A 57213-nucleotide genomic window follows, 5' to 3' on the forward strand; every position below is an offset into this window, starting at 1 on the left:
GTCGGGGCTGGGTCGGGCGCGTCAACGATCGTTCAATTGCGCGGTTTCAGCGCCTTCCCGGCCGTCCGAACCGCTACAGCCGCGCAATTGCTCGATTGTCGACGGGTGCTTGGGACTGTTGAGGCCGCCGTGACGCGGGTCGTCTCCTGCGGCTTCCCGCTGTCCACAGGATGGCGCGAGGCGGTGTTCCCAGGCGCGGGACGTGGTTATCGTCCGTGACGGCGCCTCGGTCTGGGCGCTGCTGTCTCGGGAAGGACCACACCATGCCGCTGCGGAACCTCAGTGCCCTGGCGATCGTCGCCACCCTCGCGCTCTCCGCATGCTCCTCCGACAACCCCGAGCCCAAGGTCGCGCCGGAGCCGACGGCGTCGACCTCGTCCGCGGTCGCCTCGCCCTCGGCGTCCGCGAGCGCGGCCAATGACGACATGCCGGACGACGAGGTCGCGTTCATCGAGTCGTTCTATGCAGCACTCACCGAGGCGATCTCCACCGGTGATCCGGCCGGATTCATGGTCCTAGCCGACGAGTCCTGTGTGAACTGCAAGACCCTGGCGAGGAATCTCCGCTCCGCGTACAAGAACGGCGGCCGCATCGTCGACGGAGACTGGACGGTGCTTTCGGCCGAGCCTGACCCGGGCAAGGACGACGACGTATGGGAGGTCAGGGTCCGCACCGCCCGGGAGCGGTGGCTGGATGCATCCGGCCAGACGGTCAAGACCGTCGCTCCGAGCATCCAAACCGTCGCCATGGCGCTTCAGCAGGACGCTGGCGGGTGGCAAGTCAGAGAACTGAAACTGCGATGAAGGGACTGCGCACGGGGCTCATCTCAGCCAGCGCGCTTCTCCTGTCGGTATCAGCGAGCACCACGGCCATTGCCGACGACCCTTCGGGCCCAGTCGAGGTCGGGACCACTACCGGCGGCTTGTGGACCAATATCGAGACGACGACTCCGTCGGCGCAGACCAACGGTTCAAGTTCGGACACAGCCCAGACGGTGAGCCTCGGCGCCCAGGTCGACGTCGGCACGGCCCTCGCGGAGGGGTTCTGCGCAGGGACGAACTGGAACGTCGAGTGCGTCCCAGAGGTCGAGCAGCCAAGCGCGCCGCAGCTCACGCCCGGCATGGTGGCTGCCGCGTTCCGCCGCCTCCCGCTCCCAGCGGCACAGCTTCAGGTCCAACCACCCAACGGCCGCACGCTGGTCAACTTCGCGACGAACTTCTACACCGACCGCGGCGACCTCACCCGCAGCGTCACCCTCCTCGGCCGGCGAGTCGACCTCCGCATCACCGCGACCGGCTACACCTGGCACTTCGGCGACGGCACGACGACCACGACGACCGAGCCCGGTGCGCCGTACCCGGACCTCGACGTCACCCACGACTACCGCAGGGCCGGACGGGTGGCGCCCAGCGTCGACACCACCTACAGCGCCGAGTTCAGCGTCGACGGCGGACCCTGGCGCCCCGTCTCAGGCACCGTCACCATCCCGGGACCATCCACCGCACTCCGCGTCCTCACCGCCACCCCGACCCTCGTCGGCTACCGGTGAGGGCTGCCGTCGACGGACGGATCAGCCCGGGGGCCAGGTCATCGACCGCCCAGCGAGCACGTGCAGGTGCGCGTGGAAGACCGTCTGGCCGACGCCCGCACCGGTGTTGAAGACCAGGCGGTAGTCCTCGTGGCCCTCGGCCGTGGCGATCGCGGCAGCGGCCGTCACCAGCTCGGCGGACGCGGCCGGGTCGCCGGCGGCAAGCGCGGCGGCGTTCTCGTAGTGGTCGCGCGGCACGACCAGCACGTGGGTGGGCGCCTGCGGGTTGATGTCCCGGAAGGCGACGGTCCGCTCGGTGACGTGCACGACCTCGGCCGGCACCTCCTCGGCGACGATCTTGCAGAACAAGCAGTCCGGATCGCTCATGCACGCAACCTAGCGCCGTCCCGCGCGCGTCCCACCAGCATCGACGGCCCACAACCGGGAGGATGGGCACCATGGACGCTCGCCTGCGGATCTCCGCCCTGCTGACCGCCTCCACCCTCGCGCTGACGCTGGCCGGGTGCGGCGAGGACGACACCTCGGCCGAGGACCCGACGCCGGCCGGCAGCACGAGCTCACCGACCGCCGGCAGCACCTCCAGCGACGAGCCGACCCCGGCCGACCCGTCCGCGAGCGGCACTCCGGGCGGCGGCGAGGGCGGCGAGGGTGGCGAGACGACGGTGCCGGTCTACTTCGCCTGCGAGACGCCGCAGGGCGTGCGGCTCTACCGCGAGTTCCGCCGCGTGGACGGGGACCCCTTCACCGCCGCCGCCGAGCTGCTGACCACGGGCGACGCGCTCGACCCCGACTACCGGTCACTGTGGCCCGAGGGCACCTTCGCCTCCGTCGAGGCGCAGGACGACGCGATCGTCGCGACCCTGGCCGACCAGGCCTGGACCGAGCGCGGTGACCTGTCCGCGAACGGCGCCCGCCTGGCCGCCCAGCAGCTCGTCTACACCCTCCAGGGCGTCGCGCAGGAGCGGCTGCCCGTGCGCGTGGTCGACCGCAGCGGTACGCCGGCGCCGCTGTTCGGCCTCGAGGGCGACCTCGCCGCGGCGGCACCGCTCGAGGTGCTTGCCCTGGTCAGCGTGAGCGGCCCCGAGGAGGGCGCGACCGTGGCCGACTCGTTCACGGCCGCGGGCGTGGCGTCGTCGTTCGAGGCGACCGTGCCGTGGGAGGTGCGCGACGGCGCGGGGAAGGTGGTGCTCGACGGGTTCGCGACCGCCGAGGGCTGGATGGACAAGCTCTACCCCTGGGCGAGCGAGGTCGACGTGTCCGGGCTGGAGCCCGGCACCTACACGTTCGTGGCCATGACCGACGACCCGTCCGGCGGCGAGGGCTTCGGCCCGACCGAGGACAGCAAGACCATCACGGTCGAGTAAGCACTCAGCCCCAGCGCTCGGTCCGCGCGAGGAGCGCGGAGACGGCGGCGACGCCGGCGGTCGAGGTGCGCAGCACCTCGGCGCCCAACCGCACCGAGGAGGCACCGGCCGCGGTGAACGCCGCGACCTCCTCCTCGGTCAGCCCGCCCTCGGGGCCGACGACGACCACGACCGGGCCGTCCGCAGGCACGTCCAAGCAGGCGAGCGGCACCGACGCCTCCTCGTGCAGGACCACGCCCAGCGGGGCGGACGACAGCAGCGCCACGACGTCGGCGGTCGAGGCGAGCTCGTCGACCTCGGGGAACCACGAGCGGCGCGCCTGCTTGGCCGCCTCGCGCGCGGTCGCGCGCCACTTGGCCAGCGACTTCGCGGCCCGCTCGCCCTTCCAGACGGCGACCGACCGCGACGCGGCCCACGGCACGACCCGCGCGACGCCGACCTCGGTCAGCACCTCGACGGCCAGCTCCCCGCGGTCGCCCTTGGGCAGCGCCTGGACGACGACGAACGCCGGCGACGGCGCAGCCACGCGGCGTACGTCGGCGGCGACCGCAGTGAAAACGCGCTTCCCGGTCGAGGCCACCTCGGCCGTGACCGAGGTGCCGGCCCCGTCGGTGAGGACGACGCTCTCCCCCACCCGCAGCCGGCGGACGGCGACGGCGTGGTGCGCCTCGTCGCCCTCGACGGTCACGGAGGACCCGGCGGCGACCCCCTCGAGCGTGGGGACGAGGTGGACCGGCAGCGACATCGCGGAAGCGCCTGTCAGTGGCCGTCGAAGGCGTCGCGCAGCCGGCCGAAGAACGACTTCGAGCCCGGCTTGACCTGGCCCGAGGGCGTCTCCTCGCCGCGGATCGCGGCGAGCTCGCGCAGCAGCTCCTCCTGGCGGGCGTCGAGCCGCTGCGGCGTCTCGACGGCCACGCTGACGACCAGGTCACCGCGGCCCCCGCGCAGGCCGGGCACGCCGCGGCCGCGGAGCACCTGCTCGGTGCCGGACTGGGTGCCGGCAGGGATCTCCAGGCTGAACTCGGTCTCGACGCCGGAGTCCGCGCCCTGCTCGACGTCCGCCTCGAGCGTCGGCAGCGTCAGCGACGTGCCGAGCGCGGCGGCGGTCATCGGCACGGTGACCGTGCAGTGCAGGTCGTTGCCGTGGCGGGTGAAGACGCGGTGCGGGGCGACCTGGATCTCGACGTACAGGTCACCGGCGGGGCCACCGCCCGGCCCGACCTCGCCCTGCTCGGCGAGCTGGACGCGGGTGCCGGTGTCGACGCCGGCCGGGATCTTGACCGTGAGCGTGCGGCGCGAGCGCACGCGGCCGTCGCCGGAGCACTCGCGGCACGGCTCGGGGATGATCGTGCCGAACCCCCGGCAGGCCGCGCAGGGGCGCAGCGTGCGGATCTCGCCGAGGAACGAGCGCTGCACGTGGGCGACCTCGCCCTGGCCGCGGCAGGTCTCGCACGGCACCGGGTGGCTGCCGGGCGCGGCGCCGTCGCCGTGGCAGGTCGTGCACAGCACGGCCGTGTCCACCTTGAGCTCACGGGTGACGCCGAAGGCGGCCTCCGCGAGGTCGACGTCGAGCCGGATCAGCGCGTCCTGGCCACGGCGCACGCGCGGGCGCGGACCGCGACCACCGCCGGCGCCGCCGCCCGCGTGTCCGCCGAAGAACGCGTCCATGATGTCGGTGAACGAGAAGCCGGCGCCCTGGCCGAAGCCGGCGGCCCCGCCGCCGAACGGGTCGCCGCCACGGTCGTACGCCGACCGCTTCTGCGGGTCCGAGAGCACCTCGTAGGCGCGGGAGATCTCCTTGAACTTGTCCTGCGCCTCGGGCTCGGGGTTGACGTCGGGGTGGTACTGCCGCGCGAGCCGCCGGTAGGCCTTCTTGATCGCGGTGTCGTCCGCGTCGCGGTCGACTCCGAGCAGGTCGTAGAGGTCCTGGCTCACCTGTGTTCCTTACGAGATCGGGAGGTGGTTCGGGTGGAGGGGTACGGCGTGACGAGGGCCGGTCAGCCCTCGTCGAGGATGCGGGAGACGTAGCGGGCGACGGCGCGCACGGCGGACATCGTCCCGGGGTAGTCCATGCGCGTGGGCCCGACGATGCCCAGCGTGGCGAGCGCCTCGTCGCGCGGGCCGTACCCGGTGGCGACGACGCTGGTGGAGGCGAGCTCCTCGTAGGGGCCCTCGGCCCCGATGCGCACCGTGACCGTGCCGCCGACGGTCGCCTCGCCGAGCAGCTTGAGCAGCACCACGTGCTCCTCGAGCGCCTCGAGCAGCGGGCGGACGGCGGAGTCGAAGGAGTCGCCGTAGCGCGCGAGGTTCGCCGCGCCGCCGACCGCGATCCGCTGGTCGGAGCGGTGGTCCTCCATCGCGTCGGCGAGGGTCTCGACCACGGCGCGGGTCACCCCGTCGTCGCGGTCGGGCCCGGGGCCCGGGACCTCCGGCACCGCCTCGCGCAGCCGGCGTACGGCATCGGCGATGATCTGGCCGGTCGCGGCCTGGAGCACCTGGGACCGCAGGTCGGCGAGGGCGTCCTCGGACACCTCCGCCGGCAGCTCGACGAGGCGCTGCTCGACCCGGCCGGTGCTGAGGATCAGCACCGCGAGCAGCCGGGACGGGGTGAGCGCGACGAGCTCGACGTGGCGGACCGTGGAGCGCGAGAGCGTGGGGTACTGCACGACCGCGACCTGGCGGGTCAGCTGCGAGAGCAGGCGGACCGAGCGGGTGACGACGTCATCGAGGTCGACGGCCCCGTCCAGGAACGAGGAGATCGCGCGCTTCTCGGCGGCGGTCATCGGCTTGACGGTGCTGAGCCGGTCGACGAAGAGCCGGTAGCCCTTGTCGGTGGGCACCCGGCCGGCGCTGGTGTGCGGCTGAGTGATGTAGCCCTCGTCCTCGAGGACGGCCATGTCGTTGCGGACCGTGGCGGGCGAGACGCCGAGGCCGTGCCGCTCGACGAGCGCCTTGGAGCCGACCGGCTCCTCGGTCGCCACGTAGTCCTCGACGATGGCCCGCAGCACGGCGAGCCTGCGGTCCTCCTGCACGTCGCCTCCCACCATCTGGCACTCGTCACTACTGAGTGCCAACTGTAGCGCGACCCGGGCCGCCGGCCCGATCTCGGCGAGCGAGACGTCCCGTCGACCGGGCATCGCCGATCGACGTAGGTTAGGCTCACCTAACCGCGAGACCGACTGCCTGACGAGCGCACCGAGGAGCCCCGCATGACCGTCGTCCCGAGCAGCACCACCCGCCACGACCCGCACCGGTCGGCGGCCGCGGCGCGCGCGGTGCTCTCCTGCCCGGCCGACGTGCAGATGGCGGTCGACGGAGCGCCGGGCGTGCTCGACGGCCCGGACGCCGAAGGCACCGTCATGCAGGACTGCGGCGGCGAGCCGACCTTCTCCACCCCGCTCTCCAGCGACCTCGCGGTCGCGGCGGCGGAGGGCCGCGGCGCCGTGCTCACCCTCGCCAGCGGGCTCGGCCGACCCGGCTCGCCCGACCGCGAGGTCACCGTGAGCATCGCCGGGCGGCTCGTCGTGCGCGGTCGCGAGAGCTGCGTCTGCTGCGGCGACCCCCGCGACGTCGTGGCGCTCGAGCCGGAGCGCGTGGTGCTGGGCCGCGTCGGCGGGTCCGCGACCGAGCAGGTGCCGGTCGACCTGGCGCGCTTCCGGGCGTCGGAGCACCAGCTCAACCGCGGCTACCTCCAGCGCTCGGTCGAGCACGCCAACGACCACCACCAGGACGAGCTGCGGCGCGCGGTCTCGACCACGACCGGCACGCCGCTTGCCCAGGTCGTCGGCGTCGCGCTGGCCGACCTCCGCGTCGACGGCGTCGAGGTGCAGTGGGTCGGGACCCACGGCGCGGACCGCACCGTCCTGCGCTTCCCCCGGGCGGCCCGCACGACCGCCGAGCTCGGCGACATGCTGCGCCGCCAGCTCCACCACGGCATGTGCTGACGAGTCCGGGCCTAGGCTCGGCCGGGTGACGTTCACCGAGATCGCCGACCGGGTCTGGGTGACCCGCCTCCCCTGGTACGACGTGACCACCACCGTCGTGGGCGGCGACCGGGGGCTCGTGGTGGTCGACACCCACGCCTCGGCGGTCGCGGGACGCGCGCTCGCCGACGACGTACGCGACCTCGGCGCCGGCGAGGTCGTCGCCGTCGTCAACACCCACTGGCACCTCGACCACACCCTCGGCAACGGCGCCTTCCGCGAGGGCTGGCCCGAGGTGCCGATCCACGCGCACGAGGAGGCGGCGGCCGAGCTGGAGCGGACGGCCGAGACCGCCCGGCAGGAGTACGCCGGGGAGCCGGCCGACCCGCACCACGACGAGGTCCTCGCCACCCCGGTCGTGGTGCCCGACCACACCTTCTCCTCGGCCCGCGTGCTGGACCTCGGCGACCGCGCCCTCGAGCTGGTCCACCCCGGGCGGGCGCACACCGCGGGCGACCTGGTCCTGCGGGTGCCCGACGCCGACGTGCTGGTCGCCGGCGACCTGGTCGAGTCCTCGGCGCCGCCGTCGTTCGGCGACGACTCCTGGCCGATGGACTGGCCCCTCAGCCTCGACATCGTGCTCGGGCTGACGACGTCCGCGTCGATCGTGGTGCCGGGCCACGGCCCTGTCGTCGACCGGGACTTCGTCGAGGAGCAGCGCAACCAGATCGGCGTGGTCGCCGAGACCGCGCGCGACCTCGCCTCCCGAGGCGTGCCCCTGGCCGACGCGCTGGCCGCCGCGGAGTGGCCGTGGCCGCGGGAGCACCTGCGCACCGCGGTCGAGCGGGCCTACGCCCAGCTGCCCCGCAGCCAGCGCCGCTTGCCGCTCATCTGAGCCGGGTACGGGCCTGCCATGAGCGAAGCGACCCCTGAGGACGCCGGCCAGGACGCGACCGGCATCGGCGACGACCAGCTGCCCGAGGACCTCCGACCCGGCGACGAGAACCCGCTCGCCGAGGGCCTGGAGCCCGGCGAGACCGCCGGCGACCTGCTCGAGGAGGGCAAGCACACCGACCAGGAGCAGGACGCCCAGGAGCAGGACGGCGAGCGGGCGCCGGACGGGTCGAGCACGTCACAGGACGGCTGACCCCGGCGCGCCGTGCGCCGGACCGTCGGCGCCCGCGCCTAGCGTCGGAGGCGTGACCGACCGCTACGGCTCCGACGTCCTCTCCACCGACTGGCGTGCACCCAAGCGCGGCCGGGCCGTCGAGGCGCCCGCCGAGCTCGGCGCGGTCGTCGAGGAGGTCACGACCGACTGGGTCGGCGAGATCGTCGCCGTCGACCGCGACCTGCACACCGTCACCCTCGAGGACCGGCGCGACCGCCGGCGCACGTTCCCGCTCGGCGCCGGCTTCCTGCTGGAGGGCAAGCCGGTCATCCTCACCGCGCCGGTCCGGCAGACGGCGCCGGCCAAGCCGACCCGCACCGCGTCCGGCTCGGTCGCCGTCCACGACGCGAAGGCGCGGGTGGCGCGCGCGAGCCGGATCTTCGTGGAGGGCCGGCACGACGCGGAGCTCGTCGAGAAGGTCTGGGGCGACGACCTGCGGATCGAGGGCGTGGTCGTGGAGTACCTCGACGGCATCGACGACCTCTCCGAGCACCTGCGCGACTTCCGCCCCGGCCCGAACCGCCGCGTCGGCGTCCTCGTCGACCACCTCGTCAGGGGCTCGAAGGAGAGCCGGATCGCCGACGCGGTGCGCCGCTCGCCAGTCGGCCAGCACGTGCTCATCGTCGGCCACCCGTTCATCGACGTCTGGGCCGCGGTGAAGCCGGCCCGGCTCGGCCTGCAGCGGTGGCCGGACGTCCCGCGGCACCTCGAGTGGAAGAAGGGCGTGTGCCAGCAGCTCGGCTGGCCGCACCGCGACCAGGCCGACATCGCGCGGGCGTGGAAGCACATCCTCGGGAAGGTCCAGTCCTTCGGTGACCTGGAACCGGCACTTCTCGGTAGGGTCGAGGAACTGATCGACTTCGTCACCGAGGAGCAGCCGTGAGCGATCCCTACGGTCCGCCGCCGTCCGGACCCCAGGACCCGTACGGCCAGCAGCCGTCGGGCCAACAGCCCTACGGCCAGCAGCCGTACGGGCAGCAGCCCTACGGCTACGGGCAGCAGCCGCCCGGCCAGCCACCGTTCCAGCCCTACCAGGGCGGCGGACCGGCCAACCCCGACGAGCGCACCTGGGGCGGCGCCGCGCACTGGTCGGCGCTCATCGGCGCGTTCGTCGCGCTGGCGTTCCTCGGACCGCTGCTGGTGATGCTCATCAAGGGCAACCAGTCCGGCTACGTCCGGGCGCAGGCGGTCGAGTCGCTGAACTTCCAGCTCTCGATCCTCATCTACGGCATCGTCGCGTTCGTGCTCGCCTTCGTGCTCATCGGCTTCCTGCTGCTGCCGATCGTGGGCCTGATCTGGCTCGTCTTCACGATCGTCGGCTCGGTCAAGGCCGGCAACGGCGAGCTCTACCGCTACCCCCTGACCATCCGGATGGTCAGCTGAGGCTCAGCCCCAGCAGCTCGGACCAGCGGATTCAAGCCAGCAGGTCGCGCACGACGGCGTCGGCGAGCAGCCGGCCGGCGCGGGTGAGCACCAGCCGGTCCGCGCGCTCCACCAGCAGTCCCCGGTCGACCAGGCCGGGGACTGCTGCGTTCCCGGCCTCGTCGAGCACGGTGCGGTCCAGCCCGTCGGCGAGCCGCAGCTCGAGCAGCACCCGCTCGACGCGCTGGTCCTCGGTGGTGAGGACCTCGCGGGCGTGCGCCGGGCTGCGGCCGGCGGCGAGCCGGTCGGCGTACGCCGCGGGATGCTTGACGTTCCACCAACGGGTGCCGCCGACGTGGGAGTGCGCGCCCGGGCCGACGCCCCACCAGTCCGCGCCGGTCCAGTAGAGCTCGTTGTGCCGGCAGCGCGCGGCGCGGTCGCGGCTCCAGTTGGACACCTCGTACCACCCCAGCCCGGCGGCGGTCATCCGCTCGTCGGCCAGGAGGTACTTGTCGGCCAGGTCGTCGTCGTCGGGCATCGGCACCTCGCCGCGGCGGACCTGCCGGGCCAGGGCGGTGCCCTCCTCGACGATGAGCGCGTACGCCGAGACGTGGTCGGGGGCGGCCGCCAGCGCGGCGTCGAGCGAGGTCGCCCAATCGTCCAGCGACTCCCCCGGCGTGCCGTAGATGAGGTCGAGGCTGACCTGGTCGAAGCCGGCCGCGCGGGCCCACTCGACGACCGCCGGCACCCGCAGCGGGTCGTGGGTGCGGTCGAGCACGCGCAGCACGTGTGGCACCGCGGACTGCATGCCGACCGAGACCCGCGTGAAGCCGGCGGCGCGCAGGCCGTCGAGGTAGCCCAGGTCCACGCTGTCGGGGTTGGCCTCGGTGGTGACCTCGGCCCCGGCGACCAGGCCGAACTCCTCGTCGATCGCGGCGAGCACCGACCCGAGGTCCTCGGGGCCCAGCAGGGTCGGGGTGCCGCCGCCGAGGAAGACGGTCTCCACCGGCAGGTCCTGGTCGCCGAGCACGCGCCGCGCGCGGCGTACCTCCTCGACCGCGGAGGCGGCGTAGGAGGTGCGGGACACCGTGTGCCCGTCGCGGCTCAGCTCCTCGGCGGTGTAGGTGTTGAAGTCGCAGTAACCGCAGCGGACCGTGCAGAACGGCACGTGCACGTAGAAGCCGAACGGCCGCTCCCCCAGGCGCGCGAGCGACTCCTCGGGGAGGCTGCCGTCCTCGGGCACCGGGTCGCCGGCGGGGAGGACGGAAGGCACTGCCTCATCCTCCCACCGCGGACCGGGTCGGGCACGTTCGGCGGCGCCGTGGCCCCGCTCACCGGAAGTCGCGGGAGCGGTGCTTCTCGCGCAGCGCCCGGCCGGCCTCGGGGTGGAGCTCCTCGAGGGAGGAGATCTTGTCGGCCACCAGGTTGGTGACGCCGTCCTCGCGCTCGAGCATCCCGCGGATGACGACCGCCGAGGAGCCGGCGGCCGCCTTGCGGTGCCGGCGCCAGACGCCGACGGTGCAGATGACGTTGAGCATGCCGGTCTCGTCCTCGAGGTTGAGGAAGGTGACCCCACCGGCGGTGCCGGGGCGCTGGCGGTGGGTGACCAGGCCGGCGACGCTGATCCGCCGGTTCGCCTCGGTCGTGGCGAGGTCAGCGACCGACCGGACACCGGCCCGGCGCAGCTGCTCGCGCAGGTGGCCGAAGGGGTGGCTGTCGGTCGTCACCCCGGTGGCCCACAGGTCGGCCATCGTCGTCTCGACGGCGTCCATGTCCGGCAGCATCGGCGCGCCCCCGGAGACCCGGACGCCCTCGAGCTGGTCCTCCCGCTCGGTCCAGCCCGCGTTCCACAGCGCCTGGCGACGGGTCAGCCCGCTGCTGTCGAAGACCCCGGCGGTCGCCAGCGCCTCGAGCTGGCGGGCGTCGAGACCGGCGCGCCGGGACAGGTCGACCTGGTCGGCGAACGGCCGCTCGGCCCGGGCGGCGACGATCCGCTCGGCCACGTCCGGCCCGATGCCGCGGACGGAGTCCAGCCCCAGCCGGACGGCGTACGCCGCGTCCCGGCGGTGCTGCGGGGTGGGATCGGGGGTGCCCTGGACGAAGAACGTCTTGCCCGGGTGGTCGAGCAGGCAGGAGTCCATCCCCGAGACCCGGGCGTCGGGGGCCAGCGGCTCGAGGTCGGCCTGCGCGCCGGAGCGGTGGAGGTCCGGCTTGAGCACCGAGACGCCGTGCCGGCGGGCGTCGCCGACCAGCGACTGCGCGGAGTAGAAGCCCATCGGCTGGGCGCGCAGCAGCCCGGCGAGGAACGCGCCGGGGTAGTGCAGCTTGAACCACGAGCTGGCGTAGACGAGCTTGGCGAAGGACAGCGCATGGCTCTCGGCGAACCCGAAGTTCGCGAAGGACAGGATCTTGACGTAGATCGCGTCGGCGTCGTCGCCGAGGATCCCGCGGCGCGCCATGCCGGCGTACAGCTTGTGCTTGATGCTCTCGATCCGCTCGATGCCGCGCTTGGAGCCCATCGCCCGGCGCAGCAGGTCGGCCTCGTCGGGGGTGCAGTCGCCGATGGTCTTGGCCATGTCCATCAGCTGCTCCTGGAACAGCGGCACGCCCAGCGTGCGCTCGAGCACCGGGACGAGCTCGGGGTGGGGGTAGTCGACCGGGTCGCGGCCGGTGGCGCGGCGGACGTAGGGGTGGACCGCGCCGCCCTGGATCGGGCCGGGGCGGATCAGGGCGATCTCGATGGCCAGGTCGTAGAAGCAGCGCGGCTGGAGCCGCGGGAGGGTGCCGATCTGGGCGCGGCTCTCGACCTGGAAGACGCCGATCGAGTCGGCCCGGCAGAGCATGTCGTAGACCGCCGGCTCCTCCTTGGGGATCGTCGCCAGCTCCCAGCGGTCGCCGAGGTGCTCCCCGACGATGCGGATCATGTGGTCCAGCGCGGAGAGCATCCCGAGGCCGAGCAGGTCGAACTTGACCAGGCCCATGAACTCGCAGCCGTCCTTGTCCCACTGCAGGACCGTGCGCCCCTCCATCCGGGCGTGCTCGATCGGGCAGACCTCGCCGATGGGCCGCTCGGTGAGCACCATCCCGCCGGAGTGGATGCCGAGGTGGCGCGGCGTGGAGAGCAGCTGGTTGGCTAGCGCGACGACCTGCTCGGGCACCTCGGTGTCGCCGGTGTCCCCGTCGGGCTCGACCTTGGTCCAGCTCGAGATCGACTTCGACCAGGCGTCCTGCTGCCCCGGGGAGAAGCCGAGCGCCTTCGCCGCGTCGCGGACCGCCATCTTGGGCCGGTAGCTGATGACGTTGGCGACCTGCGCGGCGTTGTGGCGGCCGTAGCGCTCATAGACCCACTGGATGACCTCCTCGCGGCGGTCGGAGTCGAAGTCCACGTCGATGTCGGGCTCCTCGTCGCGGTGCTCGGAGATGAACCGCTCGAAGGGCAGCCGGTAGAAGACCGGGTCGATCGCCGTGATGCCCAGCGCGTGGCAGACCACCGAGCTGGCCGCCGAGCCGCGGCCCTGGCACAGGATCCCGCGGGAGCGGGCGAAGGCGACGATGTCGTGGACGATGACGAAGTAGCCCGCGAAGTCCTTGCGCTCGATGACCTCGAGCTCGTGGAGGATCTTGGCCCGCGCCTCGGCCTCGAGGTCGGTGCCGTAGTAGCGCTGCTCGAAGCCGCGCCAGGTCAGCACCTTCAGCCAGCTGATCGGGGTGTGCCCCTCGGGGATGCCGTCCTTCGGAAGCCGCGGGGTCGCCTTCTGCAGGTCGAAGACGACCTGGTCGGCCAGCTCGACCGAGCGGCGCACGGCGCCGGGGTAGCGGGCGAACCGGCGCGCCATCTCCTCCCCCGACCGCAGGCAGGCCGCGCCGCTCGCCGGCAGCCAGCCGTCCATCTCCGCGAGGCTCCGCCGGGCGCGGATCGCCGCCATTGCCGCGGCCAGCCGGTGGTCGCCGGGCCGGGCGTGGTGGACGTTGTTGGTCGCGACCGCCGGCAGCCCCTGCTCGGCGGCCAGCGCGAAGAGCAGGTCGTTGTCGCCGGAGTCGCTCGGGTAGCCGTGGTCGACCAGCTCCACGGCCACCGAGTCGCGCCCGAACAGCTCGACCAGCCGGCCCAGCTCCCGCGCCGCCCCGGCGGGCCCGTCGGCCTGCAGCGCCGAGCGGACCGCGCCCTTGCGGCAGCCGGTCAGCACCAGCCAGTGGCCCTCCCCGCGCTCGGCCAGCTCGGCGAGGTCGTAGACCGGACGGCCCTTCTCCTGCCCGCGCAGGTGCGCGTCGGTGATCGCCGCGGCCAGCCGGTGGTAGCCCTCGACCCCGCGGGCCAGCACCAGCAGGTGGGTGCCCTCGGGGTCGGCGACGCCCTGCTGGGAGCGGCCGAGGTCGAGGGAGAGCTCCGAGCCGTACGCCGTGCGCAGGCCCGAGCGCCCCGACGGCGCGGCGTTGACCTGGGCGGTCTCGGCGAACAGCGGCGCCCCGTGGAAGCCGTCGTGGTCGGTGATCGCCAGGCTGTCCAGTCCCAGCCGGATCGCCTCGAGCACCAGCTGGTCCGGGGAGCTCGCACCGTCGAGGAAGCTGTAGCTGGAGTGGCAGTGCAGCTCGGCGTAGGGGACCACCGGGCCGTCCGGCGCGGCGACGTCGGTCTGCTTGGGCCGCCGCTTGCGCCGGGAGATCGGCGCCTCCGAGGACAGGTCGGGGCGCCCGGAGAGCCGCCGCTCGAGCTCGGCCCACGGCATGGTGGGGTTGTTCCAGCCCATCAGGCGCCCTGCTCGGTCATGGCCAGCTCAGTCATAGCCGGCCTCGGTCCACCACACCGACTCCGCGGCGGCCTGGTCGTAGGTCATCAGCCAGGCGCGGCCGTCGACGCCGACCACCTGGAAGCGCGCCACCCGCCGCGGCGTGCCCTCCCACCACAGCTCCTCGACCGGCCACGGGCCTGCCCAGGCCGCGACCGGCTGCCACGGCTCGTCGGCGCTGGGGCGGAACCGCGCCGGCTCCCCGCGCACCGCGCCGCGCTCGTCGACCACGACCGGCCGCCCGCCGGGCTCGACCAGCGCCGCCGGCCACGGGTCGGCCAGCACCCGGGCCGGCGCCGGCGGCGGGATGCTCCCCGGCCACGGCAGCCCGGTCGGTCGCAGCCCGGTCGGCCGCTCGCCCCACGGCACCATCGCCTGCCGGTCCGCCGGCGCCCGCCCGCCCTGGAGCACCGGCACCAGGACGGCCTCGTGGCCGAGCATCCCCTGCACCCGCGCGATCCCGCGCTGGACCCGCTCGTCGGTGCCGCCCCACAGCCCGTCGGCGTGCACGGAGTCCGGCACGACCGTCTCCGGGACGAAGCGCACCCGCTCGACCGGCGCCCGCACCTCGCCGGACCGGAGGCTGCCCTGCAGCTGCCAGTGCAACCGGTCGACGACGTCGGCCGCGCCGAACCAGCGTGGGTGCAGCCACCGTCGCGAGGAGGCCACGACCCCGTCGGCCTCGGCCTGCACGAGCAGCTCGGTGCAGACGAGGTTCTGCCGGGCCAGCCGCTCGACGAAGGCGTCGGCGGTGCGCCGGGCGCTGAAGCAGATGGTCTCCGCGGAGTCCAGCGGCGGCTCGAAGTCGACGTGGACCTCCAGGTCCGGCGGCGGCGTGCGCTCGGCCAGCAGCCGCTCGCCCTGCCCCGAGACCACCCGGTGCACCCAGGCCACCTGCCGGCCGAACCGCGCGAGCACGTCGCCGGCGCCCAGGTCGGCGAGCTGGCCCAGCGACCGCAGCCCGAGCCGCTTGAGCAGCCCGACCGTCTCGGGGTCCTCGAGCACCTCGACCGGCAGGTCGCGCAGGAACGGCACCGACTCCCCCGCCGGCACCACCACGCTGTCCTGCGGCTCCGCGCGGCGAGCGGCCTGCTCGGCGGTGAACAGCTCGTCGGCGATCCCCACCCGGCAGTCCCACACGCCGTGCTGCACCAGCCGCTCGGCCACGACGGCCGCGGCCTCGGCCTCCCCGCCGTAGAACCGGCCGGGCGAGCGCAGCGCCACCAGGCCCGGCCGCAGCGGCGCGATCCCCGGCCGCAGCTGCTCGAGCACCGCCAGGACGTCCTCGAAGGCGCGCGCGTCCCGGTCGGGGTTGGCGGCGAGGACGGCGATCTCCGGGCAGCGCGCCTGGGCGTCGCGCCGCCGCATGCCACGGCGTACGCCGAAGTCGCGGGCGGGACCGTTGACCGCCTGCACGACGTTGGCCGAGAACACCGCGGCCGGCTGCTTCGGCGGGAGGGTCTCCTCGGCCAGGGCGGCGACCACCGGCCAGTCCGGGCACCACACGACGAGCGCGCGCATCAGCTCGCCGCGACCACGGCGGGATGCACGTCGGGAGCGGGGGCGGGCACGGGGCGCAGGTGGGTCTCGGCCGGCGCGCCGGGGAACCACAGCGTCGTACGCCGCGGGGGCGCCGAGCCGCGGCGCGCCTCGACGACCACCTGGCGGCTGCGCAGGTGGCCGTGGCCGAGGCCGACCCCGGTCCATCGGGGCTCGGCGGTGGTGAGCCGGACCTCGCAGCGCGGCCAGGCGCCGAGCGCGACCAGCACGCCGCCGCGCTTGCGCAGCCGGGCGCCGAGCTTCTCCGCGACGTGCTCCCCCACCCGCGGCGGCGGGTGCAGCACGACCAGCGCGGTGACGTCGACGAGCGCGGCGGTGACCTCGAGCCACTGCTCGCCGGGCTCGGGGACCAGCACGGTGCGGGTCAGGTCGACGCCGGCCGCCGCGGCGGCCTCGGCGCCGAAGTCGGGCACGCCGACGACCGCGCACCACTCACCGGCCTGCGACGGGCCGGCCATGAGGGCCAGCGCGAGGGAGGTGCTGTCGACCTCGTAGCTGCCGCCGGTGCGCAGCTGCACCACCCCACCGAGCGCCGGGTGCGTCGGCAACGGGCGCCGCGGGACCCCGTCGGTCATCCGCTGCATGCGCTCGCGCAGGCGCTCGATCTCGGCTGCTGCCGAGGTCCCCGCCAAGGACGCTGCAGAGGAAGAGGTGGCCACGCCCCAGTATCGAACACGCGTTCGAACGCGTCAACCGGGGGTGGCCACCTCTGGTGGTCCTGGGCTCAGGACCAAGCGTGCCTCAGGAGGCGTAGAGCGCGTCGATCCGGGCCTTGTTGTTGTCCTCGACGACGTTGCGCTTGACCTTCATCGAGGGGGTCAGCTCGCCCGACTCGATGGTGAGGTCGTGGTCGAGGATCTCCCACTTCTTGATGGTCTCCCAGCGGTTCAGGCGACCGTTGAGCTCCTCGACGTACCCGGCCATCATCTCCTTGACCTGCGGGGAAGAGACGACCTCGGTGTAGGACTTCCCGCTCATGCCGTTCTCCTCGGCCCAGGTCGCCATCGCGTCCGGGTCGAGGGTGATCAGCGCGACGCAGTAGTTGCGCTCGCTGCCGAAGACCATGAACTGGCTGGTGTAGGGGCACAGCGCCTTGAACTTCGACTCGATGGCCGAGGGGGCGATGTACTTGCCACCGGAGGTCTTGAACAGGTCCTTGATCCGGCCGGTGATGGTGAGGAAACCGTCGGCGTCGAGCGAGCCCTTGTCACCAGTGCGCAGCCAGCCGTCCTCGGTGAACGCCTTGGCGGTCTCCTCGGGGAGGTTGTGGTAGCCCTCCATGACGTGCGGGCCCTTGATCTGGACCTCGTCGCCCTCGCCGATGCGCACCTGGGCGCCCGGCAGCGCGGGGCCGACGGTGCCCATCTTGTAGTCCTCGGGGTGGTTGACCGTGGCGCCGGCGGCGTTCTCGGTCATGCCGTAGCCCTCGAGGATGAGGATGCCGGCGGCGTTGAACCACTCGGCGATCTCCTGGTTCAGCGCCGCCGAGCCGGAGATGAAGAAGCGGACCCGACCACCGAAGCGGTCGCGGACCTTGCTGAAGACCAGCTTGTCGAACAGGCCGTGCTGCAGCTTCAGCCCGAGCGGGATGCTCTTGCCGTCGCGCTTGAGCCGGTCGACCTGGATGCCGACCTCGAAGGCCTTCTTGAACAGCTTCTCCTTCGCGCCGCCCTCGGCGGCCTGCATCGTGACGATCCGGCCGTGGGCCTTCTCGAAGATGCGCGGCGCGGCGCCCATGAACGTCGGCTTCACGACGCCGAGGTTCTCCACGATCTTGTCGATCCGGCCGTCGATCGCGGTGGCGAAGCCGCACGCGAGCTGGCTGGAGAGCAGCACCTTGCCGAAGGAGTGGGCCATCGGCAGCCACAGGAACTGCAGGTCGTCCTCGTGGAGGATGTCCTGGGCCTGGATCGCCGCGCCCTCGTAGACCCACGAGCTGTGCTTGAGCCGCACGCCCTTGGGCTTGCCGGTGGTGCCGGAGGTGTAGATCAGGGTCGCGAGCTGGTCCGGGGGGATCGCCCGCGCGGTCTGCTCGACGATGTCGGGCTGGTCGGCCAGGAGCTTCTCGCCGAGCTCGGCGAGGTGGTCCATGGTGATGACCCAGTCGCCGTCGGCGGTGCCGTCGAAGGTCACGACCTTCATCAGGTGCGGCAGCTCGTTCTTGTGCGCCTTGATCTTGGCCAGCTGCTCGTCGTCCTCGGCGAAGACGACCCGGCACTCGGCGTCACCGAGGATGTACGCCACGTCGGGGGCGTTGGTGGTCGGGTAGACGGTGGTCGTCGCGCCACCCGCGCACATCACGGCGAGGTCGGCGAGGATCCACTCGTAGCGGGTGCCGGCGGCGATGCCCACGCGCTGCTCGGACTCCAGGCCCAGCGCCAGGAGGCCGGCGGCCAGGCGACGTACGCGGTCCCCGGCCTGCGCCCAGGTGACGGACTCCCACGCCTCTCCGCGTGGGAAGCGGTAGGCCTCGGCGCCGGACGACTGGGCGACGCGGTCGAGGAACTGCACGGCGACGTTCGCGGGCAGGCGGTCGACGAAGCTGGTGTCGTGGTTGACAGGCATGGCTCTCCTGGGTGACGGCAGGGAGGGTAGGCCGAAACGGCCCGCTCCTCCCGTCGCGGACTGATGGTCCGTAACCTACGTCACTTGCGACTCGTCGGTAACCGGTTCAGACCGCTTTTGGGCAGCTGCCGGCAAAGAGTCCTCTCGCACCGGCCGGTCCAGCCCGGGTCAGCCCGGTCAGTCCCGGTCGGCCCGGGTCAGCGGAGGGACGCGACGTACTGCTCGGCCTTGCGGCGGGCCTTGGCCGCCAGCCCGTCGACCTCCAGCAGCTGCGGCAGCAGCGCCGGCTCGGTGTGCAGCGCGCGGAACATCGTCCCGATCGTCACCCCGTGCCCCGGACGGTGGACGACGCGCACCTCGTCACCGGCCTCGAGCGTGCCCGGGGCGAGCACGCGGAGGTAGGCGCCCGGCGCGCCGTCGAGGGTGAACCGCTTCACCCAGGCGCGGTTGTCGAAGCCGCACCGGCCCATCCAGGTCTTGAAGTCGTTGCAGGGGGTGCGGACGTAGGCGACCTCGAGCAGCACCGAGCCCACCTCCCAGCGCTCCCCCACCTCGGCCTCGGTCACCTCGACGCCGCGGGTGGTGAGGTTCTCCGCGAACTGGCCGTCGCGGACCTCCTGGCCCAGGTCGACCGCCCACCGGTCGAGGTCCTCGCGGGCGTAGGCGTAGACCGCCTGGTCGGGGCCGCCGTGGTGCCGGGTGTCGGACACCTCGTCGCCGGCGAGGCCGAGCCGGCCCACCTCGACCGGACCCGTGACGGGCGCCTTGTCGATGCTGGTGCGGCCGATGCCGGCCCAGGCTGCCTCGCGGGGCGTGCCGACGTTGACGGAGACGAGCTGGGACACGCGGCGATTCTGTCCCGGGAGGGGCGTCCGCACCGCATCTTCGCGGCGATCCGGTCGCCGACGTCAGTCCTGGACCGCCTTGGTCACCGCGACGCAGCGGGTCACGAGCTCCTGGTCGCCGAGCGCCGCGAGCGCGCGGTGGACGGTGCGGACGACGACCCAGTCCCGGGCGCGGTCCTCGTCGAGCAGCGCAGCGTCGATCGCCGCGTGGAACCGGCGCCGCAGCGACCCGCGCACGTCACCGGCGACGTCGTCCCACTGGTGCCACAGCAGCGGCGCGACCTCGCTGTGCGGGTCGCCGGCGAGCGGCTTGGGCGACACGGCGCGCCACTCGTCCGGTGCCTCCGGCCCCGCGGCGACCAGGTGGGCGGGGTGGAGGTCGGCGTGCAGCAGGCGCTCCTCCCCCGGGTCGGCGACCAGGTCCCGTCCGAGGGCGACGGCCTGCTCGACCAGCCGGCGCGGCAGCGGCGCGTCCCGCGGGAGGGCGGCGAGCGCGGCGCTCCGCTCGGCGACGTACGCCGCCAGCCGGGGCACCTGCGGCGGCGGGTCGACGTGGAGGCCTACGAGCTGCGCGCCGACCAGCTCGGCGGCCGCGACGTCCCACAGCCCGGCGCGCGGGTCGGCGGCGTCCGGTCCGGCCAGCCGCTCGAGCAGCAGGGCGCGGCGGTGCGGGTCGGCCCGCAGGAGCCGGACCGCACCGTGGCCGCCCCACCGCTGCAGCGCCAGCGCCTCGTGCTCGGTGCGCTCCTCGACCACGCCGACCTTCAGCACCGCCGGGCCCCGCTCGCCGACGACCGGCAGCACGGTCGCCCGGCGGGCCGGCAGGGGTGGCCCGTCCGGGGTGAGCTCCCAGGCGTCCAGGAGCTCCTCGACGCGGCCGGCCACGGCTCCATCCTGCCCCGCGCAGGGTTGCGCGGCGGAGGGTTGACCGGTCGCCCGACGGGGTAGACGCTCGCCCGGGGGGTTCGTCGCATGCGCTTGACCGACCGGTTCGTGGACCGGCTGCCGTGGGTGCGCAGCCAGCGACCCCTCCTCGTGCTCCTCGACGTGCTGGCGGTCGTGGTGGCCGCGGCGCCGGTGCTCGGCACGGTGGACATCAACGCCGTGCCGGTCGCCGCGGCCGCGGCCGCGGTGTTCCTGACCTGCCACAGCGCCGACCTCTACCGCCCGCGGCTGGTGCTCTCCGCGCTCGAGGACCTGCCCCGGCTGCTGCTCGCCGCGGGGCTCGGCACGCTCGCGCTGGTGGCCGCGGCGCCCCGGATCGGCGTGACCGGCGACCCGACCTGGCCGGTGGTGCCGGCGTTCGCCGCGAGCCTGGCGCTGCTGCTCGTCGCGCTGCGCGCGGCGGCGTACGCCACGACCCACGCGCTGCGCCGAGGTGGTCGCGCCGGGCACCCGGTCATCATCGTCGGCGGTGAGCCCGTCGGGTCCGCGCTGGCGGCGACGCTGCTCGACCAGCCGCACCTGGGCCTGCGTCCGGTGGGCATCGTCGAGCGCGGCGCGAGCGCCCGGCGGCTGCCGGTGCCGCTGCTCGGCGGCATCGACCGGCTCGAGCGGGCGATGACGGACCTCAGCGTGCACGACGTGGTCTTCGCGTTCCCGGAGCCGCCGGACGCCGAGACCGTCGCGGTCGTGCGCCGGTGCGTCGAGCGCGACCACCAGGTCTTCGTCGTGCCCCGGTTCCACGAGCTGATGGGTGCCACCGGCACCCGGGGCACCGAGGTCGTCCAGGGCGTCACGCTGATGCGGCTGCGGCGCTGGGGCCACCGCCCGCTCGCCCGCTGGGGCAAGCGGGCGCTGGACGTGTGCCTCGCCTCGGTCGGCCTGGTGCTCGCCGCGCCGGTCATCGCGGCCTGCGCACTGGCGTCGCGGATCGAGACCGGGCCGGGGGTGGTCTTCAGGCAGACGCGCGTGGGCGTCGGCGGCCGGCCGTTCACGCTCTACAAGCTGCGCTCGCTCAAGCCCGACGACGAGGCCGAGAGCGCCACCCGGTGGAGCATCGACGGCGACGAGCGCGTCGGCCCGGTCGGCCGGTTCCTGCGGCGCACGAGCCTGGACGAACTGCCCCAGCTGGTCAACGTGCTCAAGGGCGACATGAGCCTGGTCGGCCCGCGGCCCGAGCGGCCCTACTTCGTCGACACGTTCAGCCGCGCGGAGAGCCGGTACGCCGACCGCCACCGCGTCCCGACCGGGCTGACGGGGCTGGCGCAGGTCCACCGCCTGCGGGGCGACACCTCGATCTCCGAGCGCACCCGCGTCGACAACTTCTACATCGAGAACTGGTCGCTGTGGAGCGACGTCAAGATCCTGTGCCGGACCCTCCCGGTCCTCGTCCGGGCGCCGCGGGGAGAGGTCGGCGCCGTGCGGCTCGGCCCCGCTGCTCCCGCAGCACGGCCAGGTAGACGTCGAGGACCCGGCGCGCCGAGCTGAGCTCGTCGTGGTGGTCCTCCACGTGCGACCGCCCGGCCCAGCCCTCCTCGCCGGCCTCCACCGGCGCCTCGAGCCGGTAGACCACGGCGTCGGCCAGCGCGGCGACGTCACCGGGCGGGACCAGCTGGCCCGCCTCGGCGGGCACGGCCTCGGCGATCCCGGGCACGGCGGTGGCGACCACGCTGCGCCCACAGGCCATCGCCTCGAGCGGCGCCAGCGCCATCCCCTCCCAGCGCGAAGGCGCGACGACGACGTCGGCCGCGGCCAGCCACAGCGGCACGTCGGTGCGCGCGCCGACCAGCAGCACGCCGTCGAGGTCCGCGGCGCGCCGCTCGAGCGCCGAGCGCTCCGGCCCGTCGCCGACGAGCACCAGCTGGGCGTCCGGCACCCGCTCCCGGACCGACGGCCAGGCGTCGAGCAGCACGTCCTGGCCCTTCTGCCGGGCCAGCCGGCCCACGCACACCGCCGTGGGCACGTCGCGCAGCCCCAGCCCCGCCCGCGCGGCCAACCGCTCGTGCTGCTCCTTCAGCTGCAGGCGCCGCAGGTCCACCCCGTTGGGCAGCACGACCGTCGGCACCTCGATGCCGGCCTCCTCGCCGGCCAGCCGCTCGGCCTCGCCGACGCACACGAGGCGGTGCGTCCAGCGCGCCGCGAGCCGCTCCCACCGCAGCGAGGCACGGCGTACCGACCCTTCGACGGCCAGGAAGGACCACGCGTGCGGCTGGAAGACCGTCGGCCGCCCACCGCGCACCGCGAGCCGGCCGGTCAGGCCGGCCTTGGCGCTGTGCAGGTGCACGACGTCGGGATCGACCTCGGCGAGGATGCGCCGCAGCTCGACGGTCTCGGCCAGCACCGAGCGGCCCGGACCACGGGTCGCCGACCACCAGCGCACCTCGGCGCCGGCGGCGCGCGCGGAGTAGCCCAACCACCCGTGGGTCGGGCAGATGACGGTCACCCGCCAGCCGCGCCGCAGCTGTTCGCGGATGTAGGAGTACTGCACCACGGCCACGCCCTCGGAGGCGGGCTCGGACACGTGGGCCACGTGGAGCCGGCGGCGGATCCCGCCGTCCGGGCGCCTCGGTCGCCTGCGCACGCCCGCCCCCTAGGTGAGCACCCGCTCGGCGCGGCGCCCCACGAGCACCGAGCCGAGCAGGCCGGCGCCGACCGAGCGGACCCGGTCGGCGTGGGCGCGGAGCGCGGCGGCGGACACCTGGCCCTCGGGCACCACCATGAGCAGCGCCCCCCGGGCGGCCATCACCCGCGCGTCGTCGCAGGACTCGAGGGCGGGCGCGAGCACGACGACGACGTCGTACGTCGCCTCCGCCTCGGCCATCCTGTCGGCGAAGACCGTCTCGAGCATCGACTCGTACGGCTCGGAGCCCGCGTCGCCGGCGGGCAGGACGCTCAGCAGCTCGACCGGGCCGGGGCTGACCGCGCGGGACAGCCCGGTCCCGGCGAGCACGTCGAAGAGACCCGGGGTGTCCGGCTCCGCGGCGATCGGGCGGCCGTGGCGCGGACCGATCCGGCCGTCGACGAGCAGCACGGTCCGGCCGACGTTGGCCAGCGAGATCGCCAGGTTGGCCCCGACCCAGACGTTGACCTCGCCCGGCGTCACGCCGGCGACCACCACCCGGCTGACCGGGGCGCCGGCCGCCTCGGCCTCGAGGGCGATGCGCAGCTGCCGGAAGACGTCGGCCGCGGCCGTGCCGGGGTAGAGCGCCGGCAGCGTCGTCGGGTCGCGCGGGACCCCGACGTGCGCGAGCAGCGGCGCGCCGGTGGCCTCCTCGAGCGCGGTCCCGTCGTCGACGGTGCTGGTGCGCCGGTCGCGGGCGACCGCCGCGACGACGGCCAGCACGATCGCCAGGGCCGCGCCGCCACCGATCGCGAGCAGCAGGTTCGGGCTGCTGTAGGTGCGCGGCGGCTGCGCCTCGTTGGTCTGGGTGAACCGGAACGCGTCGGTGCTCGGGTCGTAGTACGGCAGCGTGACCGCGACCCGGTTGGCCAGGTCCGCGGCGACCTGCGGGTCGGAGTCCTCGGCAACGACCTGGATGAGGATCGTGCCGCCGACCCACTCCGCGTCCACCGCCGACCGCAGGTCGCTGACCTCGCGCTCGACGTCGAGCGTGCCCTGCACCTCGGTGAGCAGCTCGCGGCTGCTCGCGAGCTCCGCGATCGTGCCCCGCAGCGCGTCGAGGTCGTCGGGCGACTCCAGGGTCGCCGGGTCCGCGGCCGCCGCGAGCACCGCGGTGGACCGGTAGGTCTTCGGTGCCAGTGCCACGCCGACGGCCACGGCGGCCGCCGTCACCGCCAGCACGAGCAGGACGAGCAGGCGTTGGCGCCACAGCGCCCCGCCGATCTGGTGCAGCTCCATCGTGTTTCCCCCCATGGTGGTGCCGGTCGTTCTCAGGTCACGTCTCGGTAGATCGCGTCGTACGACGCCGTCATCGCCGCCGGCGAGAACCGCCGCTCGACGAGCAGGGCGGCCGCGGCGGCCAGGTCGCCCCGGCGTCCGGGGTCCTCCAGCAGGCGGTGGACGGCCCCGGCCCACGCGTCCGCGGTCGGCTCGGCCACCAGCTCGACCGCGCCGCCCAACGAGGTGAGCCCGCCCACGGCCGACGCGGCCACCGGCACGCCGGCGGCCATCGCCTCGAGCACCGACATCGGCAGCCCCTCGCGGTCGCTGGCCAGCACGAGCAGGTCGGCGGCGGCGAGCAGCCGGTCGACGTCGCGACGGTCGCCGAGGAGGCGGACCCGGTCAGAGACACCCGCGGTCTTGATCCGCCGCTCGAGGTCGGCGCGGCCGGCCCCGTCGCCGGCGACGAGGAGCAGGGGCGCACCCACACCCGCGCCCGCCTCCGTGCTCCGGTGCGGCAGCCGCGCCCAGGCGTCGACGAGCAGGTCGTGGCGCTTGGGCGCCACGAGGCGGGCCACGCTCACCGCGACCGGCGCCTCCTCGGGCAGGCCGAGGGCTGCGCGTGCGGCGGCCCGACCGGGCAGGCGCAGCGCCGGCGCGGCGTTCTCGACGACGCGGAGCCGGTCCGCGGGCAGCCCGCCGTCGCGCAGCCGGTCGGCGACGTCGTCGGAGACGGCGACGACGACGTCGGCGCAGCCGCGCAGCAGCCGGGCGGCGCGCGGGTAGTCCGCGGGAGCCAGGCCGTGCACGGTCGTGACCAGCGGCGCGGGCCGCCCGGCGGCGCGCTGGGCCAGCGACGCCGCGGCGGTGGCCCGGACGTTGTGCGTGTGCAGCAGGTCGGCGGGCCGGCGCCGGAGGCAGCGGGCCAGCCGAGCGACCGAGCGGGCCAGGGCCGGGGCGCCCGGCCTCCGCAGCGGCACCGGCACCAGGTCGGCGCCGCGGCCGGCGACGTCGGCGGTGCGCCAGCCACGGTCGCTGGCCACGGCGACCTGGTCGCCGCGCTCGATGCGGTCGGCAGCCAGGTCCGCGACGACCGCTTCCGCGCCGCCCGACCCCATCTCGGCGATGACCATGAGCGTCCTCACGAGCGCACCTCGTCGTAGACCCGTTGCAGCCCGTCGACGCACGCGGCGAGCGAGAAGGACTCCTCCACCCGGTCGCGGGCCGCCTTGCCCGCGCGCTCGCGCAGCCCGTCGTCCTCGACCATCGTGCGGAGCGCCGCGGTCAGCGCGGCCGGGTCGTCCGCCGGCACCAGCAGCCCCTCGACGCCGTCGCGGACGACCTCGGGCACCCCGCCGACGGCGGTCGCGACGACCGGCAGCCCGCAGGACATCGCCTGCAGGACCGACAGCGGCAGGTTCTCCGCGGCGGAGGTGAGCGCGAGCAGGTGCCCGCGGGCGTACGCCGGCGCCGGGTCCGGCAGCCAGCCGGTGAGCTCCACCCGCCCGGTCAGCGCCGGCTCGGCCGCGCGCCGCTCGACCAGGAGCCGCTCGGGGCCGTCGCCGACGACCAGCGCGCGGGCGGCCGGCACCGCGGCGAGCGCGTCGAGCAGCAGGCCGACCCGCTTCACCCCGCCGAGCACGCCGGACCACACCATGGTCACCGGCCCGTCCGGGGCGGCGGCCGGGCGCCACCGGGCCGGGTCGACGCCGTTGTGCACCACCGACACGATCTCCTCCGGAAGCCCCACCCGCGCCACGGCGTACGTCGCCACGGCGGCGCTCGGCACGACGACCCGGGCCCGGGCCCAGCGGGTCACCAGCCGCTCGCCGGTCAGGTAGTAGAGCCGGTCGCGGCGCCGCCGGTCGGCCGCCCGCACGTTGCCGGCGACCAGGTCGGAGAGACCGTCGGCGACGCCGTGCAGGGTGTAGACGACCGGAGCGCCCAGCACCGGCGCGGCCAGGCGGGCCAGCCAGCCGGCGCGCCGGTCGTGCGCGTGCACGACGTCGGCGCGCAGCGACCGCAGCAGGGCGAGCGCGTCGCGGGCTCCGCGGGCGTCGGCCTTCCCGGCGACGGTCGTGCCGTGCCAGGTGACGCCCGGCACGTGCACCGCCCGCGGGCCGACCACGTGGCTGTCCACGCCGCGGCGCGCCAGCTCGCCGGCCACGTCGACCGCGTGGTCGACCGGCCCGCCGGAGACCTGGGTCAGCACCTGCACGACCCGCGTCCCGTGCCGGGTCATGGCAGGCGCTCCCGGGCCAGGCCCGCGCCGAGGGCGCACAGCAGCCAGAACGGCAGGAAGTACTGCTCGGTCACGAAGACCGCGGCCACCGCGGTCCCGGCCAGCGCGACACCCACCGCGCCCGCGAGCCGGTCGCCGCGTGCGCGCCACCCCGACCGGGCGGCGAGGTAGCCGGCGCCGAGCAGCCCGAGCCAGGCCGCCAGCCCGAGCAGCCCGAGCTCGGCGGAGGTCTCCAGGTAGGTGTTGTGCGCGACGTCGAGGTCGTGGTCGACGTCGTCGGGCAGGCGATCGAGGTACTCCCGGTGCTCGAGCGAGTAGGCCCCGGGACCGTGGCCGAGGACCGGCGCGTCCAGGGTCATCCGCGCGGCGGACTCCCAGAGGTCGAGCCGCTCGGAGACGTTCTGGTCCGCGACGTCGCCCTTCTGCTCGATGCTCGTCCCGACCAGCTGGGGGAAGACCGACAGCGCGAGCGCCACGGTGGTCAGCCCGACCAGGCCGAGGACGACCACGGCCCGCCAGGTCACGAGGCGGACCACCAGGGCGACGAGCACCGCCACCAGCAGGCCGAGCAGCGCCCCCCGGGAGAGCGTGCCGAGGAGGGCCGCGAGCACGACGACGACCACGACGTCGTACGCCCACGGCCGGCGGGAGCCGGCCCGCAGCGCGACCCCGAGCGGCACGGCAACCAGGAGGAAGAACGCGAGGTCGTTGGGGTCGCCGACCGGGCCGCCGACGCGGCGGTCGGCGCCGACCAGGTAGGTCACCAGGCCGCACACCGCGGCCGCGCCGCAGGCCAGCACGTAGCAGCGCGCGACGGTGCGCGGGGCGAGCGGGCCGCGCATCGCGTCGACCAGCACCAGCAGCACGACCACGAAGCCGGCCCACCTGGCGAGCACCGCCGCACCGGTGCTGCCGTTGGCGTGCAGCGCCGTCGAGGCGAGGAGCACGACGACCAGCACGAGCGTCGCCCTGAGGACGGCGGTGCGTCCGTGGCTCCGCGCGCCGGCCAGGGGGTGGGTCGGTCCGCGGAGCGGGCCGCGGCTGCGGCGCACCAACCAGGACGCGACCAGCACGACCGCGAGCAGCTTGGTGGCGCGCGGGTCGACGAGCGCGAGGTAGTCCTCGAAGACCGCGGTCGCCACGACCGCCAGCGCCGCCCACTCCAGACGGACCAGGAGGGCGGTGCCGACCACCAGCGCCGCGAGACCGGCGACGGCGAGCGTCGGCGCGTAGCCGACGGCGAGCCCGCCCAGCGCCGCCAGCAGCAGCGGCACCACCACGGTCGCGGTGGCGCGCGGGCGCGTCACCGGTGCCTCCCGGCGCAGGCCGAGGGCGAGGGTCAGGTCCGACGTCACCACGCGGGGCCTCCCCGGCTGCGCCAGCGGTCCAGGGGCCGCAGGAACGTGTAGGCGCCGTCGAGGATGTGGCGCAGGTCGGCCGGGTCTGACGGCACGAACGCCCGGCGCAGCGAGAGCGGGTGCACGGCGTCGGTGTTGAGCCCGCGGTCGACGGTGATGCCGACGGTGTAGCCGGCAGCCACGGCCGCGGCCCGCACCCGCGGGTCCCAGCCGCCGGTCGGGTAGGCCACCGAGCGCACCGGACGACCGAGCAGGTCCTCGAGCGCGGCCCGGGAGTCGACGAGCTCGCGGCGCAGGTCCGCGTCGTCCAGCGCCGGCAGCCACGGGTGGCTGACGGTGTGGGAGCCGATGTCGAGACCCTCCTGAGCCGCGGCCACCAGCTCGTCGGCCGTGGCCGGACGCAGCCGCTCGCTGCGGCAGGCCGCGGACTCGTGGGCGTCCCACGCGAACCGCAGGCCGTCGAGGATGCCGCTCACCACGAACAACGTCGTCGGCAGGCCGCGGTCGCGCAGGATCGGCCAGGCGGTGTCGACGACGCTGGCGTATCCGTCGTCGAAGGTCAGCGCCACCGCCCGCTCGGGCAGCGTGCCGGCCCGGAGCCGGGCCGCCGCCTCCTCCAGCGGAAGCACCCGGGCGCCCCACCGCTGGAGCACGTCGAGGTGGCGCCGGAAGTCGTCCACGCCCGTCGAGAGGCCGTCGGACGTCCGCCCGTCGACGCGGTGCCACCCGACGAGCGTGAGCCCGCGGCTGCCGACCAGCGTGCCGGCGATCGTGCGGTGCGCGAGCGCGACGGGTCGCACCACGGTCGCGACGGCGCGGGTCCCGGGCCTCATGCGGGCCTCCTCAGCAGCGCGGCGGCCTCCCGCAGGCGGTCGCGGTCGAGCAGCCACAACGGCACGACGTACGCCGCGAGCCCGGCCGCGCCCAGCAGCGCGAGCGTCGCCGCGCTCGGGCCGTCGTCCAGCAGGCCACCGGCCAGCGCGCGCACGGCGAGCACCGCCGCCACGAGCGCTAGGGCGCTGAGCAGGGCCGGCCGGAGGCCGAGCGCGAGCGCCCGCAGCGAGAAGCCGGAGACGGAGCTGCGGGCCAGGAGCAGCGCGAGCAGGGCGACGACCACCGCGACGGCGGCCTGGGCGGCGGCCACCACGGTCACGCCGCGGTCGACGACAGCCGCGAGCGTGCCGAGCAGCAGGAGCAGGTGGGCCAGGCGCAGCCCCAGGGCGAGGACCGGCCGGCCCGCGGCGTTGACCGCCGTGGCGACCAGCTGCCCGACGCTGAGGGCGGCGGCGTACGCCGCGAGCCAGGCGACCGCGGGCACCGCGGGCGACCACTTGTCCCCCAGGACCACGAGGTGGTCGGCGACGAGCGCGACGCCGAGGCACAGCGGCAGGACGAGGGTCAGCGTCACGGTGGTGACCACGAGGGTCGCGCGGCCCAGCTCGCGGCCGCGCTGGCGGCACAGGTACGGGAACGCGGCGCCGGTGATGACGACGACGATCATCAGGTAGGGCATGAAGGCGAGCCGGAAGGCCAGGGAGTACTGCCCCAGCGCCACGGTGCCGAGCACCGCGGAGACCACCAGGTAGTCGACGTTGAGCTGCACCAGCTCGAGCAGGTGGGTGCCGGCGTAGGGACCGCCGTAGGAGAGCAGCCCGCGGGCGTCCTCGGCGTCCCACCCCGGGACCACCGGCGGGTGGACGCACCAGGAGAGCAGCAGCGTCAGCACCGCCTGGACGACCTGGCCGGCCACGAGCGCCATCACGCCGCTGCCCTGGACGACGAGCGCGATCGCGACGACGGCCCCGACGACGGACGAGACCGTGTCGGGGATGATCCGCCGCAGGAACCGCAGCTCGCGGCGGAGCAGCTCGTTGGTCACGGCGGCGATCGCGGTGCACGGCAGCACCACGGTCAGCCCGCGGATCACCGCCGCTCCTCCGTCGGCGGCGCCCAGGACGGCGGCCAGCCACGGCGCGGCGACCCAGATCAGGCCCGCCAGCACGGCCGCGAGCCCGAGGCTGATCGTGACGGCGGTGCGGGCCGCGCGCTGCACGTCGCCGCGCCAGTAGACCAGCGCGCTGGCCGTGCCGAGGCTCGCCACCTGGACGGCCACGTTGGCGACGAGCGTGCCGAGCGCGACCAGACCGAGCGCGGAGGGCGCGAGCACCGCGGCGAGGGTGAGCAGGACGACGGTCTGGGCGGTCTTGACGACGACCCCGTTGGTGGCCAGCCACAGTGCCCCGCGGGCGGTGCGGCCGGCCTCGCCCTCCTCCGTCGGCCGCGTCGGCGGCCATGGGCCGGCCACCCAGGAGCCGCGGGTGGTGGCGGGCGGGGGGACGACGCGGTCGCTGTCGTCATCGAGCACCGGCCGGGTCACGACGCGCCTACCATGGCCGGCATGGGGGACATCAGGCGTGCCATCGCGGTCGGGGTCCTGGCGCTCGCGCCGGCGCTCGCCGGCTGCTCGACCATCTCCGACCAGCTCGCCGGGAGCGAGGTCGACCCGGCGGTCACGACCTCGGCCGCGAGCGCGGACTCGCTGCTGGAGACGGTGACCTGGGGCGAGCTCGACGGACTGGTCTCGGTCGTCGTGCGCAACCCGACCGAGCGCGTGCTGCGGCGCGCGGAGGCCGTCATCACGCTGCGCGACTCACGCGGCACGGCGCTCGCGTCCACGCCGACGCCGACGCCGGCGACGGCGACGGCGACGGCGACGACGCGCTTGCGCGACGGCGGGTGCTGCACGGTTCGCTCCCTTCGTCCCGGTGGGACCTACGGGTTGTACGTCGGCACGGCCGGCCCCGGGTCCGAGGTGGCCGACGTCGAGGTGACCTACCGCGACGTCTCGTGGTCGTCCACGCCCCCGCCCCGGGTCGAGGCGCTGGCGGTGCGGATCGAGGAGGGACCGCGCGGGTCGGTCGTCCTGGCGGACATCACCACCGAGGACGACCTGCCGAGCGCGGTCGTGCAGGCCGTGGTCACCGAGCCCGACGGCAGCCTGGCGGCCGTGGTCTCGGGCACCTGGACCTGCTTCGAGGCCGGGGACACCCGGCGGATCTTCATGCAGCTGTTCCGCCGGGTGCCCGTGGGCTCGATGGTCGAGTCGGTCGCGGTGCACCCCGACGGCGGCGCCGCGGAGGGGTGCACGACCGAGCGCGGCTAGGAGGTCGCCCGGAAGAGCCAGCCCAGCGGACGGGAGTCGCCGCCGGCGGTCGTCACGACCGGGGCGGGGACGGTGTCCTCCGGTCCCGTCTCCCAGTCGGTGACCGGGCGCGGCGGGTCCGTGCCGAGGAAGCTCGTGGCGTTGTCGTCCGCGACCGGCGCCGTGGCCGCCGAGGGCGCCGACGGCGTCGAGGGAGTCGGGTCCGCGGTCGAGACGCGGCCGATCATCGGCGCACCGCCCGCCGGCGGCGTCGGGCCGCCGCGGTCGCTGTCGTCGTCCTCCGCCGAGGGCGCGGCGTCGTCCACTACCACGTCGTCCACCACGTCGTCCGCCACGTCGTCCGCCACGTCGTCCGCCACGTCGTCGGCGGTGTCCTCAACGAGCGGCTCGGCGACGACCTCCGCGACCGGGTCGTCGACCGGCTCCGGCTCGGGCTGGGCGACCGGCTCCGGCTCGGCGGAGCGGACCGGGCCGCCGACCGTGGCGACCGGGAGCGCGCCCTCGGTGACCGTGCGGAGGTGGCCGATCGTCGCGACGACGTCGGCGACCGAGGCGTGCGCCCGCTCGAAGGTGGTCCCGAGCCCGAGCACACCCGACTCCAGGTCGCGCAGCAGCCCGTCGGAGCGGTGCCGGGCGTGACCGAGCGTCGCGAGCTGCTCCTCGCGGAGTTCCTCGCGCACCTGGGCGCGGATCTGGTCCAGCTCGCTCTCGGCCCGCACGCGCATGGCCTCGGCCTGCGTCTGTGCCTCGGCCCGCAGGCGGTCGGCCTCGGCCCGAGCACGGGCCAGGATGCCGTCGGAACGCTCCGTGGCCTCGCGGACCAGGCGCTCGTACTCGGCCAGCGACTCCGACTGGAGCCGGTCGGCCATGATCTGCGCGTCGACGAGCAACGCGTCCGCGTCGGCAGCGGCCGAGGCGCGGATCCGGCTGGCGTCGGCCAGCACGTTCTCCGCCTCGCGGCGTGCGGCGAAGGCCGCTCGAGCCGCCTCGACCTGCTCTCCGGTGGTGCTCGGCGACGGGCTCGGGCCTTCCGCCCGACCGTCGCCCATTGCTACGTCGTCCCCCTGCGAAGCCATGTACGTCCCCCAGTACGTGCTCGGTATACAGATGTAGTCCCTCGTCTGCCCGGCTCGGCGCGAAGCCAAACCACCGCGTCCGCCGGGCCTGTCGTTACGGTGGCGACCGTGGACGGATCCGCCTCGCCGACGGTGTGCGTCCGCGACGACTTCGACGCCTCGAGCGCCGCCTGGGAGCAGATCTCGCACCGGCTGCCCCACCCGTCGCCGTTCCTGCGGCCGTGGTGGCTCCGGCACGTCGCGAGAGGCACACCCGTGCACCTGGTCGTGCTGCTGGGCGACGAGCCCGTCGGCGGTGCCGCCCTGACCAGCCGGCGGGTGCTGGGCGTCGACCTGCTGCATCCGGCCGGCCACGGCGTGCCCTGCCCCGACCACGTCGACCTGGTCGCGGTGCCCGGCCACGAGGACGTCGTGGCGGCGGCCTTCGCCGACTGGTTCGGTCGCCCGGGCGCGCGGGTCCTCGACCTGGCGGGCACGCCGGAGCGGTCGCTGGCGGCTCGGTCGCTCGCGGTCCCCGCGGCACCGATGGACGTGGCGCCGTACGAGCCGCTCGCCGGGGCGTTCCTCGAGACCCGCTCGGCGTCGTTCCGCCGCAACGTGCGCCGCACCGAGAAGCGGCTCGCGGGTCTCGGCGTGCGCCAGTGGAGCGCCACGGCCGCCACGGCGGACGCGGCGCTCGACGCGTTCGCGGCGCTGCACCGCGACCGGCCCGACCGGGCCGCGCTCCTGGCCGAGGTGCCGCGCCTGCGGCCAGCCGTGGTCGAGGCGGTCGCGGTCGGCGAGGCCCGGGTCGACGTGCTCGAGGTTGGCGGGCGCCCCGCCGCGGTCACGGTGGCGTTCCTGGTCGCCGGCCGGCTCGCGCTCTACCAGCTCGCCCGGTCCACCGACCGCGAGCACGACGGGGCCGGCACCGCGCTGCTGGTGCGCGTCGTCGAGCAGGCGGCGGTCGAGGGGTGCACCGAGGTGGACATGCTGCGCGGCGAGGAGTCCTACAAGGGTGGGTTCGCCTCGCAGCAGCGGGTGCTCACGCGCGTCCGGGCGGCGCACGGCGTCCGCGGCCGGCTGCTGCTGGCAGCGTGGGACGCCGTGCGGCGAGCGAACGCGGTGCGGGTCCGGGTGCGGGCCCGGCTCAGCTCGGCCCGCGCGGGCGCTTGACCGCGGCCCACGCCTTCATCGCGCCGACCTTGACCCGGTCGCGGGCCGGCGACTCGCCGTGCGGGCGGGGCGTCAGGCCCGTCCTCGCGACCTTCGTGTTGAAGGCCTGCACCAGCGACTCGGTCTCGTTGTCGCGGTTGAAGAACGTGACGGTCATCGACAGCGACGTCTCGTCGCCGTTGACGATCCAGTGCGGGGTGTACGGCGGGATGTAGCAGCCGGTGCCCGGGCTGATGACGTGCTCCGCGACGGTCTCGGGCTGCTCGTGGAAGCGGCCGAAGGAGCCGTTCCAGTAGCGCTCGACCTCGCGCGCCTTCTGCTCCTCGTCGGCGAACCGGCCGAACCCGAGCGTGCGCGTGCCCTGCAGCTGCATGCAGAAGCTGTGCTCGATGTCGAAGTGCGCGGCGGTCACCCCGCGGGGCGAGCTGGCGAAGAGGAAGCCCATCCGGCGCGTCAGGTCCGCAGGGTCCATGCCCGAGGCCTCCGCGAGGTCGTCGAGCACCTCGTCGACCAGGGCGCGGTAGCGCGGCACCTGGTGGACGTGGAGCAGGGTGAACCACGAGCGGTTCACCGCCACGTCGCGGATGCGCTGCCCGATGTCGTCGATCGGTGCGGCGACGCCGGCGGCGTCACCGGCGGCGATGGGCTTCTCGGCCCGCTCGGCCGAGAGCGACGCGACCGGCAGCTCCTCGGCCAGCCGGGCGATCTCGTCCAGCGTGAGCAGCGGGTGCCCCGCCAGTCCGTGCCGGAAGCGGGTCGGCGTGCGCGTCTCGACGTCGCGCGCGAAGGACGGGTCGATCGACGGCCACAACGCGGTCATGTTGTCCCCCCAGGACGTTGTCGGTTGTGCCGACACTCTCCCCAGGTACGCCGCCGCGCAACCCTCCCGGACGCGAACCGCTACTTCTTGCCGGACTTCTCCGCCGGGGCCGAGGTGGAGAGCGCGGCCACGAAGGCCTCCTGGGGGACCTCGACGCGGCCGACCATCTTCATCCGCTTCTTGCCCTCCTTCTGCTTCTCCAGCAGCTTGCGCTTGCGGGTGATGTCGCCGCCGTAGCACTTGGCGAGCACGTCCTTGCGGATCGCGCGGATGTTCTCCCGCGCGATCACGCGGGCACCGATCGCGGCCTGGATCGGCACCTCGAACTGCTGGCGCGGGATGAGCTCCTTGAGCTTGCTCGCCATCATCACGCCGTACGCGTAGGCCGCGTCGCGGTGGATGATCGCGGAGAAGGCGTCGACCGGCTCACCCTGGAGCAGGATGTCGACCTTGACCAGGTCGGCGGCCTGCTCGCCGGAGCGCTCGTAGTTGAGCGAGGCGTAGCCCTTGGTCTTCGACTTCAGCTGGTCGAAGAAGTCGAAGGCGATCTCACCCATCGGCAGGGTGTAGCGCATCTCGACGCGGTCCTCGGAGAGGTAGTCCATCCCCTGCAGCGTGCCGCGCTTGGTCTGGCACAGCTCCATGATCGTGCCGATGTAGTCCGAGGGGCTGAGGATCGTGGCGTTGACGACCGGCTCGTGCACCTCGGCGATCTTGCCCTCGGGGTACTCGCTGGGGTTGGTGACGGTCAGCTGCGTGCCGTCCTCCATGAGGACCTCGTAGACCACGTTCGGCGCGGTCGAGATGAGGTCCAGGCCGAACTCGCGCTCGAGGCGATCCCGGGTGATCTCCATGTGCAGCAGCCCGAGGAACCCGCAGCGGAAGCCGAAGCCCAGCGCGCCGGAGGTCTCCGGCTCGTAGGCGAGCGCGGCGTCGTTGAGCTGGAGCTTCTCCAGCGCCTCGCGCAGGTCGCCGAACTGGTCGCCGTCGATCGGGTAGAGCCCGGCGTAGACCATCGGGTTGGGGTGCTTGTAGCCGCCGAGCGCCTCGGACGCGCCGTGGTGCTGGGTGGTGACCGTGTCGCCGACCCGCGACTGGCGCACGTCCTTCACCCCGGTGATGAGGTAGCCGACCTCGCCGACGCCGATCTTGTCGGCCTTGACCTGCTCGGGGCTGATCACGCCGAGCTCGAGCATCTCGTGGGTCGCGCCGGTCGACATCATCTTGATCCGGTCGCGGTGCGTGAGCTCGCCGTCGATGACGCGGACGTAGGTGATCACGCCGCGGTAGGTGTCGTAGACGGAGTCGAAGATCAGCGCGCGCGCCGGCTGGTCGGCCCGGCCCACCGGCGGCGGCGTCTCGCGCACGATGTGGTTGAGCAGCTCCTCGACGCCCATGCCGGTCTTGGCGCTCACCCGGAGCACGTCCTCCGGCTCGCACCCGACCAGCCCGGCCAGCTCCGCGGCGTACTTCTCCGGGTTGGCGCTGGGCAGGTCGATCTTGTTGAGCACCGGGATGATGTGGAGGTCCGCGCCCATCGCGAGGTAGAGGTTCGCGAGCGTCTGCGCCTCGATGCCCTGCGCGGCGTCGACCAGCAGGATCGCGGCCTCGCACGCCTCCAGCGAGCGGGACACCTCGTAGGTGAAGTCGACGTGGCCCGGGGTGTCGATCATGTTGAGCACGTAGGTGCCCGGCTCGGCGCCCTCGCCGTTGCCGTCCGGCACCGTCCACGGCATCCGGACGGCCTGGCTCTTGATCGTGATGCCGCGCTCGCGCTCGATGTCCATCCGGTCGAGGTACTGCGCACGCGCCGCGCGCTCGTCGACGACACCGGTCAGCTGCAGCATCCGGTCGGCGAGGGTCGACTTGCCGTGGTCGATGTGCGCGATGATGCAGAAGTTCCGGATGATCGCGGGATCGGTGTGGCCGGGCTTCGGCGCAGGCGTCTGGGGCACGGGCTCTTCTCGACGTACGTGGTGGTCGGGACGGACCCGGTCATCCTCCCATGCGGGAACCGGTGGCCCCGACTCGGCGAGTGCGGCAGGATCCCCGCGTGACCGACGTGTTCTCCTCGGCCTGGGGCGCGATCCCCGAGGCCCTCCGCGAGCCGGTCGTGCTCGCGATGCCGTTCTTCGTCCTCTTCGTGCTCGTCGAGGCGTTCGCGGCCTACCACCTCGAGGACGAGCGGCCGGACGGCAGCCCGCGCTACGACCGCCGCGACGCGTTCACGAGCGTCTCGCTGGGCGCGGTGTCGGTGGGGACGATGGCGCTGTGGAAGGGCCTGGGGCTGGCGGCGTACGCCGTGCTCTACGCGTACGTCGCGCCGTGGCACCTGCCCCCGGACGCCTGGTGGACCGTCGCGCTCGCCCTGCTCGGCGTCGACTTCTTCTTCTACTGGGCCCACCGCGTGGCGCACCGGGTCCGCCTGGTCTGGGCGACCCACCAGGCCCACCACTCCAGCGAGCACTTCAACTTCTCCACCGCCCTGCGCCAGAAGTGGAACAACTCCCACGAGCTGGTCGCCTGGGCTCCCCTGCCGCTGCTCGGCGTGCCGCCGGCGCTGGTCTTCCTCGGCTTCTCCGTCAGCCTCGTCTACCAGTTCTTCGTCCACACCGAACGGGTTGGGACGCTGTGGCGACCGATCGAGCTGGTCTTCAACACCCCGTCGCACCACCGCGTGCACCACGGCAGCGACCCAGAGTACCTCGACCGCAACTACGGCGGCATCCTCATCGTCTGGGACCGCCTGTTCGGCACGTTCCAGCCCGAGCTGCACCGCCCGACCTACGGGCTGACCAAGCCCGTCGGGACCTACAACCTGCTGCGCCTGCAGACCCACGAGTACGCCGCCATCGCGCGCGACGTGCGGCAGGCGCCGACGCTGCGCGAGAAGCTCGGCTACGTCTTCGGCCCGCCGGGGTGGCGGCCCGCCGCGGCCTCCGGGGCGGCTGTCCCGGCACCGGCCGAGGTGCCCGTCGAGCGCTGAGACCGGTCGCTGCCGCCAGGATGGGCGCGTGAACGCGCTCGCCATCCCCCACGGACGGACCGCTCGCCGGCTGGAGTGGCCCTTCCTGCCGCCGCACGTCCGCGACCTGGTCGCGGACCGGTGCGGGTCTCCCGTGGTCTCGGCGGAGTCGATGACCAGCGGCTTCACGCCGGGCTTCGCCTCGGTGCTCACCTGCGCGGACGGGTCGCGGCACTTCGTCAAGGCGGCCTCGGTCGTCGCGCAGCGCTCCTCCGCGGAGTCCTACCGGGAGGAGGCGCTGCGGCTCGGCGCCCTGCCCGCCGGGGTGCCGGCGCCGCGGCTGCGGTGGTCGCACGTCGACGACGACTGGGTGGTGCTCGGGATCGAGCACGTCGAGCACGTGACCCCGCCGCGTCCCTGGCGGGCCGACGACCTCGACCGCGTCGTCGGCGCGCTGGAGGCCGCCGCGACCGCGCCCACACCGGCGCACGACGAGCCGGCCCTCGTGCCGATCGCCGAGGAGGTGGCCGACTGGCCGTCGTACTGGGACCGCGTGCGGCTCCAGGACCTCGGCCGCGGCCTGTACCTCCCCGGGTTCGCCGAGCACCTCGACGAGGCCGCCGCGCTGGCCCGGACCGCACCGGAGATGGCCTCCGGCGACACGCTCGTCCACATGGACGTCCGCGACGACAACGTGCTGCTCGCAGCGGACGGCCGGGTGCTGCTGTGCGACTGGAGCTGGCCCGCGCGTGGGGCCGCCTGGTTCGACACGGTCGCGCTGATGATCGGGCCGTGGGGCGACGGGCTCGACGTCGACCCGGTCCTCGCCCGCGCCCCGCTCACCCGCGACGTGCCGGCCGAGCACGTCGACGCGGTGATCGCGCTGCACGCGGGATACTTCCTGCTGGTGCAGGCCCAGCGGGTCCCGCCGACCTCGCCGTTCCTCCGGACCGCGCAGCGGCACAACGCGGAGGTGGCCTGGGGGTGGCTCGCGGAGCGTCGCGGCTGGCGTTGAGGGCGCTCCCGACGACCGCGTCACGGCTCCTGAACGATTTGGGTGGCCGGATCGCCCGCTGCTAACCTCGTACGTCGCATGTCGCGCGTCCGCCCCGCGGGCCGAGGCGCGCACAGCACACGAAATCTTCAGCAGCACCAGCACAGCACCCCACACCTACGACGAAGGCGCAGTAGTGGCGAACATCAAGTCCCAGATCAAGCGGAACAAGCAGAACGAGAAGCGTCACGAGCGCAACAAGGCCGTCAAGACCGGCCTGAAGACCGCCGTGAACAAGTTCCGCAAGGCCGCCGAGGCGGGCGACAAGGAGGTCGCGGTCACCGCGGCCCGCGACGCCTCGCGCATGCTGGACAAGGCCGCCTCCAAGGGCGTCATCCACAAGAACCAGGCCGCGAACCGCAAGTCCGCGATCGCCAAGAAGGCCGCCTCTCTCTGAGGCCCCTCGCGAGAAGGCGCCGACCCACCGGGTCGGCGCCCTTTTTGCATGTGCCCAGCCGCGATCCGGGTCAGCGGGCGTCGCGCAGCGCGGTGATGGTCAGCACCAGCCGCTCGAGCGTGTACGACGCGTCGCTGGCCGCGCCCTTGATGTCGGCGTCGGCCTGGGCGACCGCCCGGATCGCCTGCGCGAGGCCGTGCTCGGACCAGCCGCGGGACTGGTCACGGATCGAGCGCAGCTTCCACGGCGGCACGCCGACCTCGCGGGCCAGGTCCGCCTCGCGCATCCCGCGCGGGGCGCCGTGGTAGCGCGCCAGCCCGCGCGCGCCTCCGGCGAACGCCGAGGTGACCAGCACCGGTGCCGTCCCGCCGTCGAGCGCCCAGCGCAGCTCCTCGAGGGCGACGTGGCGCCGGCCCGAGAACGCCGCGTCGGCGACCGCGAAGGACTTCGCCTCGGCCCGGCCGCCGAAGTACCGCTTGACCTTGTCCACGTCGAGCGGCTCGCCCGGGAAGTCGTGGGTCAGCTGGTGGGCGGCGGCCGACAGCGAGCGCAGGTCCTGCCCGACGGCGGAGACGAGGAACGAGGCCGCCTCCTGGTCGATGGTCGAGCCGTGGCGGCGGACCTCGGCGGCCACGAAGCCCGGGAACTCCGAGGCCTTGAGCTCCCCGGACTTCGACTCGGTGACGCCCCGGGCCTTGCGCAGCTTGGTCAGCACGCCGCTGCCCTTCGGGCCGCCACCGTGCACCAGCACGAGGGCGACGTCCTCGACCGGCGCGTCGGCGTACGCCAGCAGGCCGGCGACCGACTCCTCGGGGAGGTTCTCCAGCGCGCGGACCACGACGCACCGCGTGCTGGAGAACAGCGACGGTGCCGACAGCTCCCCCAGCGTGGCCAGCGTCAGCTCGGCGGCGCCGGTCTCCGACAGCTCCGCCTCCGCGTCGTGGGAGCGGACCGCCTCGCGGACGGCCGCGACCGTGCGCTCGTTGAGGAACTCCTCCTTGCCGGTCACCAGGGTGACCCGGCCCAGGACGTCTGCTGCTCTCGGACCCGCTGCCATGGTGAGCCCAGCCTCCCACAGCGCACCGACGTCCCCGGCGCTCGCCCGCGACCTCACTCCCGCGTGCGGGTCGCCGGTCCGTCGTCGGTGACCCGCACCAGCACGTCACCGTCCTCGTCGGTGCGCAGGACGCTCGCGCCGGCGTCGGCCAGCGGGTCGAGGACCTCCTCGGCCGGGTGCCCGTAGTCGTTGTCCTCCCCTGCCGAGACGAGCACGACCTGCGCCCCGAGCGACGTCAGGAAGGGCAGGTCCTGGTAGCGGCTGCCGTGGTGCGGCAGCTTCAGCACGTCCACCTGCAGGCCAGGCAGCGCCCGGGCCAGCGCCGCCTGGCCCGGCGGCTCCAGGTCGCCGGTCAGGAGCACGCGCACGCCGCCGACCTCGGCGAGCAGCACCACGCTCGCGTCGTTGGCCGACTCCCCCTCCTCCCCCGTCGCCGCGACACCCGCCCGGGGCCACAGGACCTGGAGCGTCACGTCCCCCACCCGCCTCGTCGCCCCGTACGGCGCCGCGCCGATCGTCAGCCCGGCGCCCGCGGCCGCCGCCGCGGCGTCCGCGACCCCACCGGCCGGGTCGAGCACCGCGGTCGCCTCGACCGCACCGACCGCCCGCCCGTCGAGCACGCCGGCCAGGCCGTCGACGTGGTCGGCGTGAAAGTGCGTCAGCACCACCAGCGGCACCCGGTCGACGCCGAGGTCGTCCAGGCAGCGGTCGACCGGTCCGGGGTCCGGTCCCGCGTCGACGACGACGGCCTCCCCGGGACCCGACCGCAGAGCCAGCGCGTCGCCCTGGCCGACGTCGCACATGGCGAGGACCCAGTCGTCCGCCGGCCAGCCCGGGGTGGGTGGCCGCACCAGCACGGCCACGGCGAGCAGCACGGCGAGGGGCACGGCGGTGGCCGGTCGCACGAGCACCCGGCGGAGCAGGAGCGCCAGGAGCACGCAGCCGACGCTGAGCACCACGAGCGCCGTCGGACCGGTGCCCCAGCCGACCGCCGCCGTCGGCAGGTCCGCTCCCCGGTCGGCCACGGCGACGATCCACCCCACGCACCAGCCGGCGCCGGTGCCGAGCACGGCACCCGCCGGCTCGGAGACGAGGGCGAGCAGCCCGCCGCCGAGGCCCAGGACGGTCGCGGGACCGACCGCCGGCGCCACGACGAGGTTCGCGGCGACCGCGACCAGGCTGACCTCCCCCGAGAGCGCCGCCACGACGGGCGTGCACGCGAGCTGGGCCGCGAGCGGCACCGCCACCGCCTCGGCCACCCAGCGCGGCAGCCACCGGGTCATCGCGTCGCGCCACACCGGTGCGAGCACGAGGATCCCGGCGGTCGCCAGCACCGACAGCGCGAACCCGGGCGACGTCGCCAGGCCGGGCTGGACGAGGAGCAGCACGACCACGGCCACCCCGAGCGCGCGGAAGCCGCGTTGCAGGGCGTGCACTCCGAGCGCCAGCAGCGCGACCGACCCCATCACCGCGGCCCGGAGCACGCTCGGCTCGGTGCGGGCGAGGAGCACGAACCCGACGATGCCCAGCGCGCCGACGACGTACGTGCCCCGGCCACGGACGCCGCACCAGCGCGCGAGCAGGAGGAGGAAGCCGACGACGAGGGTGAGGTTCGTCCCCGAGACCGCCAGCAGGTGGGTCAACCCGGTCGTCCGGAAGTCCTCCTCCACCTCGGTGTCGAGCAGCTGGTCGTCCCCGGTGACGAGCGCCGGCACCAGGGCGGCCTGGGCGGGCGGGCGGTGGTCGACCGCCTCGCGGATGGAGCGGCGGACCGCATCGGCGCCACGCCACCACGGACCTGCGCCCGCCACGACCTCCGGGTCACCCGCGACCAGCACTGCTGCCAGGTCGTGGCCGTCGGCAGTGTCCAGCCGGCCGCTCGCGCGGACCGTGTCACCGAGCCGGACCTCCGCCCACGGCTGGTCGCCGAGCACGAGCACCCGTGTGCGCAACCGGGTCGTCGCACCGCGTCCGGTGACCTCGCGGACCTCGAGCCGCGTGAGGACGCGGTCGGCGAACCGGCCCTCCACCGGCCGCGGGTCGGCGACCAGCGTGCCGGTCACGGTCACCACGGCGCGCTCGCCGGCCAGGTCGGCGACCGCGTTGGTCCGGGTCTGCTCCGCCCGGACCGCAGCCCCGCCGCCCACCGCGACGGCGACGAGCACGACGGCCGCCACCGTCGTGCCGTGCCCGTGCCGCCGGACGACCAGCGCCGCCGTCACCAGCACGGCCGCCGTCGCGCCGGCCAGGGGCCGTGAGGGCAGCAGCTGCGCGGCCAGCCCGGCGAGCCAGGCGGTGGCCGCGAGCAACGGCATCCGCACGTCGACGCGGTCGGCCTCGCGCTCACCCACCCCCGACCGTCACGAACGGGCGCAGCTGGCCGAGCGTCGCCTCACCGATCCCGTCGACCTCGAGCAGCTCGTCGACCGCGCTGAACCCGCCGTGCTCGTCGCGCCACGCCAGGATCGCTGCGGCCGTCACCGGCCCCACCTCCGGCAGCGCCTCGAGCTCGACCGTCGTGGCGCGGTTGAGGTCGACGAGCGCGACCGGGGCGCCGGTCGTGCCCGTCGCTCCGGCGGCACCGGCCACCGGCGGCGGAACCCCGGTGCGCCCGACCAGCACCTGCTCGCCGTCGACGAGCAACCGGGCGAGGTTCAGCGAGGAGAGGTCGACACCGGGCCGCGCGCCGCCGGCCGCGTCCAGGGCGTCCACCACGCGCGACCCGGCGTCCAGCACGACGATGCCGGGGCGTCGTACCTTGCCCGCGACATCGACGACCACCTCGGCGACCTCGGCCGGCGCGCCCGAGGGGGACGCCGCCGCTGCCGCCGCCGGCGCCGGCATGCTCGGCACCTCGACGAGGTCTGCGACCGGCGAGGTGTCCACCGGCGCCGGCGCGGCCGGGGCACCGGCGTCCGACCGCACCACCCACCAGCACGTCACGGCCAGCCCGAGCGCCACCACCACGGCCACCACCGTCAGCTGCGCCGACCCCAGTGCCGCCCGCCCGCGGAGCGTCTCGGGCACCAGGTCCGCCGGCGCCGGCACCAGCCGCAGTGGTCGCCGGGCGGCGTGCCGGCCCGGCTCGGGGACCGGCGGCGGCTCCGCTGGCTGCGGCGGGGACGGCTCGGGTTGCGCGCGGACCGCCGCCCGCGGCCGCACCCGCGTGTGGTCGTCCGTCCAGTCCGGCTCCCGCACTGACCCTTCCGCGGGCTCGGTCCACCACGGGTCGGGCTCGACGGGCTCCGGGGGCGGGGGTGCGGGCCGTTGCGCAGCCAGCTCGGCGCTCAGCAGGGCCAGCCGTCGGGAGACGGCTTCCTGGTGCTCGTTGGCAGCGCGGCGGGATCGCATGCCGGTGACGCTAGGTACGCCGACCGTCCGCCCGCCCGGTCCGACGAGCCGCCTGTGGACGACCCGGCCCCGGCGCCGCCCTGTGGACACCAGCCGGCCCGCGGGCATGTAACGGACAGCTACGCACTCTGTCGGCACGCTGCAGCGCACTTACAGAGTGGCGAACAGTGCGTTACATGACCCGCGGCGCCACGCAGACGGCGAGCATGCCGGGGCCGACGTGGGCGCCGAGGACGGCACCGAGCTCGCCGCACCAGACGTCGCGGCCCTCGAGCCGGTCGGCGAGCCGGTCGGCGAGGCGGCCGGTGAGGGCGGCGGCGCGGTCGGCGCTGGCGAGGTGGGCGACGCAGACGTCGACGGGCCGGTCCCCGGCGGCCTCGACGGCGAGCTCCTCGAGCCGGGAGATCGCGCGGGAGGAGGTGCGGACCCGCTCGAGCGACTCGACGCGGCCGTCGGCGATGGTGAGCAGCGGCTTGACGGCGAGCGCGCCGCCGAGCAGGGCGGCGGCGGCGCCGATCCGACCGCCGCGACGGAGGTACTCGAGGGTGTCGACGTAGAAGAGCGACGAGGAGGCCTCGGCGCGTGCCTGGGCGGCGTGGGCGGCCTCCTCGGCCGAGCCGCCGGCGTCGGCGACGTCGGCGGCCGCGAGCGCGGCGTACCCGGTCGCGACGCCCACCTGCCGGGAGTCCACCGTGACGACGGGGACCGGCGCCGAGCGCGCAGCGAGCTGGGCGGACTCGAAGGTGCCGCTCATGTCGCCGGAGATGTGCACCGAGACGATCTCGGTGGCGCCGTCGGCCGCCGCGCGCTCGTAGACCTCGGCCATCACGCCGGGCGAGGGCCGGGAGGTGCTGACCGGCGTGAACGACTTCAGCGCGGCCGCGACCATCTCCGGGGTCGCACCGCCCTCGCCCTCGTCGTGCACCTCGGCGCCGATGACGACCTGCAGGGGCACGACGACGATCCCGCGCTCGGCCACGACCTCCGCAGGGAGGCTCGCGGTCGAGTCGGTGACGACGACGGTGCGGCCGGTGCCGGTGGGCATGGGCTCAGACCACCACGTTGACCAGCTTCGGCGCCCGGACGACCACCTTGCGGACCGGGCGTCCGTCGATCGCGCGGACCACGGCGGGGTCGGCCATCGCCAGCTGCTCCAGGTCGGCCTCGGTGATGTCGGGCGCGACCTCGAGCCGGGCCTTGACCTTGCCCTGGATCTGGACGACCGCGGTCACGGTGTCCTCGACCAGCAGCGAGGGGTCGACGGCCGGCCAGCCGGCGCGGGCGACGGTGGGCTGGTGGCCCAGGCGCTCCCACATCTCCTCGGCGGTGTACGGCGCCACGAGGGACAGCAGGATCGCGACCGCCTCGACGGCCTCCCGCACCGCGGCGTCGGCGGGACCGCACCCGGAGTCGATGGCCTTGCGGGTGACGTTGACCAGCTCCATCGTCCGCGCGACGACCACGTTGAACCGGTGGCCCTCGATGAGCTGCTCGACCTCGTGCAGCGTCTTGTGGGTGGCCCGCCGCAGGGCGACGTCCCCGCCCTCGGCCGGCGTGCCGACGGGCGCGGTGACGTCGCCGGCCAGCCGCCAGGCGCGCTGGAGGAACTTCACGGCACCGCCGGGCGACATGTCGGCCCAGTCGATGTCGTCCTCCGGCGGGCCGGCGAAGACCATCGTCAGCCGCACCGCGTCGACGCCGTACCGGTCGATCATCTCCCCGAGGTTGACCCCGTTGCCGAGCGACTTCGACATGGCCTTGCCCTGGTTGATGACCTGGCCCTGGTTGAGCAGCGCGGAGAACGGCTCGACGAAGTCGACCATCCTCATGTCGTGGAGCACCTTGGTGAAGAAGCGGGAGTAGAGCAGGTGCAGGATCGCGTGCTCGACGCCGCCGACGTACTGCGCGACCGGCATCCACTCGCGGGCCTGCGCCGGGTCGAACGGGCCGTCCTCGTAGTGCGGGTCGAGGTAGCGCAGGTAGTACCAGGACGAGTCGACGAAGGTGTCCATCGTGTCGCTGTCGCGCTTGGCCGGGCCGCCGCAGGAGGGGCACTCGGTGTTGACCCACGCCTCGGCCGCGGCCAGTGGCGAGACGCCCTTGGGCTTGAGGTCGGCGCCCTTCAGGTCGTCGGGCAGCCGCACGGGCAGCTGGTCCTCGGGCACGGGCACCTCGCCGCAGTCGGGGCAGTGCACGACCGGGATCGGCGCGCCCCAGAACCGCTGGCGGCTCAGCAGCCAGTCGCGCAGGCGGAAGTTGACCGTGCCGGTCCCCCGCCCGTCGGCCTCGAGCTGCTCGATGATGCGACTGATGCCGGCAGCCTTGTCGTCCAGCCCGTCGAGCGGCCCGCTGTTGACGTAGGTGCCGTCGCCGGTCGTGGCGACGTAGGTCTCCTCGGGGTTGTCCTCGCCTGTGTCGACGACGCGGCGGACCGGCAGGTCGAAGACCTTCGCGAAGTCCAGGTCGCGCTGGTCGTGCGCAGGCACGGCCATGATCGCGCCGGTGCCGTAGTCGGCCAGCACGTAGTCCGAGGCCCACACCGGCATCCGCTCGCCGGTGACCGGGTTGAGCGCGGTGACGCCCAGGTCGACGCCGGACTTCGGCCGGTCGGTGGCGAGCCGGTCGATGTCGGAGGCCTTCCGCACGTCCTCGACGTACGCCGCCAGCGCGGCCTCCTGCGCGGGCGCGACGACCTCGGCGGCCAGCTTCGCGTCGGCGGCCACCACCATGAACGTCGCGCCGTAGAGCGTGTCGGGGCGGGTCGTGAAGACCGTGACCGTCCGCGTCGAGCCGTCGGCCAGCTCGATGTCGAAGTCGACGTGCGCGCCCTCGGAGCGGCCGATCCAGTTGCGCTGCATCGCCAGCACCCGGTCGGGCCAGGTGCCGGCCAGCGCGTCCATGTCGTCGAGCAGCCGCTGGGCGTACTCGGTGACCTTGAAGTACCACTGGTTGAGCTCGCGCTTGGTGACCTCGGCGCCACAGCGCTCGCACATGCCCTGCACGACCTGCTCGTTGGCCAGCACCGTCTGGTCGTTGGGGCACCAGTTGACGGGGCTGTTCCTGCGGTAGGCCAGGCCCCGCTCGCGGAACTTCAGGAACAGCCACTGCGTCCAGCGGTAGTACTCCGGGTCGGACGTGTGCAGCCGGCGCGACCAGTCGAAGGAGATGCCGTAGCGACGGAACGACTCCGCCTGGGTCTCGATGTTGGCGTAGGTGTAGGTCGCCGGGTGCTCGTCGTTGCGGATCGCGGCGTTCTCGGCGGGCAGGCCGAAGGAGTCCCACCCGATGGGGTTGAGGACGTCGTACCCCTTCTGCCACCAGTAGCGCGCGATGACGTCGTGCAGCGCCATCACCTCGGCGTGGCCCATGTGCAGGTCGCCCGACGGGTAGGGGAACATCGTCAGCGCGTAGCGCTTCTCCGCACCCGGGCCGGCGCTGCCGACGCGGAACGGGTCGAGGTCCTCCCAGACCTTCCGCCAGCGCTCCTGCGCCGCGGTCATGTCGTACGTCGCGGCCTCGTCGGTCCGGCCGGCCTGCTCGCTCATCTGCGTCCCTTCGGCGTCTGCTGCGTGCGGTGGTGGTCTGCTCCGGCCACGCGCCGGGGTGCGGCCGGGCCATCAGTGCTGGGCATGAAAAAACCCCTCGCTCGCGAGGGGCAGCCGCGTCGGGTGGTGCTCGTCGACGCGGCTAGGTAAGGAGCAGGGTCCTGCGCATGGGGTCATGCTACCGCGCCCCGCGGAGGGGTATCGGGGCGCCATGAGCGACCCCGCGAGCGACCTCACCCCCGGCCAGGCGCCCGGCGAGACCGACCTGACCGTGGCCGTCACCGGGCCGACCGGGACCTTCGGGGCCGGGCTCGTCCCGCTGCTCGAGGCCGACGAGCGCGTACGCCGCGTGGTCGGCGTCGCGCGCAGCCGCGTCGATCCCGCCGAGCGCGACTGGGTGAAGACCGACTACCGGCAGGGCGACGTGCGCGACCGGGCCGCGCTGACCGAGGCGTTCGCGGGCGCCGACGTCGTGGTGCACCTGGCCTTCGCGATCGTCGGCGGGGAGGCCGAGCAGACCCGCGCGATCAACGTCGACGGCACGCTCAACGCGTTCCGTGCGGCCGCCGAGGCGGGGGCGCGCCGCTTCGTCTACGCCAGCTCGGTGGCGGCGTACGGCTTCCACCCCGACAACCCGGTGGGGATCGGCGAGGACTGGCCGACCCGGCCCGCCGACCACCTGTTCTACGCGCGGGAGAAGGCGGAGCTGGAGGGCCTGCTGCGCGAGGAGGCCGGCGTGCAGGCCGCGGCCGGCCGCGAGGTGGACCTCTACCTGCTGCGCCCGCCGATCGTGGCCGGCCCCAACGCCGTCGGCGGCAAGGTCCGGCTGCCGTCGTGGGCGGGCTGGCTCGGCACCCTCCTCCAGGCGGTGCCGAAGCGGCTGCCGCCGGTGCCCGTGCCGGTGCCGGACCTGCCGCTGCAGCTGGTGCACGAGGCCGACGTGGGCCGGGCGCTGCTGCAGTGCGTGGTCGCCGCCGGTCCGCCCGGCGCCTACAACATCGCGGCCGACGACACGCTCACCGCGGCCGACGTCGTCCGCATCCTCGGCGGCGTCCCGGTCCCGCTGCCGGCGGCGCCGGCGCACGCGCTGGCGCGGGCGGCGGCCGGCGTCCCGGGCCTGCCGCAGCCGGTGCAGTGGGTGGAAGCGCTGGCCCACCCGGCGATCATGGACACCACGCGCGCCAAGGCCCAGCTCGGCTGGGCGCCGCAGGTCAGCGCCGCGGACGCCCTGCGCGAGACGCTGGGCCTGCGCGCCTAGAGTTCCGCGCATGACCGTCACCGACATGTTCCGCCTCGACGGCCGCGTCGCCGTCGTCACCGGTGCCTCCAGCGGCCTCGGGGTCCACATCGCACGAGCCTTCGCCGAGGCCGGCGCCGACGTCGTGCTGGGCGCCCGGCGCGCCGACCGGCTCACCGAGACCGCACGCCTGGTCGAGGCCGCCGGCCGCACGGCGCTGCCCGTGCAGACCGACGTCGCCGACCCCGACTCCTGCACGAACATCGTCGCGCTCGCGATGGAGGAGCTCGGCCACGTCGACGTCCTCGTCAACAACGCCGGCATCGGCACGGCGGTCCCCGCGACCCGCGAGACCCCGGAGCAGTTCCGCGGCGTCGTCGACGTCAACCTCAACGGGTGCTACTGGATGGCCCAGGCGTGCGGCCGGGTCATGAAGCCCGGCTCGAGCATCATCAACATCTCCTCGGTGCTCGGCCTCACCACCGCCGGGCTCCCGCAGGCGGCGTACGCCGCCACCAAGGCCGGGCTGCTCGGCCTCACCCGCGACCTGGCCCAGCAGTGGACCGGCCGCAAGGGCATCCGCGTCAACGCCATCGCGCCGGGGTTCTTCGAGACCGAGATGACCGAGCAGTACCCGCCGGGCTACCTCGAGTCCCGCCAGGACCGCATCCCGGTCGGCCGCAAGGGCGACCCCGTCGAGCTCGCCGCGGCCGCGGTCTTCCTGGCCTCGCCGGCGTCCGGGTACGTCACCGGGCAGACGCTCGTCGTCGACGGCGGGATGACGATCACCTGATCCCCCGCTGGCCACGGGCGTACGCCGCCGGCGGCACGCCCGTCCACCGGGTGAACGCGTGGGTGAACGCCGCGGCGTCGGCGTACCCGAGCCGCCGCGCGACGTCGGCGACCGGCAGCGTCGCGCGCGACTCCAGCAGCGAGCGCGCCAGCGACTCGCGGACCTCCTCCACGAGCGCCCGGTAGCCGACCCCGGCCTCGGCGAGCCGCCGGCGCAGGCTCCGTTCGCTGAGGCCGAGCCCGGCGGCCACCGCCGCCATCGGCGCGCCCTCCGGCAGCCGCTGCGTGACGAGCACCTGCACGTCGCGGGCGATGCCGGTCCGCTCGCGCCGGCGGGCCACCACGTCGCGGCACATGTCCTCGGCCAGCTGCTCGCCGGCCGTCGACGGGTCGCGCGGCAGCGGGCGGTCGAGCTCGGCCGCGGCGAGGTCGAGCACGCCGACCTCCGGCCCGACCGTTCGGGTCGCCCCGAGCCCGCCGGGCACCAGCGAGTCCGCGACGACGTGGATCGCAGCGGTGTCCCGGGCGACGAGGAACGCGCGCACGTCGGCCGGCAGCCCCCGCCCGTCCACCACCAGCCGCGCCCGCTCCCCCGACAGCTCCGCCCGCGGCAGCGCGAACGCGTACGACAGGTCGATGAAGCGCAGCGTCACCTCCATCGCCTCGCGGACCGTCCGGCTCGCCAGCAGCGCGTAGCCGAGCACGCCGAACGACGACGCGCGGTACGTCGCGCCGACCCGCTCCCCCGACCCCGGCAGGAGCCGCTGCAGCGTCCGCACCACCAGCAGCTCCTGCGCCGCGGTCACCTCCCTGCCGGGCTCGGCGAGGTCGGCCTCCCGCAGGCCGGTGCCGGCCAGGACGACCTGCGGCGCCACGCCGCGCGCCACGGCGTACGCCACCAGGTGGGCGGTGCCGGCGGCCGCCCGCGGGAACTCCCAGTCCCGGGCGGCCGGCTCGACGACCTGGACGCGGGTCATGGCCGGAATTATCAAGCATCCGCCGTCGAAGCGCTCCCGGCGGGGGTGGCGGCTGGCAAAGGATGAGGGCCATGGCACAGCAGCAGGGACCTCCCACCAGTCCACGTGTGGTGATCATCGGCGCCGGCTTCGGCGGGCTGGGCACGGCCCGGGCGCTGCGGCAGCAGGGCATCACCGACATCACCGTGCTCGAGCGGGCCGACGACGTCGGCGGGGTGTGGCGCGACAACACCTACCCCGGCGCGGCCTGCGACGTCCCCTCACCGCTCTACTCCTGGTCGTGGGCGCAGAACCCGCGCTGGAGCCGCCGCTACGGCACCCAGCCGGAGATCCTGGAGTACCTCCGCTCGGCCGCTCGCGACGAGGGCCTGCTCGACCTGGTGCAGCTGAACCAGGAGGTCACCGCGGCGACGTACGACGAGGCCACCACGACGTGGCGCGTGGAGACGGCCGCGGGCGAGACGTACGAGGCCGAGGTGCTGGTCTCCGCCGTCGGCCAGCTCTCCAACCCGGCGCTGCCGAAGGTGCCCGGCCACTTCGACGGCCCGGCGTTCCACTCCGCGCAGTGGGACCACGGCGTCGACCTCGAGGGCAAGCGGGTCGCGGTCGTCGGCACCGGCGCCAGCGCCGTGCAATTCGTGCCCGGCATCGTCGACCGGGTCGGCTCGATGACGGTCTTCCAGCGCTCGGCGCCCTACGTGCTCCCGAAGCCGGACCAGGAGTACAAGGCGCACCACCACCGCCTCTTCGAGCGGTTCCCGGCGGCGCTGCACGCCGAGCGGCGCGCGGTGTTCTGGCTGACCGAGCGGTTCAACGGCGCCCTCGCCGGCGACTCCCCGATCACCAAGCCGCTGATGGCCGCGATCGGGGCGACCTGGAAGGCGCACCTGCGGGCGCGGGTCGAGGACCCGGCGCTACGACGCAAGCTCGTCCCGGACTACCCGCTCGGCTGCAAGCGGGTGCTGTTCAGCAACCAGTGGTACCCCGCCCTCGCCCGCGACCACGTCGAGGTCGTCCCCGAGGAGGTCACCGGCCTGGAGGCGAACGGCGTCCGCACCGCCGACGGCCGCCTGCACGAGGCCGACGTGCTCATCTGGGGCACCGGCTTCGCCGCGACCGAGTTCCTCGCGCCGATGAAGGTCACCGGCCGCGACGGGCTGGACCTGCACCAGCACTGGGCCGACGGCGCCCGCGCCCACCTCGGCATCGCGGTCCCCGGCTTCCCGAACCTGTTCTGCATCTACGGCCCGAACACCAACCTCGGCGGCAGCTCGATCATCAACATGATGGAGGGCCAGGCCGGTTGGATCGCCCAGGTCGTCCGCCGCCTGGCCGACCGCGGGCTGCGCACCGCCGAGCCGACCCCGGCCGCCGCCCACGCCTACGACCGCGAGATGCAGTCCCGCCTCGCCACCAGCGCCTGGGCCGGCTGCAACAGCTGGTACGTCGACGGCCCCCGCATCACCACCAACTGGCCGGGCCTCGTCGCCGAGTACCGGTCCCGCACGGCCGAGGTCGACTGGGACGAGCTGGTCCTCGCCTGACCTGCCCCGTCCGACGCTGGGTTTCGAACAGGCGCTGCGCGCCTTCCTCGACCCACCGGGGGTGGCGTTCGCCGGGCGGTCGAGGAGGTTGCGCAGCAACCGTCTCGGACCCCCGGCGTGCGGGGGCGCGGAGTGGGACCGATCAGCGGTGGATGGACCGCGGGAGGCTGCGGTTGGCGACGCGGTTCTCGGCGTCGATCATCCAGGCGAGCTGCTCGAGGCGCTCGATGATGACGTGGAGGATGTCCGCGGTGGTGGGGTCCTCGGCGTCGACGTCGTCGTGGATCCGGCGCGCGGTGGCGGTGACGCCGTAGATCGCGGTGGTGATGAGGTCGACGCACTCGGCGGTGTTGACCTCACCGGCCGGGAACGGCGGCAGCGAGGTCTGCTCGGCGACGGCGGCGGAGCGGCCGTCGGGGACGACGTACAGCGCGCGCATCCGCTCGGCGACCTGGTCGGAGTACTCACGTGCGGCGTCGACGACCTCGTCGAGCTGCAGGTGGAGGTCGCGGAAGTTGAGGCCGACGACGTTCCAGTGGGCCTGCTTGCCCTGGAGGTGCAGCTCGATCAGGTCGACGCTGAGCTGCTGCAGGTGCGTGGCGAGCTGCTCGGAGGCGGTGAAGGCCGGCTTGGCGACGTGGGTCTGGTCGGGGTGCAGGAGATCGGTCATGAGGACAACGTATCGCCCTTTCTGGACTGATTCCAGAAAGGAGAGGCTCCCCTAAGCCGACCTCGACAGGAGCCGCTCAGGCCGGCGCCGGCTGGGCCTCCTCGGGCGCGGTCACCTGCCCCTTCGCCCAGCGGTAGTCGGCCTTGCCCGAGGGCGAGCGCTCGACGAGGCCGACCCGGACGACGGCGCGCGGGACCTTGTAGCGCGCCACGTGCTTCGCGCACTCCTCGAGCAGCTCCTCGTCGGTGGCGCCCGCCCCGTCGGCCAGCTGCACGACCGCCACCGGCTCGCTCCCCCACCGCTCGGAGGGCCGGCCGACGACGACCACGTCCCGCACGGCCGGGTGGTGGGCGAGCGCACGCTCGACCTCCTCGACGAAGATCTTCTCGCCGCCGGAGTTGATGGTGACCCCGTCGCGCCCGAGCAGGCGGATGCGGCCGTCCTCGAGCAGGTCGGCACGGTCGCCGGGGATGGAGTAGCGCTCGCCGCCGATGACGGGGAACGTCCGCGCGGTCTTCGCCGCGTCGCCGAGGTAGCCGAGCGGCACGCGCCCGCGCTGCGCGAGCCAGCCGCCGCCCTCCCCGGGCTCGAGCACCCGCGTGAACAGGTCGTCGACCACGGTCGTCGCGGGCACCGGCGCGAACGTCGCCGCGTCGGCCTCCATCCCCTTGAGCGACATCGAGCTCATCTGCAGCCCGGTCTCCGACGAGCCGGCCGCGTCCATCACGACCATGTGCGGCGCCAGCTCGAGGAACCGGTCACGGACCGCCGGCGTCAGCGGCGCGCTGCCGTTGTTGATCGCGGCCAGTCCGGAGAGGTCGTAGTCGGCGCGCTCGATCTCGTCGATGAGCGGCCGCACGACGGCATCGCCGACCACCGGGATGCTGACCGCCTTCTCGCGGATCGCCGTGCTGAGCACGTCGGCGGCGTCGAGGTGGTCGACGTGGTGCGGCAGCACGATCTTGCCGCCGTTCGTGAGGGTGTGGAACGTCGACCACTGCGCGGCACCGTGCATGAACGGCAGCGCCATCAGCAGGGTCATCCCGCCGCCGGCGGCGCGGGCCGCCTCGGCGATGGAGTCGTACGACGTGTGCGGCTCGGTGGTGCCGAACGGCGTACCTCCCATCGACGTCACGTAGATGTCGTCCTGCCGCCACAGCACGCCCTTGGGCATCCCCGTCGTCCCGCCGGTGTAGAGCACGAACAGGTCGTCCGGCGACGGCTCGGGCAGGCCGGCGGCGGGCGCGGGCGTGCCGAGCACGGACTCGTAGTCGACCGCGCCGGGCAGCAGCGCGTTGCCGGACTCGTCGGCGACCTGCACCAGCACGCGCAGCTGCGGGAGCCGGTCGCGGATGGCGGCCACGCGGGGGGCGAACTCCGCGTGGAAGACCAGCGCGGTGGCCTGGCAGTCGGTGAGCAGGTAGGCGAGCTCCTCCTCGACGTACCGGTAGTTCACGTTGATCGCGGTGGCCCGGGCGCGGTAGGCGCCGAGCATCCCCTCGAGGTACTCGTTGCCGTTGCGCAGGTAGAGCGCCACGTGGTCCTGCCCCGACTCGTGGCCAGCGAGCTCGGATCGCTCCCGGTGGCAGCCGAGGCCCTGCTCGACGAGGAAGTGCGCGAGGCCGTCGACGCGCCGGTCGAGCTCGCGGTAGGTGAGCCGGCGGTCGCGCCAGACCAGCACCTCCTGGTCGGGGACCGTGGTTGCCACGGTCCGGAACACCGTCGAGAGGTTGAACTGCTGGCTCATCGCGCCTCCTGGGTGGAACAGGTTGCAGAAAACCTAGAGCACCGGCGCCGCCGATGTGACGAGCGTTACCTTCTTGTCCCAGGGACGGAGACGGCGGGCTCTCGTTGAGGGACGAGAGGACGCCGCCCGGGAGGAGCGTGGTCATGGACCGGGTCGAGGACCTGCTGCACGAGGCGCTCACGGAGTACGCCGTGCAGGGGGACGCCTACCTCGCGCGGGTCGCGGGGCAGCTGTCGCCGGGGATGGGCCGCGGGCCGCTGGCGATCCTGATGCGGGTCGACCGGTTCGGCTCGCTGCGCGAGTGCGACCTGACCGCCCAGCTGCGGCTCCCGGCCGCCGAGACCCGGCGACATGTCGACGACCTGGTCGCTCGCGGGCTGGCCGTGCGGACCGGCGCCGGCTCGCTGGCGGTGGTCCGCCTGACCGAGCGGACCCGCGAGTTCCTCGTCGATGCCGCCGACGAGCGCCGCGGTCGGATCCTCGACAGCCTCGAGGACTTCACGCTGGAGGAGAAGGAGGCCTTCGCCCGCCTGCTCGCGAAGTTCGTCCAGCGCGACGACCTCGTCGTCCGCTCGGTGGGTCTCCCCCAGCGACGCTGACCCTGCCGTCGGGCGGTCCTGGGCGCGACTACGACCGTTCAATTGCGCGGAAATGTCGGGTTACCCGCGGGTAGAAGCGTGACAACCGCGCAATTGAACGACTGTCGACCGGCCCGGCGATCCCCCACGGCTAGATCCAGCGCTCGAACCAGATCCGGTCCAGCCACTCCGCGTGGGTGAGCAGGCCGTTGGTGAAGATCGGCCAGAACCACGCGAAGTTGAGCAGCACGAGCACGAGGAACGACCCGGACAGCACCACCCCGACGGTCCGCCGCCGGCTCGGCACCCGGGAGGGTCCGATCAACCTCCCCATGGCGAGCACGATCGCGATGACGACGAACGGCAGCGTCAGCGAGACGTAGAAGAGGAAGATCGGCCGGTCGTCGTACTGCAGCCACGGCAACCAGGTCGAGGCCGCTCCGACGACCGCGACGCCGGCGCGCCAGTCACGGGCGCCGACCCAGGTGACCAGCGCGAGCACCAGCGCGACGATCCCGCCCCACCACAGCACCGGTGTCCCGATGAGCAGCACCTGGCGCAGGCAGTCGCTGCCCTCGGGCGCGTCGCAGCCGCGCGTGCCGGGCTCGATCTTCGTGTCAGCGGCGACGCCGACGGGGCGGTTCATCAGCAGCCAGCCCGACGGCTGCGAGGCGTAGGTGTGCTCGCTGCAGTTGAGGTAGTGGGTGTGGAAGGTGAACAGGTCCTGGTGGTAGCTCCACAGCGACCGCAACGACTGCACGACCTCGCCCGGACCCGACGCGTCGGGCTCGGCGGCGGTCGGCCAGCGGGCACCCGAGTCGTCGTCGTTGGCCTCGTTGCCGTCGGCGTCGCAGGGGCGCTCGGCCTCGAACTGGGTGTACTGCGTCGAGGAGAGGCTCTTCTCGTACTCCGCGGCGTGCACCAGCCAGCCCGTCCACGACGCGACGTAGACGGCGAGCGCGACGACCACGAGCCAGCCGAACGCCGGCAGCCCGTCGACCACCGCCGAGCGCAGCACCGGCTGCCGCACCCCGCGCGCCCTGCGGGCGCCGGCGCTCCAGGCCCAGACGAGCAGGCCGAACGCGGCGAGGGGGTACGCCGCCGTCCACTTGGTGCCGAGCGCGAGCCCGAAGCAGACCCCGGCCGCGAGCAGCCACGGCCGCCACAGCAGCCCGCGCACGGGGCCCCACCCGGAGGTGACCGGGTCGGGGGCGAGCGCGGCGAGGCGTGCGCGGTACCAGTCCCGGTCGGCCACGATGCACGCGACCGCGCAGAGGGTGAAGAACGCCAGGAAGATGTCGAGCAGCGCCAGCCGCGACAGCACGAAGTGCAGCCCGTCGAACATCAGCAGCAGGCCGCCGACCACCCCGAGCAGCGTCGAGCGGGTCATCCGTCGCACGAGGCGGACCATGACCAGAACCATCAGCGCGCCGACGACCGCGGAGGCGACCCGCCAGCCGAACGGGTCCATGCCGAAGAGCCGCTCCCCCAGCGCGATCAGCCACTTGCCGACCTCGGGGTGGACGATCATCGACGGCTCGGACTCCCACAGGCCGTCGGTGGTCCCGGCGAGGATCGAGTCGTTGGCGTCCTCGACGTACTCCCGGACGTAGCCGTGGTTGGCCAGCGACCAGGCGTCCTTGGCGTAGTAGGTCTCGTCGAACTGGAACTGCTTGGGCTCCCCGAGGTTCCACAGCCGTAGCACCAGCGCGAGCAGCGCGACGCCGATCGCGGCGGTCCACCCCACCACCGGGTCCTCGAGCCGCCGGAGGCTGGCCGGGCCGGCCGGAGGGGTGCGCACGCGCCGAGGCTACCGAGCGTCCGGAGCGGTCGCGGACCGACCCGCGGCGGCCCGGAACGCGGCCGAGCGCTCCTCGAAGCTGGCGAACTCGTCGAAGCTCGGGGCGCCCGGCGACAGCAGGACCACCTCGGCGTCCGAGGGGGCGGACGCCCAGGTCAGCGCGGTCGCGAAGTCCGGCGCGAGGCGTACGTCGAGCTCGCGCGCCAGCCGCGCGCCGGCCGGGCCGACGGCGATCGTGGACACGCCCGCGGCCGGATCGCGCCGGGCGAGGTAGTCGACCAGCGGCGCGAAGGACAGTCCGCGGTCCGCCCCGCCGGCGAGCAGCACGACCCGACGGTCGGCGTAGGTCTCCAGCGCGGCCACCACCGATTCCGGCGCGGTCGCGAGGCTGTCGTCGACCCAGGCGCGACCGTCACCGGAGGGCACCTGCTCCAGCCGGTGGGCCAGCGGCGCGAAGGTGCGGGCGGCCGCCAGCAGCGCACTCCGGTCGGCGCCGCCCTCGACCAGGACGTCGACCGCGGCCAGGGCCAGCGCCAGGTTGACCAGGTTGTGCCGGCCGCGCAGCGCCAGCTCGTCGGCGTGCAGCTCACCGACCCCCTGCCAGGCCACCCCGTCGTCGGTGACGACGAGGCCGAGCGCAGCCGGGTCGAGCAGCCGCGTGGCCGGGCCGAGGCGGGCGGCCACGAGCCGGGCCACCTCGCCGGCGACGTCCGGCACGACGACCGCCTCCGGGCCGTGCGCGACGAGGGTGAGCTTGTCGGCGACGTACTGCTCGTAGCCGCCGTGCCAGGGCAGGTGCTCCGCGTAGAGCGAGGTGACCACGGCGACGCGCGGCGAGCAGGTCAGGTCGGCGGCCTGGTAGCTGGAGACCTCGGCGACGGCGTACGCCGCCTCCGGCCGGTCGCCGGCGGTGACGGGCACGCCCCCGTTGCCGACGAGCGCGGCGTCGAGGCCGAGGCCGCCGAGCAGGTGCCGCACGAGGCTCGCGGTGGTGCTCTTGCCCTTGGTGCCGGTGACGGCGACGGTGCGGTGCGCGTTGTCGTGCAGCCACAGGTCGGTCAGGGACGTGACCGGGACGCCGAGCTCGCGGAGGCGGAGGTACTCCGGGGCGGTGTGCGGGACGCCCGGCGACTTCACGACGACGTCGGCGGCCGCGAGCCGGGCCAGCGCCGCCTCCCCCGTCACGGCCAGGTGCGCCAGGTCGTCGGGCACGACTCCAGCGCCGGTGAGGGCGACCGTCGGGGCCAGGCCGCGGGCGGTCAGCTCGACGAGCGCGGCGCGCCCCTCGCGACCGGCGCCCCACACCACGACGGAGCGGCCGGCCAGGTCCTCAAACCGCACGGGCGAGCGGTTCCAGGGCGGGCGGCAGCAGATGCTCGCCCTCGCGGAAGGCGAAGACCGCCTCCCGCTCGGCCGGCGTCGCGGTGATCGCGTCGACCTCGGGGTGCGCGAGGAACGGGTGGTCGCGCCAGTCGGCGTGCTCGCGCAGCAGCGCCAGCGCGACGCGGCACTCGTCGGGCTCGCCGACGCACTCGAACGGCTTCAGCAGGCCGTCGACCCCCAGCAGCTCCAGGAACCCGGTCAGCTGCGCCTCGTCGGCGAGCACGTCGCACCCGCCGAAGACGTCCAGCAGCGCCGCGCGGGACAGGAACGGCGCGAGGCAGAGGAACACGAACCGGCACTTCGGGCAGTCCCCGCACCACGACGTCCGGTCGCCCTCGGCGAGCTTGAAGGCGCGGTTGCAGCTGGTGAAGACGCGGTGGTAGGCCGTGTGGTCG

The 57213-nt window shown here is 74.4% G+C and carries 50 protein-coding genes and 1 pseudogene (1 of these 51 only partly in view); 19 read left to right on the top strand and 32 right to left on the bottom strand.

Annotated elements, in window-relative coordinates; translation table 11 throughout:
- The 3 genes from G6553_RS20680 to G6553_RS10190 all read left to right on the top strand — a co-directional run.
- Positions 1–219 (top strand): hypothetical protein (locus G6553_RS20680; RefSeq protein WP_207619605.1); only part of this gene is annotated, 219 nt, incomplete at its 5' end.
- Positions 220–263: 44 nt separating this feature from the next.
- Positions 264–803, top strand: a complete 540-nt coding sequence (locus G6553_RS10185; RefSeq protein ID WP_166191806.1) for a DUF6318 family protein — start codon at positions 264–266, stop codon at positions 801–803.
- A 191-nt stretch (positions 804–994) separates the two neighbouring features.
- Positions 995–1549, top strand: a complete 555-nt coding sequence (locus G6553_RS10190) for a hypothetical protein (RefSeq protein ID WP_242680259.1) — start codon at positions 995–997, stop codon at positions 1547–1549.
- 21 nt (positions 1550–1570) lie between these two features.
- Here the strand turns inward: G6553_RS10190 and G6553_RS10195 are convergent, their stop codons facing one another.
- A complete protein-coding gene (locus tag G6553_RS10195; RefSeq protein WP_166191812.1) occupies positions 1571–1915 on the bottom strand; it encodes an HIT domain-containing protein in 345 nt (114 codons plus the stop codon).
- 71 nt (positions 1916–1986) lie between these two features.
- Here G6553_RS10195 and G6553_RS10200 point away from each other — a divergent pair, with 71 nt between their 5' ends.
- The gene (locus G6553_RS10200) at positions 1987–2913 is read left to right on the top strand and encodes a Gmad2 immunoglobulin-like domain-containing protein (protein WP_166191815.1); all 927 of its coding nucleotides are present in this window, start codon (positions 1987–1989) and stop codon (positions 2911–2913) included.
- Between the two features lie 4 nt (positions 2914–2917).
- Here G6553_RS10200 and G6553_RS10205 read toward each other — a convergent pair whose 3' ends face one another.
- The 3 genes from G6553_RS10205 to hrcA all read right to left on the bottom strand — a co-directional run bounded on the left by G6553_RS10205 (position 2918) and on the right by hrcA (position 5945).
- A complete protein-coding gene (locus G6553_RS10205; RefSeq protein WP_166191818.1) occupies positions 2918–3658 on the bottom strand; it encodes a 16S rRNA (uracil(1498)-N(3))-methyltransferase in 741 nt (246 codons plus the stop codon).
- Positions 3659–3672: 14 nt separating this feature from the next.
- Complete coding sequence (gene dnaJ, locus G6553_RS10210; protein WP_166191821.1) at positions 3673–4848, bottom strand: molecular chaperone DnaJ; 1176 nt, start codon at positions 4846–4848, stop codon at positions 3673–3675.
- Positions 4849–4910: 62 nt separating this feature from the next.
- Positions 4911–5945, bottom strand: coding sequence for a heat-inducible transcriptional repressor HrcA (gene hrcA, locus G6553_RS10215; RefSeq protein ID WP_166191967.1), 1035 nt, complete (start codon positions 5943–5945; stop codon positions 4911–4913).
- A gap of 177 nt (positions 5946–6122) precedes the next feature.
- Here hrcA and G6553_RS21145 point away from each other — a divergent pair, with 177 nt between their 5' ends.
- From G6553_RS21145 to G6553_RS22140, 5 genes are read left to right on the top strand one after another with little or no spacing between them, the layout of a single operon-like run.
- On the top strand, positions 6123–6857 hold the full coding sequence (locus G6553_RS21145) for a hypothetical protein (RefSeq protein WP_166191824.1): 735 nt from the start codon (positions 6123–6125) through the stop codon (positions 6855–6857).
- 25 nt (positions 6858–6882) lie between these two features.
- Positions 6883–7731, top strand: a complete 849-nt coding sequence (locus G6553_RS10225) for an MBL fold metallo-hydrolase (RefSeq protein ID WP_166191827.1) — start codon at positions 6883–6885, stop codon at positions 7729–7731.
- Between the two features lie 18 nt (positions 7732–7749).
- On the top strand, positions 7750–7983 hold the full coding sequence (locus G6553_RS10230) for a hypothetical protein (protein WP_166191830.1): 234 nt from the start codon (positions 7750–7752) through the stop codon (positions 7981–7983).
- A gap of 52 nt (positions 7984–8035) precedes the next feature.
- Positions 8036–8887, top strand: a complete 852-nt coding sequence (locus G6553_RS10235) for a DUF3097 domain-containing protein (RefSeq protein WP_166191833.1) — start codon at positions 8036–8038, stop codon at positions 8885–8887.
- Complete coding sequence (locus tag G6553_RS22140; RefSeq protein WP_166191836.1) at positions 8884–9387, top strand: DUF4870 domain-containing protein; 504 nt, start codon at positions 8884–8886, stop codon at positions 9385–9387. Before G6553_RS10235 ends, G6553_RS22140 begins: the two co-directional genes overlap by 4 nt.
- 31 nt (positions 9388–9418) lie before the next feature.
- Here G6553_RS22140 and hemW read toward each other — a convergent pair whose 3' ends face one another.
- From hemW to G6553_RS10275, 7 genes are all read right to left on the bottom strand, one after another.
- Positions 9419–10639: a radical SAM family heme chaperone HemW gene (gene hemW / locus G6553_RS10245; protein ID WP_166191838.1), complete on the bottom strand. Its 1221-nt coding sequence runs from the start codon at positions 10637–10639 to the stop codon at positions 9419–9421.
- A gap of 58 nt (positions 10640–10697) precedes the next feature.
- Positions 10698–14114: an error-prone DNA polymerase gene (locus G6553_RS10250; RefSeq protein WP_166191841.1), complete on the bottom strand. Its 3417-nt coding sequence runs from the start codon at positions 14112–14114 to the stop codon at positions 10698–10700.
- 27 nt (positions 14115–14141) lie between these two features.
- A complete protein-coding gene (locus G6553_RS10255; protein ID WP_166191844.1) occupies positions 14142–15674 on the bottom strand; it encodes a DNA polymerase Y family protein in 1533 nt (510 codons plus the stop codon).
- The gene (locus G6553_RS10260) at positions 15674–16372 is read right to left on the bottom strand and encodes a hypothetical protein (RefSeq protein ID WP_347565626.1); all 699 of its coding nucleotides are present in this window, start codon (positions 16370–16372) and stop codon (positions 15674–15676) included. Before G6553_RS10260 ends, G6553_RS10255 begins: the two co-directional genes overlap by 1 nt.
- Positions 16373–16454: 82 nt before the next feature.
- Positions 16455–18278 carry an AMP-dependent synthetase/ligase gene (locus tag G6553_RS10265; protein ID WP_166191847.1) on the bottom strand — a complete coding sequence of 608 codons (1824 nt, stop codon included), beginning with the start codon at positions 18276–18278 and terminating at the stop codon, positions 16455–16457.
- Between the two features lie 197 nt (positions 18279–18475).
- Positions 18476–19123, bottom strand: a complete 648-nt coding sequence (locus G6553_RS10270) for an MOSC domain-containing protein (protein WP_166191850.1) — start codon at positions 19121–19123, stop codon at positions 18476–18478.
- A 63-nt stretch (positions 19124–19186) separates the two neighbouring features.
- A complete protein-coding gene (locus G6553_RS10275) occupies positions 19187–20008 on the bottom strand; it encodes an aminoglycoside phosphotransferase family protein (RefSeq protein WP_166191853.1) in 822 nt (273 codons plus the stop codon).
- 87 nt (positions 20009–20095) lie between these two features.
- On the opposite strand from G6553_RS10275, the pseudogene G6553_RS21150 reads away from it, so the two are divergent.
- A pseudogene (locus G6553_RS21150) lies at positions 20096–21400 on the top strand (exopolysaccharide biosynthesis polyprenyl glycosylphosphotransferase); the annotation flags it as partial.
- Positions 21401–21422: 22 nt separating this feature from the next.
- On the opposite strand, the gene G6553_RS10280 reads toward G6553_RS21150, so the two are convergent.
- The 7 genes from G6553_RS10280 to G6553_RS10310 all read right to left on the bottom strand — a co-directional run bounded on the left by G6553_RS10280 (position 21423) and on the right by G6553_RS10310 (position 29883).
- The gene (locus G6553_RS10280; protein ID WP_207619607.1) at positions 21423–22586 is read right to left on the bottom strand and encodes a glycosyltransferase; all 1164 of its coding nucleotides are present in this window, start codon (positions 22584–22586) and stop codon (positions 21423–21425) included.
- A 69-nt stretch (positions 22587–22655) separates the two neighbouring features.
- Positions 22656–23924, bottom strand: coding sequence for a Wzz/FepE/Etk N-terminal domain-containing protein (locus tag G6553_RS10285; protein ID WP_166191856.1), 1269 nt, complete (start codon positions 23922–23924; stop codon positions 22656–22658).
- Between the two features lie 32 nt (positions 23925–23956).
- Complete coding sequence (locus G6553_RS10290; protein ID WP_166191859.1) at positions 23957–25051, bottom strand: glycosyltransferase family 4 protein; 1095 nt, start codon at positions 25049–25051, stop codon at positions 23957–23959.
- Positions 25048–26148, bottom strand: coding sequence for a glycosyltransferase family 4 protein (locus G6553_RS10295; protein ID WP_166191862.1), 1101 nt, complete (start codon positions 26146–26148; stop codon positions 25048–25050). Before G6553_RS10295 ends, G6553_RS10290 begins: the two co-directional genes overlap by 4 nt.
- The gene (locus tag G6553_RS22145; protein WP_166191865.1) at positions 26145–27506 is read right to left on the bottom strand and encodes an O-antigen ligase family protein; all 1362 of its coding nucleotides are present in this window, start codon (positions 27504–27506) and stop codon (positions 26145–26147) included. The genes G6553_RS10295 and G6553_RS22145 overlap by 4 nt, the downstream gene beginning before the upstream one ends.
- Positions 27500–28339: a polysaccharide deacetylase family protein gene (locus G6553_RS10305; protein WP_166191868.1), complete on the bottom strand. Its 840-nt coding sequence runs from the start codon at positions 28337–28339 to the stop codon at positions 27500–27502. The genes G6553_RS22145 and G6553_RS10305 overlap by 7 nt, the downstream gene beginning before the upstream one ends.
- Positions 28336–29883: an oligosaccharide flippase family protein gene (locus G6553_RS10310; protein ID WP_166191871.1), complete on the bottom strand. Its 1548-nt coding sequence runs from the start codon at positions 29881–29883 to the stop codon at positions 28336–28338. Before G6553_RS10310 ends, G6553_RS10305 begins: the two co-directional genes overlap by 4 nt.
- A gap of 21 nt (positions 29884–29904) precedes the next feature.
- Here G6553_RS10310 and G6553_RS10315 point away from each other — a divergent pair, with 21 nt between their 5' ends.
- The gene (locus tag G6553_RS10315) at positions 29905–30669 is read left to right on the top strand and encodes a hypothetical protein (RefSeq protein ID WP_166191874.1); all 765 of its coding nucleotides are present in this window, start codon (positions 29905–29907) and stop codon (positions 30667–30669) included.
- Here the strand turns inward: G6553_RS10315 and G6553_RS10320 are convergent.
- Positions 30666–31745, bottom strand: a complete 1080-nt coding sequence (locus G6553_RS10320; protein ID WP_166191877.1) for an ATP synthase F0 subunit B — start codon at positions 31743–31745, stop codon at positions 30666–30668. The genes G6553_RS10315 and G6553_RS10320 overlap by 4 nt on opposite strands.
- Before the next feature lie 108 nt (positions 31746–31853).
- Between G6553_RS10320 and G6553_RS22150 the strand changes: the two genes are divergently transcribed.
- A complete protein-coding gene (locus tag G6553_RS22150; protein ID WP_166191880.1) occupies positions 31854–32900 on the top strand; it encodes a GNAT family N-acetyltransferase in 1047 nt (348 codons plus the stop codon).
- On the opposite strand, the gene G6553_RS10330 is transcribed toward G6553_RS22150, so the two are convergent.
- Both G6553_RS10330 and lepA read right to left on the bottom strand, forming a co-directional pair.
- Positions 32875–33720 carry a cupin domain-containing protein gene (locus G6553_RS10330; protein ID WP_166191883.1) on the bottom strand — a complete coding sequence of 282 codons (846 nt, stop codon included), beginning with the start codon at positions 33718–33720 and terminating at the stop codon, positions 32875–32877. The two genes, G6553_RS22150 and G6553_RS10330, sit on opposite strands and share 26 nt — an antisense overlap.
- Positions 33721–33800: 80 nt before the next feature.
- Entirely contained in the window at positions 33801–35675 is a 1875-nt protein-coding gene (lepA, locus tag G6553_RS10335) for a translation elongation factor 4 (RefSeq protein WP_166191886.1), read from the bottom strand.
- Positions 35676–35773: 98 nt separating this feature from the next.
- Between lepA and G6553_RS10340 the strand changes: the two genes are divergently transcribed.
- The 3 genes from G6553_RS10340 to rpsT all read left to right on the top strand — a co-directional run bounded on the left by G6553_RS10340 (position 35774) and on the right by rpsT (position 38136).
- Positions 35774–36706, top strand: a complete 933-nt coding sequence (locus tag G6553_RS10340) for a sterol desaturase family protein (RefSeq protein WP_347565627.1) — start codon at positions 35774–35776, stop codon at positions 36704–36706.
- 28 nt (positions 36707–36734) lie between these two features.
- Positions 36735–37700, top strand: a complete 966-nt coding sequence (locus G6553_RS10345) for a hypothetical protein (protein ID WP_166191892.1) — start codon at positions 36735–36737, stop codon at positions 37698–37700.
- Between the two features lie 175 nt (positions 37701–37875).
- Positions 37876–38136 carry a 30S ribosomal protein S20 gene (rpsT, locus tag G6553_RS10350; RefSeq protein WP_166191895.1) on the top strand — a complete coding sequence of 87 codons (261 nt, stop codon included), beginning with the start codon at positions 37876–37878 and terminating at the stop codon, positions 38134–38136.
- 70 nt (positions 38137–38206) lie between these two features.
- Here rpsT and holA read toward each other — a convergent pair whose 3' ends face one another.
- The 5 genes from holA to leuS all read right to left on the bottom strand — a co-directional run bounded on the left by holA (position 38207) and on the right by leuS (position 46089).
- Positions 38207–39193: a DNA polymerase III subunit delta gene (gene holA / locus G6553_RS10355; RefSeq protein ID WP_166191898.1), complete on the bottom strand. Its 987-nt coding sequence runs from the start codon at positions 39191–39193 to the stop codon at positions 38207–38209.
- Positions 39194–39246: 53 nt separating this feature from the next.
- Positions 39247–41544: a ComEC/Rec2 family competence protein gene (locus G6553_RS10360; protein ID WP_347565628.1), complete on the bottom strand. Its 2298-nt coding sequence runs from the start codon at positions 41542–41544 to the stop codon at positions 39247–39249.
- On the bottom strand, positions 41537–42544 hold the full coding sequence (locus G6553_RS20690) for a helix-hairpin-helix domain-containing protein (RefSeq protein WP_207619608.1): 1008 nt from the start codon (positions 42542–42544) through the stop codon (positions 41537–41539). Before G6553_RS20690 ends, G6553_RS10360 begins: the two co-directional genes overlap by 8 nt.
- A gap of 172 nt (positions 42545–42716) precedes the next feature.
- Positions 42717–43589 carry a DegV family protein gene (locus tag G6553_RS10370; RefSeq protein WP_166191901.1) on the bottom strand — a complete coding sequence of 291 codons (873 nt, stop codon included), beginning with the start codon at positions 43587–43589 and terminating at the stop codon, positions 42717–42719.
- A 4-nt stretch (positions 43590–43593) separates the two neighbouring features.
- A complete protein-coding gene (leuS, locus tag G6553_RS10375; protein WP_166191904.1) occupies positions 43594–46089 on the bottom strand; it encodes a leucine--tRNA ligase in 2496 nt (831 codons plus the stop codon).
- A gap of 211 nt (positions 46090–46300) precedes the next feature.
- Here leuS and G6553_RS10380 point away from each other — a divergent pair, with 211 nt between their 5' ends.
- Together G6553_RS10380 and G6553_RS10385 are read left to right on the top strand one after the other, a co-directional pair.
- Positions 46301–47347: an NAD-dependent epimerase/dehydratase family protein gene (locus G6553_RS10380; RefSeq protein WP_166191907.1), complete on the top strand. Its 1047-nt coding sequence runs from the start codon at positions 46301–46303 to the stop codon at positions 47345–47347.
- 10 nt (positions 47348–47357) lie between these two features.
- Complete coding sequence (locus G6553_RS10385) at positions 47358–48119, top strand: 3-oxoacyl-ACP reductase family protein (protein ID WP_166191910.1); 762 nt, start codon at positions 47358–47360, stop codon at positions 48117–48119.
- Here the strand turns inward: G6553_RS10385 and G6553_RS10390 are convergent.
- Positions 48112–49095 (bottom strand): AraC family transcriptional regulator, encoded by a 984-nt coding sequence (locus tag G6553_RS10390; RefSeq protein ID WP_166191913.1) that lies wholly within the window; start codon positions 49093–49095, stop codon positions 48112–48114. The two genes, G6553_RS10385 and G6553_RS10390, sit on opposite strands and share 8 nt — an antisense overlap.
- A 71-nt stretch (positions 49096–49166) precedes the next feature.
- Between G6553_RS10390 and G6553_RS10395 the strand changes: the two genes are divergently transcribed.
- Positions 49167–50639 carry an NAD(P)/FAD-dependent oxidoreductase gene (locus tag G6553_RS10395; protein WP_166191917.1) on the top strand — a complete coding sequence of 491 codons (1473 nt, stop codon included), beginning with the start codon at positions 49167–49169 and terminating at the stop codon, positions 50637–50639.
- A gap of 142 nt (positions 50640–50781) precedes the next feature.
- Here the strand turns inward: G6553_RS10395 and G6553_RS10400 are convergent, their stop codons facing one another.
- Both G6553_RS10400 and G6553_RS10405 read right to left on the bottom strand, forming a co-directional pair.
- Complete coding sequence (locus G6553_RS10400; protein ID WP_166191920.1) at positions 50782–51309, bottom strand: DNA starvation/stationary phase protection protein; 528 nt, start codon at positions 51307–51309, stop codon at positions 50782–50784.
- A gap of 76 nt (positions 51310–51385) precedes the next feature.
- The gene (locus G6553_RS10405) at positions 51386–53056 is read right to left on the bottom strand and encodes an acyl-CoA synthetase (RefSeq protein WP_166191923.1); all 1671 of its coding nucleotides are present in this window, start codon (positions 53054–53056) and stop codon (positions 51386–51388) included.
- Between the two features lie 143 nt (positions 53057–53199).
- Between G6553_RS10405 and G6553_RS10410 the strand changes: the two genes are divergently transcribed.
- On the top strand, positions 53200–53655 hold the full coding sequence (locus G6553_RS10410; RefSeq protein WP_166191926.1) for a hypothetical protein: 456 nt from the start codon (positions 53200–53202) through the stop codon (positions 53653–53655).
- A gap of 130 nt (positions 53656–53785) precedes the next feature.
- Here G6553_RS10410 and G6553_RS10415 read toward each other — a convergent pair whose 3' ends face one another.
- The 3 genes in view from G6553_RS10415 to G6553_RS10425 are tightly spaced (at most 9 nt apart) and all read right to left on the bottom strand, a layout consistent with a single transcriptional unit that may run on beyond the window.
- A complete protein-coding gene (locus G6553_RS10415; protein ID WP_166191929.1) occupies positions 53786–55435 on the bottom strand; it encodes a phospholipid carrier-dependent glycosyltransferase in 1650 nt (549 codons plus the stop codon).
- Positions 55436–55444: 9 nt separating this feature from the next.
- Complete coding sequence (gene murD, locus G6553_RS10420) at positions 55445–56776, bottom strand: UDP-N-acetylmuramoyl-L-alanine--D-glutamate ligase (RefSeq protein WP_166191932.1); 1332 nt, start codon at positions 56774–56776, stop codon at positions 55445–55447.
- Positions 56766–57213: the final stretch of a hypothetical protein gene (locus G6553_RS10425; protein WP_166191935.1), read on the bottom strand. The gene runs 875 nt beyond the window's last position; 448 of the gene's 1323 nt are visible here — the last part of the coding sequence; its start codon lies off the right edge, out of view — the gene reads right to left on this strand; its stop codon occupies positions 56766–56768. The genes murD and G6553_RS10425 overlap by 11 nt, the downstream gene beginning before the upstream one ends.

Source organism: Nocardioides sp. IC4_145 (genome assembly GCF_011250565.1).
GTDB lineage: Bacteria > Actinomycetota > Actinomycetes > Propionibacteriales > Nocardioidaceae > Nocardioides.

What these genes read in the sequence shown, in the direction of transcription:
- G6553_RS10185 (WP_166191806.1), top strand. Translation starts at nt 264, where the DNA reads ATGCCGCTGCGGAACCTCAGTGCCCTGGCGATCGTCGCCACCCTCGCG.
- G6553_RS10195 (WP_166191812.1), bottom strand. Translation starts at nt 1,915, where the DNA reads ATGAGCGATCCGGACTGCTTGTTCTGCAAGATCGTCGCCGAGGAGGTG.
- G6553_RS10200 (WP_166191815.1), top strand. Translation starts at nt 1,987, where the DNA reads ATGGACGCTCGCCTGCGGATCTCCGCCCTGCTGACCGCCTCCACCCTC.
- G6553_RS10205 (WP_166191818.1), bottom strand. Translation starts at nt 3,658, where the DNA reads ATGTCGCTGCCGGTCCACCTCGTCCCCACGCTCGAGGGGGTCGCCGCC.
- G6553_RS21145 (WP_166191824.1), top strand. Translation starts at nt 6,123, where the DNA reads ATGACCGTCGTCCCGAGCAGCACCACCCGCCACGACCCGCACCGGTCG.
- G6553_RS10230 (WP_166191830.1), top strand. Translation starts at nt 7,750, where the DNA reads ATGAGCGAAGCGACCCCTGAGGACGCCGGCCAGGACGCGACCGGCATC.
- G6553_RS10250 (WP_166191841.1), bottom strand. Translation starts at nt 14,114, where the DNA reads ATGGGCTGGAACAACCCCACCATGCCGTGGGCCGAGCTCGAGCGGCGG.
- G6553_RS10255 (WP_166191844.1), bottom strand. Translation starts at nt 15,674, where the DNA reads ATGCGCGCGCTCGTCGTGTGGTGCCCGGACTGGCCGGTGGTCGCCGCC.
- G6553_RS10265 (WP_166191847.1), bottom strand. Translation starts at nt 18,278, where the DNA reads ATGCCTGTCAACCACGACACCAGCTTCGTCGACCGCCTGCCCGCGAAC.
- G6553_RS10285 (WP_166191856.1), bottom strand. Translation starts at nt 23,924, where the DNA reads ATGGAGCTGCACCAGATCGGCGGGGCGCTGTGGCGCCAACGCCTGCTC.
- G6553_RS10295 (WP_166191862.1), bottom strand. Translation starts at nt 26,148, where the DNA reads ATGACCCGGCACGGGACGCGGGTCGTGCAGGTGCTGACCCAGGTCTCC.
- G6553_RS10305 (WP_166191868.1), bottom strand. Translation starts at nt 28,339, where the DNA reads ATGAGGCCCGGGACCCGCGCCGTCGCGACCGTGGTGCGACCCGTCGCG.
- G6553_RS10315 (WP_166191874.1), top strand. Translation starts at nt 29,905, where the DNA reads ATGGGGGACATCAGGCGTGCCATCGCGGTCGGGGTCCTGGCGCTCGCG.
- G6553_RS10320 (WP_166191877.1), bottom strand. Translation starts at nt 31,745, where the DNA reads ATGGCTTCGCAGGGGGACGACGTAGCAATGGGCGACGGTCGGGCGGAA.
- G6553_RS10330 (WP_166191883.1), bottom strand. Translation starts at nt 33,720, where the DNA reads ATGACCGCGTTGTGGCCGTCGATCGACCCGTCCTTCGCGCGCGACGTC.
- holA (WP_166191898.1), bottom strand. Translation starts at nt 39,193, where the DNA reads ATGGCAGCGGGTCCGAGAGCAGCAGACGTCCTGGGCCGGGTCACCCTG.
- G6553_RS20690 (WP_207619608.1), bottom strand. Translation starts at nt 42,544, where the DNA reads ATGCGATCCCGCCGCGCTGCCAACGAGCACCAGGAAGCCGTCTCCCGA.
- G6553_RS10370 (WP_166191901.1), bottom strand. Translation starts at nt 43,589, where the DNA reads ATGCCCACCGGCACCGGCCGCACCGTCGTCGTCACCGACTCGACCGCG.
- leuS (WP_166191904.1), bottom strand. Translation starts at nt 46,089, where the DNA reads ATGAGCGAGCAGGCCGGCCGGACCGACGAGGCCGCGACGTACGACATG.
- G6553_RS10380 (WP_166191907.1), top strand. Translation starts at nt 46,301, where the DNA reads ATGAGCGACCCCGCGAGCGACCTCACCCCCGGCCAGGCGCCCGGCGAG.
- G6553_RS10385 (WP_166191910.1), top strand. Translation starts at nt 47,358, where the DNA reads ATGACCGTCACCGACATGTTCCGCCTCGACGGCCGCGTCGCCGTCGTC.
- G6553_RS10390 (WP_166191913.1), bottom strand. Translation starts at nt 49,095, where the DNA reads ATGACCCGCGTCCAGGTCGTCGAGCCGGCCGCCCGGGACTGGGAGTTC.
- G6553_RS10395 (WP_166191917.1), top strand. Translation starts at nt 49,167, where the DNA reads ATGGCACAGCAGCAGGGACCTCCCACCAGTCCACGTGTGGTGATCATC.
- G6553_RS10400 (WP_166191920.1), bottom strand. Translation starts at nt 51,309, where the DNA reads ATGACCGATCTCCTGCACCCCGACCAGACCCACGTCGCCAAGCCGGCC.
- G6553_RS10405 (WP_166191923.1), bottom strand. Translation starts at nt 53,056, where the DNA reads ATGAGCCAGCAGTTCAACCTCTCGACGGTGTTCCGGACCGTGGCAACC.
- G6553_RS10410 (WP_166191926.1), top strand. Translation starts at nt 53,200, where the DNA reads ATGGACCGGGTCGAGGACCTGCTGCACGAGGCGCTCACGGAGTACGCC.